Origin of the sequence: Pseudomonas sp. UBA6753, assembly GCF_002453565.1 — a bacterium.
GTDB classification, from domain to species: domain Bacteria; phylum Pseudomonadota; class Gammaproteobacteria; order Pseudomonadales; family Pseudomonadaceae; genus Aquipseudomonas; species Aquipseudomonas putida_Z.
The window spans coordinates 130,702-184,970 of sequence record NZ_DKHD01000053.1 but is presented as its reverse complement, the minus strand read 5'-3'; the positions used below and the strand labels follow the sequence as shown (position 1 = coordinate 184,970).

56 protein-coding genes, 1 tRNA gene and 2 pseudogenes (1 of these 59 running past the window's edge) are annotated in these 54,269 nt (G+C 64.4%); 31 read left to right on the top strand and 28 right to left on the bottom strand.

Going from position 1 to position 54,269, the window contains the following annotated elements; translation table 11 throughout:
* Together B2790_RS20335 and msrB are read right to left on the bottom strand one after the other, a co-directional pair.
* Positions 1-306, bottom strand: partial view of a glutathione peroxidase gene (locus tag B2790_RS20335; RefSeq protein ID WP_015269382.1) — the 5' portion only. Its footprint begins 183 nt before the window's first position; 306 of the gene's 489 nt are visible here — the first part of the coding sequence; it begins with the start codon at positions 304-306; its stop codon lies beyond the left edge, outside the window.
* 13 nt (positions 307-319) lie between these two features.
* The gene (gene msrB, locus B2790_RS20330; protein WP_085590101.1) at positions 320-715 is read right to left on the bottom strand and encodes a peptide-methionine (R)-S-oxide reductase MsrB; all 396 of its coding nucleotides are present in this window, start codon (positions 713-715) and stop codon (positions 320-322) included.
* A 167-nt stretch (positions 716-882) separates the two neighbouring features.
* Between msrB and B2790_RS20325 the strand changes: the two genes are divergently transcribed.
* Together B2790_RS20325 and htpX are read left to right on the top strand one after the other, a co-directional pair.
* Positions 883-2,094, top strand: a complete 1,212-nt coding sequence (locus B2790_RS20325) for a pyridoxal phosphate-dependent aminotransferase (RefSeq protein ID WP_023661072.1) — start codon at positions 883-885, stop codon at positions 2,092-2,094.
* Positions 2,095-2,383: 289 nt separating this feature from the next.
* Positions 2,384-3,271 (top strand): protease HtpX, encoded by an 888-nt coding sequence (htpX, locus tag B2790_RS20320; protein ID WP_003259721.1) that lies wholly within the window; start codon positions 2,384-2,386, stop codon positions 3,269-3,271.
* 170 nt (positions 3,272-3,441) lie between these two features.
* Here the strand turns inward: htpX and B2790_RS20315 are convergent, their stop codons facing one another.
* Positions 3,442-4,092 (bottom strand): thiopurine S-methyltransferase, encoded by a 651-nt coding sequence (locus B2790_RS20315; RefSeq protein WP_286919614.1) that lies wholly within the window; start codon positions 4,090-4,092, stop codon positions 3,442-3,444.
* 101 nt (positions 4,093-4,193) lie between these two features.
* Between B2790_RS20315 and B2790_RS20310 the strand changes: the two genes are divergently transcribed.
* Positions 4,194-4,961 carry a DODA-type extradiol aromatic ring-opening family dioxygenase gene (locus B2790_RS20310; protein WP_286919613.1) on the top strand — a complete coding sequence of 256 codons (768 nt, stop codon included), beginning with the start codon at positions 4,194-4,196 and terminating at the stop codon, positions 4,959-4,961.
* Positions 4,962-5,113: 152 nt separating this feature from the next.
* On the opposite strand, the pseudogene B2790_RS20305 reads toward B2790_RS20310, so the two are convergent.
* Positions 5,114-6,827, bottom strand: a pseudogene (locus B2790_RS20305) (DEAD/DEAH box helicase).
* A gap of 389 nt (positions 6,828-7,216) precedes the next feature.
* Positions 7,217-7,972 carry a spermidine synthase gene (locus tag B2790_RS20300; protein WP_025338183.1) on the bottom strand — a complete coding sequence of 252 codons (756 nt, stop codon included), beginning with the start codon at positions 7,970-7,972 and terminating at the stop codon, positions 7,217-7,219.
* A 116-nt stretch (positions 7,973-8,088) separates the two neighbouring features.
* Here B2790_RS20300 and B2790_RS20295 point away from each other — a divergent pair, with 116 nt between their 5' ends.
* Positions 8,089-9,435 carry a class II 3-deoxy-7-phosphoheptulonate synthase gene (locus B2790_RS20295; RefSeq protein ID WP_003247094.1) on the top strand — a complete coding sequence of 449 codons (1,347 nt, stop codon included), beginning with the start codon at positions 8,089-8,091 and terminating at the stop codon, positions 9,433-9,435.
* Here the strand turns inward: B2790_RS20295 and B2790_RS20290 are convergent.
* Both B2790_RS20290 and B2790_RS20285 read right to left on the bottom strand, forming a co-directional pair.
* Entirely contained in the window at positions 9,416-10,636 is a 1,221-nt protein-coding gene (locus tag B2790_RS20290; RefSeq protein WP_286919612.1) for a winged helix-turn-helix domain-containing protein, read from the bottom strand. The two genes, B2790_RS20295 and B2790_RS20290, sit on opposite strands and share 20 nt — an antisense overlap.
* A gap of 145 nt (positions 10,637-10,781) precedes the next feature.
* Positions 10,782-11,000 (bottom strand): DUF1127 domain-containing protein, encoded by a 219-nt coding sequence (locus B2790_RS20285; protein ID WP_085664898.1) that lies wholly within the window; start codon positions 10,998-11,000, stop codon positions 10,782-10,784.
* Between the two features lie 96 nt (positions 11,001-11,096).
* Here B2790_RS20285 and B2790_RS20280 point away from each other — a divergent pair, with 96 nt between their 5' ends.
* Positions 11,097-11,948 (top strand): LysR substrate-binding domain-containing protein, encoded by an 852-nt coding sequence (locus B2790_RS20280; RefSeq protein WP_061552405.1) that lies wholly within the window; start codon positions 11,097-11,099, stop codon positions 11,946-11,948.
* A 138-nt stretch (positions 11,949-12,086) separates the two neighbouring features.
* Here the strand turns inward: B2790_RS20280 and B2790_RS20275 are convergent, their stop codons facing one another.
* Positions 12,087-12,836 (bottom strand): sulfite exporter TauE/SafE family protein, encoded by a 750-nt coding sequence (locus B2790_RS20275; RefSeq protein ID WP_286919611.1) that lies wholly within the window; start codon positions 12,834-12,836, stop codon positions 12,087-12,089.
* Positions 12,837-12,949: 113 nt separating this feature from the next.
* Here B2790_RS20275 and B2790_RS20270 point away from each other — a divergent pair, with 113 nt between their 5' ends.
* The 3 genes from B2790_RS20270 to B2790_RS20260 all read left to right on the top strand — a co-directional run bounded on the left by B2790_RS20270 (position 12,950) and on the right by B2790_RS20260 (position 14,987).
* The gene (locus B2790_RS20270) at positions 12,950-13,903 is read left to right on the top strand and encodes a LysR family transcriptional regulator (protein ID WP_286919610.1); all 954 of its coding nucleotides are present in this window, start codon (positions 12,950-12,952) and stop codon (positions 13,901-13,903) included.
* 58 nt (positions 13,904-13,961) lie between these two features.
* Entirely contained in the window at positions 13,962-14,417 is a 456-nt protein-coding gene (locus B2790_RS20265; protein ID WP_137163258.1) for a MarR family winged helix-turn-helix transcriptional regulator, read from the top strand.
* A gap of 141 nt (positions 14,418-14,558) precedes the next feature.
* Positions 14,559-14,987 (top strand): organic hydroperoxide resistance protein, encoded by a 429-nt coding sequence (locus B2790_RS20260; protein WP_085590091.1) that lies wholly within the window; start codon positions 14,559-14,561, stop codon positions 14,985-14,987.
* 230 nt (positions 14,988-15,217) lie between these two features.
* Here the strand turns inward: B2790_RS20260 and efp are convergent, their stop codons facing one another.
* Both efp and earP read right to left on the bottom strand, forming a co-directional pair.
* On the bottom strand, positions 15,218-15,787 hold the full coding sequence (efp, locus tag B2790_RS20255) for an elongation factor P (RefSeq protein WP_013971530.1): 570 nt from the start codon (positions 15,785-15,787) through the stop codon (positions 15,218-15,220).
* Between the two features lie 48 nt (positions 15,788-15,835).
* The gene (gene earP, locus B2790_RS20250) at positions 15,836-16,963 is read right to left on the bottom strand and encodes an elongation factor P maturation arginine rhamnosyltransferase EarP (RefSeq protein WP_286919609.1); all 1,128 of its coding nucleotides are present in this window, start codon (positions 16,961-16,963) and stop codon (positions 15,836-15,838) included.
* Between the two features lie 130 nt (positions 16,964-17,093).
* On the opposite strand from earP, the gene B2790_RS20245 reads away from it, so the two are divergent.
* Together B2790_RS20245 and B2790_RS20240 are read left to right on the top strand one after the other, a co-directional pair.
* Positions 17,094-17,492, top strand: a complete 399-nt coding sequence (locus B2790_RS20245) for a hypothetical protein (RefSeq protein ID WP_286919608.1) — start codon at positions 17,094-17,096, stop codon at positions 17,490-17,492.
* Positions 17,493-17,494: 2 nt separating this feature from the next.
* Positions 17,495-17,965 (top strand): GreA/GreB family elongation factor, encoded by a 471-nt coding sequence (locus B2790_RS20240; protein WP_137163256.1) that lies wholly within the window; start codon positions 17,495-17,497, stop codon positions 17,963-17,965.
* A gap of 114 nt (positions 17,966-18,079) precedes the next feature.
* Here B2790_RS20240 and B2790_RS20235 read toward each other — a convergent pair whose 3' ends face one another.
* Positions 18,080-19,018, bottom strand: a complete 939-nt coding sequence (locus B2790_RS20235; protein ID WP_286919607.1) for a LysR family transcriptional regulator — start codon at positions 19,016-19,018, stop codon at positions 18,080-18,082.
* A 118-nt stretch (positions 19,019-19,136) separates the two neighbouring features.
* Here B2790_RS20235 and B2790_RS20230 point away from each other — a divergent pair, with 118 nt between their 5' ends.
* The 4 genes from B2790_RS20230 (at position 19,137) to B2790_RS20215 (ending at position 24,170) form a co-directional block, all read left to right on the top strand.
* Positions 19,137-19,886 carry a 3-oxoacyl-ACP reductase family protein gene (locus B2790_RS20230; protein ID WP_286919606.1) on the top strand — a complete coding sequence of 250 codons (750 nt, stop codon included), beginning with the start codon at positions 19,137-19,139 and terminating at the stop codon, positions 19,884-19,886.
* A 160-nt stretch (positions 19,887-20,046) separates the two neighbouring features.
* The gene (locus tag B2790_RS20225) at positions 20,047-21,234 is read left to right on the top strand and encodes an MFS transporter (protein WP_025338171.1); all 1,188 of its coding nucleotides are present in this window, start codon (positions 20,047-20,049) and stop codon (positions 21,232-21,234) included.
* A 220-nt stretch (positions 21,235-21,454) separates the two neighbouring features.
* Entirely contained in the window at positions 21,455-21,835 is a 381-nt protein-coding gene (locus B2790_RS20220; RefSeq protein ID WP_025338170.1) for a hypothetical protein, read from the top strand.
* Between the two features lie 202 nt (positions 21,836-22,037).
* Entirely contained in the window at positions 22,038-24,170 is a 2,133-nt protein-coding gene (locus tag B2790_RS20215; protein WP_286919605.1) for a TonB-dependent siderophore receptor, read from the top strand.
* A gap of 194 nt (positions 24,171-24,364) precedes the next feature.
* On the opposite strand, the gene B2790_RS20210 is transcribed toward B2790_RS20215, so the two are convergent.
* Positions 24,365-24,454 (bottom strand) — tRNA-Ser (locus B2790_RS20210).
* Between the two features lie 198 nt (positions 24,455-24,652).
* On the opposite strand from B2790_RS20210, the gene B2790_RS20205 reads away from it, so the two are divergent.
* The 3 genes from B2790_RS20205 to B2790_RS20195 all read left to right on the top strand — a co-directional run bounded on the left by B2790_RS20205 (position 24,653) and on the right by B2790_RS20195 (position 27,392).
* Complete coding sequence (locus B2790_RS20205; RefSeq protein ID WP_025338168.1) at positions 24,653-25,342, top strand: crotonase/enoyl-CoA hydratase family protein; 690 nt, start codon at positions 24,653-24,655, stop codon at positions 25,340-25,342.
* 181 nt (positions 25,343-25,523) lie between these two features.
* Positions 25,524-26,243 carry a lysophospholipid acyltransferase family protein gene (locus B2790_RS20200; protein WP_286919604.1) on the top strand — a complete coding sequence of 240 codons (720 nt, stop codon included), beginning with the start codon at positions 25,524-25,526 and terminating at the stop codon, positions 26,241-26,243.
* Positions 26,244-26,420: 177 nt separating this feature from the next.
* On the top strand, positions 26,421-27,392 hold the full coding sequence (locus B2790_RS20195) for a magnesium and cobalt transport protein CorA (protein ID WP_015269363.1): 972 nt from the start codon (positions 26,421-26,423) through the stop codon (positions 27,390-27,392).
* A gap of 132 nt (positions 27,393-27,524) precedes the next feature.
* On the opposite strand, the gene B2790_RS20190 is transcribed toward B2790_RS20195, so the two are convergent.
* Positions 27,525-28,256, bottom strand: coding sequence for an amidotransferase (locus B2790_RS20190; RefSeq protein ID WP_286919603.1), 732 nt, complete (start codon positions 28,254-28,256; stop codon positions 27,525-27,527).
* Positions 28,257-28,475: 219 nt separating this feature from the next.
* Between B2790_RS20190 and B2790_RS20185 the strand changes: the two genes are divergently transcribed.
* The gene (locus B2790_RS20185) at positions 28,476-28,718 is read left to right on the top strand and encodes a hypothetical protein (protein WP_182328634.1); all 243 of its coding nucleotides are present in this window, start codon (positions 28,476-28,478) and stop codon (positions 28,716-28,718) included.
* A gap of 66 nt (positions 28,719-28,784) precedes the next feature.
* Positions 28,785-29,585, top strand: coding sequence for a c-type cytochrome (locus tag B2790_RS20180; RefSeq protein ID WP_286919602.1), 801 nt, complete (start codon positions 28,785-28,787; stop codon positions 29,583-29,585).
* 115 nt (positions 29,586-29,700) lie between these two features.
* Here the strand turns inward: B2790_RS20180 and B2790_RS20175 are convergent, their stop codons facing one another.
* The 4 genes from B2790_RS20175 to B2790_RS20160 form a co-directional block, all read right to left on the bottom strand.
* Positions 29,701-30,033 (bottom strand): ribonuclease E inhibitor RraB, encoded by a 333-nt coding sequence (locus B2790_RS20175; RefSeq protein ID WP_003260395.1) that lies wholly within the window; start codon positions 30,031-30,033, stop codon positions 29,701-29,703.
* A gap of 176 nt (positions 30,034-30,209) precedes the next feature.
* Complete coding sequence (locus B2790_RS20170) at positions 30,210-30,446, bottom strand: hypothetical protein (RefSeq protein WP_025338164.1); 237 nt, start codon at positions 30,444-30,446, stop codon at positions 30,210-30,212.
* Between the two features lie 207 nt (positions 30,447-30,653).
* A complete protein-coding gene (locus B2790_RS20165) occupies positions 30,654-32,729 on the bottom strand; it encodes an LTA synthase family protein (protein ID WP_025338163.1) in 2,076 nt (691 codons plus the stop codon).
* A gap of 241 nt (positions 32,730-32,970) precedes the next feature.
* Positions 32,971-33,162, bottom strand: a complete 192-nt coding sequence (locus B2790_RS20160) for a PLDc N-terminal domain-containing protein (RefSeq protein WP_012271091.1) — start codon at positions 33,160-33,162, stop codon at positions 32,971-32,973.
* 124 nt (positions 33,163-33,286) lie between these two features.
* Between B2790_RS20160 and B2790_RS20155 the strand changes: the two genes are divergently transcribed.
* Positions 33,287-34,225 carry a ZIP family metal transporter gene (locus tag B2790_RS20155; RefSeq protein ID WP_085590062.1) on the top strand — a complete coding sequence of 313 codons (939 nt, stop codon included), beginning with the start codon at positions 33,287-33,289 and terminating at the stop codon, positions 34,223-34,225.
* A gap of 123 nt (positions 34,226-34,348) precedes the next feature.
* Here B2790_RS20155 and B2790_RS20150 read toward each other — a convergent pair whose 3' ends face one another.
* Positions 34,349-34,879 carry a hypothetical protein gene (locus B2790_RS20150; RefSeq protein ID WP_015269356.1) on the bottom strand — a complete coding sequence of 177 codons (531 nt, stop codon included), beginning with the start codon at positions 34,877-34,879 and terminating at the stop codon, positions 34,349-34,351.
* 60 nt (positions 34,880-34,939) lie between these two features.
* On the bottom strand, positions 34,940-35,464 hold the full coding sequence (locus tag B2790_RS20145; protein WP_025338159.1) for an ankyrin repeat domain-containing protein: 525 nt from the start codon (positions 35,462-35,464) through the stop codon (positions 34,940-34,942).
* A 265-nt stretch (positions 35,465-35,729) separates the two neighbouring features.
* Here B2790_RS20145 and B2790_RS20140 point away from each other — a divergent pair, with 265 nt between their 5' ends.
* Complete coding sequence (locus B2790_RS20140; protein WP_025338158.1) at positions 35,730-36,002, top strand: DUF3509 domain-containing protein; 273 nt, start codon at positions 35,730-35,732, stop codon at positions 36,000-36,002.
* 123 nt (positions 36,003-36,125) lie between these two features.
* On the opposite strand, the gene B2790_RS20135 is transcribed toward B2790_RS20140, so the two are convergent.
* The 3 genes from B2790_RS20135 to aroC form a co-directional block, all read right to left on the bottom strand.
* The gene (locus tag B2790_RS20135) at positions 36,126-36,662 is read right to left on the bottom strand and encodes an oxidase (RefSeq protein WP_286919601.1); all 537 of its coding nucleotides are present in this window, start codon (positions 36,660-36,662) and stop codon (positions 36,126-36,128) included.
* Positions 36,662-37,816, bottom strand: a complete 1,155-nt coding sequence (locus B2790_RS20130; RefSeq protein ID WP_286919600.1) for an MFS transporter — start codon at positions 37,814-37,816, stop codon at positions 36,662-36,664. The genes B2790_RS20135 and B2790_RS20130 overlap by 1 nt, the downstream gene beginning before the upstream one ends.
* A 132-nt stretch (positions 37,817-37,948) precedes the next feature.
* Positions 37,949-39,040 carry a chorismate synthase gene (gene aroC / locus B2790_RS20125; RefSeq protein ID WP_196176892.1) on the bottom strand — a complete coding sequence of 364 codons (1,092 nt, stop codon included), beginning with the start codon at positions 39,038-39,040 and terminating at the stop codon, positions 37,949-37,951.
* 235 nt (positions 39,041-39,275) lie between these two features.
* Between aroC and B2790_RS20120 the strand changes: the two genes are divergently transcribed.
* Both B2790_RS20120 and B2790_RS20115 read left to right on the top strand, forming a co-directional pair.
* Positions 39,276-40,238 (top strand): alpha/beta hydrolase, encoded by a 963-nt coding sequence (locus B2790_RS20120; RefSeq protein ID WP_084785076.1) that lies wholly within the window; start codon positions 39,276-39,278, stop codon positions 40,236-40,238.
* Between the two features lie 200 nt (positions 40,239-40,438).
* Positions 40,439-41,221 carry a hypothetical protein gene (locus tag B2790_RS20115; RefSeq protein ID WP_085665305.1) on the top strand — a complete coding sequence of 261 codons (783 nt, stop codon included), beginning with the start codon at positions 40,439-40,441 and terminating at the stop codon, positions 41,219-41,221.
* Positions 41,222-41,330: 109 nt separating this feature from the next.
* On the opposite strand, the gene prmB is transcribed toward B2790_RS20115, so the two are convergent.
* A complete protein-coding gene (prmB, locus tag B2790_RS20110; RefSeq protein WP_015269350.1) occupies positions 41,331-42,239 on the bottom strand; it encodes a 50S ribosomal protein L3 N(5)-glutamine methyltransferase in 909 nt (302 codons plus the stop codon).
* A 180-nt stretch (positions 42,240-42,419) separates the two neighbouring features.
* Between prmB and B2790_RS20105 the strand changes: the two genes are divergently transcribed.
* The 5 genes from B2790_RS20105 (at position 42,420) to B2790_RS20085 (ending at position 45,199) form a co-directional block, all read left to right on the top strand.
* A complete protein-coding gene (locus B2790_RS20105; RefSeq protein WP_025338152.1) occupies positions 42,420-43,010 on the top strand; it encodes a cysteine hydrolase family protein in 591 nt (196 codons plus the stop codon).
* 86 nt (positions 43,011-43,096) lie between these two features.
* Positions 43,097-43,417, top strand: coding sequence for a hypothetical protein (locus B2790_RS20100; RefSeq protein WP_024086500.1), 321 nt, complete (start codon positions 43,097-43,099; stop codon positions 43,415-43,417).
* A gap of 174 nt (positions 43,418-43,591) precedes the next feature.
* Positions 43,592-44,152, top strand: coding sequence for a Smr/MutS family protein (locus tag B2790_RS20095; protein WP_024086499.1), 561 nt, complete (start codon positions 43,592-43,594; stop codon positions 44,150-44,152).
* A 70-nt stretch (positions 44,153-44,222) separates the two neighbouring features.
* Complete coding sequence (gene folE, locus B2790_RS20090; RefSeq protein WP_013971502.1) at positions 44,223-44,768, top strand: GTP cyclohydrolase I FolE; 546 nt, start codon at positions 44,223-44,225, stop codon at positions 44,766-44,768.
* 59 nt (positions 44,769-44,827) lie between these two features.
* The gene (locus tag B2790_RS20085; RefSeq protein WP_003260822.1) at positions 44,828-45,199 is read left to right on the top strand and encodes a glutaredoxin family protein; all 372 of its coding nucleotides are present in this window, start codon (positions 44,828-44,830) and stop codon (positions 45,197-45,199) included.
* A 129-nt stretch (positions 45,200-45,328) separates the two neighbouring features.
* On the opposite strand, the gene B2790_RS20080 is transcribed toward B2790_RS20085, so the two are convergent.
* Positions 45,329-45,931 (bottom strand): glutathione S-transferase family protein, encoded by a 603-nt coding sequence (locus B2790_RS20080; RefSeq protein ID WP_025338149.1) that lies wholly within the window; start codon positions 45,929-45,931, stop codon positions 45,329-45,331.
* Positions 45,932-46,076: 145 nt separating this feature from the next.
* Between B2790_RS20080 and B2790_RS20075 the strand changes: the two genes are divergently transcribed.
* Positions 46,077-47,267 carry a benzoate/H(+) symporter BenE family transporter gene (locus tag B2790_RS20075; RefSeq protein WP_286919599.1) on the top strand — a complete coding sequence of 397 codons (1,191 nt, stop codon included), beginning with the start codon at positions 46,077-46,079 and terminating at the stop codon, positions 47,265-47,267.
* A 142-nt stretch (positions 47,268-47,409) separates the two neighbouring features.
* On the opposite strand, the gene B2790_RS25095 is transcribed toward B2790_RS20075, so the two are convergent.
* The 3 genes and pseudogenes from B2790_RS25095 to B2790_RS20065 form a co-directional block, all read right to left on the bottom strand.
* Positions 47,410-48,273 carry a methyl-accepting chemotaxis protein gene (locus B2790_RS25095; protein WP_370290417.1) on the bottom strand — a complete coding sequence of 288 codons (864 nt, stop codon included), beginning with the start codon at positions 48,271-48,273 and terminating at the stop codon, positions 47,410-47,412.
* Positions 48,271-48,798, bottom strand: a pseudogene (locus B2790_RS25090) (HAMP domain-containing protein); the annotation flags it as partial. The gene B2790_RS25095 and the pseudogene B2790_RS25090, both read right to left, overlap by 3 nt.
* A 668-nt stretch (positions 48,799-49,466) precedes the next feature.
* Entirely contained in the window at positions 49,467-50,864 is a 1,398-nt protein-coding gene (locus B2790_RS20065) for a PLP-dependent aminotransferase family protein (RefSeq protein ID WP_286919597.1), read from the bottom strand.
* 208 nt (positions 50,865-51,072) lie between these two features.
* Here B2790_RS20065 and B2790_RS20060 point away from each other — a divergent pair, with 208 nt between their 5' ends.
* Positions 51,073-52,248: an MFS transporter gene (locus tag B2790_RS20060; RefSeq protein WP_286919596.1), complete on the top strand. Its 1,176-nt coding sequence runs from the start codon at positions 51,073-51,075 to the stop codon at positions 52,246-52,248.
* A gap of 59 nt (positions 52,249-52,307) precedes the next feature.
* Here the strand turns inward: B2790_RS20060 and B2790_RS20055 are convergent, their stop codons facing one another.
* Complete coding sequence (locus B2790_RS20055) at positions 52,308-53,069, bottom strand: SDR family oxidoreductase (protein WP_286919627.1); 762 nt, start codon at positions 53,067-53,069, stop codon at positions 52,308-52,310.
* A 175-nt stretch (positions 53,070-53,244) separates the two neighbouring features.
* Between B2790_RS20055 and B2790_RS20050 the strand changes: the two genes are divergently transcribed.
* Complete coding sequence (locus tag B2790_RS20050; protein WP_024086491.1) at positions 53,245-54,246, top strand: NADP-dependent oxidoreductase; 1,002 nt, start codon at positions 53,245-53,247, stop codon at positions 54,244-54,246.
* Positions 54,247-54,269: the final 23 nt, after the last annotated feature.

The window sequence follows — 54,269 nt, the reverse complement described above, 5'->3', positions numbered from 1 at the left end:
GGGGCCGTTGACCTCGACCTTGCGGAACAGCGGGAAGCTCACGCCGAAATTGCGCTCGCAGAACTGGGCAATTTCCCGTGCATCGCCCGGCTCCTGCTTGCCGAACTGGTTGCAGGGGAAGCCCAGTACCACCAGGCCGCGTGCGCGGTAGGCCTGCCACAGTTGCTCCAGGCCCTTGTACTGCGGGGTAAAGCCGCACTGGCTGGCGGTATTGACCACCAGCAGCGCCTTGCCAGGGAAGTCGCCGAGCTTCTTGTGCTCGCCGCCCAAGGTCACACAGGGGATGTCCAGTATCGATCCAGCCATGGTCGGGCTCCGGTCAGTCGCGCGGGCGCAGGTCGATGCACACCGAGTTGATGCAGTAGCGCAGGCCGGTCGGTGGCGGGCCATCGGGGAACACATGGCCCAGGTGCGCATCGCAGCGGGCACAGGTGACTTCGGTGCGGATCATGCCGTGGGAGGTGTCGCGGATCTCGATCATCGCGCTTTCCTCGATGGGGGCGTAGAAGCTCGGCCAGCCGCAGCCGGAATCGAACTTGGTCTGCGCATCGAACAGTGCCAGGCCGCAGCAGATGCAATGGTAGATGCCGTCGCGGCGCTCGCTGTTGTACTTGCCGCTGAACGGCCGCTCGGTGCCCTTGAGGCGGCACACCTGGTACTGCTCGGGGTCGAGCATCGACCGCCATTGTTCCAGGGTTTTCTCGATCTTTTGCATGTAGGGACCTCGGCAGGCTGAATTTCACTGCGCACCGTCTTTTCCGGGGCGCGGGTGGCACGTATATTAGTTGGCTTCGTGTGCCAGGCGTTCAGTCTGGCACCCGCTTCCTGCCCTTTCAAACCTTTCGGCGGGGCGTAGCGCGTTTTCTCAATCGGGATCCCATCATGCAGTTCAGCAAATCGAACAAGCTCGCCAATGTCTGCTACGACATTCGCGGCCCAGTGCTCAAGCACGCCAAGCGCCTGGAAGAGGAAGGCCACCGCATCCTCAAGCTGAACATCGGCAACCCGGCGCCGTTTGGCTTCGAGGCGCCTGACGAAATTCTCCAGGATGTGATCCGCAACCTGCCCACCGCGCAGGGCTACAGCGACTCCAAGGGCCTGTTCAGCGCGCGCAAGGCGGTGATGCAGTACTGCCAGCAGAAGCAGATCGAAGGCGTCGGTATCGAGGACATCTACCTGGGTAACGGTGTGTCCGAGCTGATCGTGATGTCGATGCAGGCGCTGCTCAACAACGGCGACGAAGTGCTGATCCCGGCCCCCGACTACCCGCTGTGGACCGCCGCCGTGAGCCTGGCCGGCGGCAAGCCGGTGCACTACCTGTGCGACGAGCAGGCCGACTGGTTCCCCGACCTCGAGGACATCAAGGCCAAGATCACCCCGAACACCAAGGCCCTGGTGATCATCAACCCGAACAACCCGACCGGCGCGGTGTACTCCAAAGAGCTGCTGCTGGGCATGCTGGAACTGGCCCGCCAGCACAACCTGGTGGTGTTCTCCGACGAGATCTACGACAAGATCCTGTACGACGAAGCCGTGCACATCAGCACCGCATCGCTGGCCCCCGACCTGCTGTGCCTGACCTTCAACGGCCTGTCCAAGTCGTACCGGGTGGCGGGCTTCCGTTCCGGCTGGCTGATCATCTCCGGGCCCAAGCACCACGCGCAAAGCTACATCGAAGGCATCGACATGCTGGCCAACATGCGCCTGTGCGCCAACGTGCCGGCCCAGCATGCCATTCAGACCGCGCTGGGCGGCTACCAGAGCATCAACGACCTGGTGCTGCCACCGGGTCGCCTGCTGGAACAGCGCAACCGCACCTACGAGCTGCTGAACGACATCCCGGGCGTGAGCTGCGTGAAGCCGATGGGTGCGCTGTATGCATTCCCGAAGATCGACCCGAAGGTTTGCCCGATTCACAACGACGAGAAGTTCGTGCTCGACCTGCTGCTGTCGGAGAAGCTGCTGATCGTTCAGGGTACGGCGTTCAACTGGCCGTGGCCGGACCACTTCCGCGTGGTGACCTTGCCGCGGGTGGATGACCTGGAGGCGGCGATTGGCCGGATCGGCAACTTCCTGCGGACTTATTCGCAGTAAGTACCGGCCTCATCGCCGGCAAGCCAGCTCCCACAGGATCCCCACAGGCTGAAGATTGTGGGGTCCCCTGTAGGAGCTGGCTTGCCTGCGATGGGCTGCAACGCAGCCCCAACATTCCCACAGGATGTTTCTTACATCCTGCAACGCTCTATCCCACAGCCCCCGCGCCATCCTCTGCCATACTCCGCCGTACACAGTTTGAAATAGTCGCCCGATTGAATCGGCACGGCAGGCCCCTTATATACCCCGCAGTAAGCGACAACTCATCCGTCAGGAGAACGTAACAACCATGATGCGCATTCTGTTGTTTGTAGCCACCAACCTCGCGGTGGTGCTGGTTGCAAGCATTACCCTGAGCCTGTTCGGTTTCAACGGGTTCATGGCCGCCAACGGGGTCGACCTGAACCTCAGCAGCCTGCTGGTGTTCTGCGCCGTGTTCGGCTTTGCCGGCTCCCTCGTCTCGCTGTTCATCTCCAAGTGGATGGCGAAGATGACCACCGGCACCCAGATCATCAGCCAGCCGCGCACCCGCCACGAACAGTGGCTGCTGCAAACGGTCGAAGAGCTGTCCCGTGAAGCGGGCATCAAGATGCCCGAGGTGGGTATCTTCCCGGCGTACGAGGCCAACGCCTTCGCCACCGGCTGGAACCGCAACGACGCGCTGGTCGCCGTGTCCCAGGGCCTGCTGGAGCGTTTCTCGCCCGATGAAGTGCGCGCAGTACTGGCCCACGAGATCGGCCACGTGGCCAACGGCGACATGGTCACCCTGGCGCTGGTGCAAGGCGTGGTGAACACCTTCGTGATGTTCTTCGCACGCATCATCGGCAACTTCGTCGACAAGGTGATCTTCAAGAACGAAGAAGGCCAGGGCATTGCCTACTACGTGGCGACCATCGTTGCCGAGCTGATCCTGGGCATTCTGGCCAGCATGATCGTGATGTGGTTCTCGCGCCGCCGCGAATACCGCGCCGACGAAGCCGGTGCACAGCTGGCCGGTACCGCGGCGATGATCGGCGCCCTGCAGCGCCTGCGCGTGGAGCAAGGCCTGCCGGTGCACATGCCCGACACCATGAAGGCCTTCGGCATCAATGGTGGCCTGAAGCACGGCCTGGCCGGGCTGCTGATGAGCCACCCGCCGCTGGAAGACCGTATCGAGGCCCTGCGCCGTCGCGGTTGATCCAACCGGTAAAAACAAAGGGCGACTTCGGTCGCCCTTTTTTTGTACACCTGTGCCGGCCTCTTCGCGGGCTCGCCCGCTCCCACAGGTACCCCACAGTTTTCAAGGCCTATGGAAGACCTGTGGGAGCGGGCGTGCCCGCGAAGGGGCCGGAACAGGCTACACACCTGTCATCGGCTAACCCGGTACACCCGCTCCAACAAACTGGAAGCTCCGGCCTGCAAGAACTTCGGGCTTTCCTCAATCACTTCCACAGCCTCCAGCTCATCCACCTGCCACCCGGCAAACCCTTGCCGCAGCTCCTCATCCCCCACCGAAAACGGCGGCCCGCACAGCAAAGCCTGGTCATAATCCAGAGTCACCACCACCCCCTGGCAACCCGCCGGCAGCAAGCCCGACAACAACTGCATGTAAGCCACACGCATCTGCGGCGGCAAGGCAATCAACGCCGCCCGGTCATACAGCCCCGCGCAGTCGCCGATATCCTCTGCCTGCAACGCAAAGAAATCCCCACACCAGAGCTCCACGTCACCACTGCGCCAAATCTCGAAAGCCCCCCGCTGTTGCACCTCGGCTTCAAGCCCATGCTCGCCAAAGAATGCCTCCACCGCCCGCCGCGACAGCTCTACGCCCAACACGCGGTACCCCTGCCCGGCCAGCCAGGCCAGGTCCAGGCTCTTGCCGCACAACGGCACCAGCACGCGGCTGCCCGGCGCCAGGCCAAGCGTTGGCCAATACTTCTGCAGATAGGGGTTCACCTGCGCCTGGTGAAAGCCGATCTGGTCGTCGGCCCACCGCTGCTGCCAGAACGCTGGCTCCATGATCACTCCCGATTTTTTGATGGTTTGTCGGTAAAAGTTGGTTTGGATTTCGATCTGTAGTTGATCGAAGATGAGTGCATCTTAACCCTCAGGACCCTGCCATGCTGCCCAGCCTGTTCATTTCCCATGGTTCCCCCATGCTTGCCCTGCAACCCGGCGCCAGCGGGCCGGTGCTGGCCGGGCTGGCCAACGCCCTGCCCCGGCCGAAAGCGATCGTGGTGGTGTCGGCGCACTGGGAAAGCCGCGAACTGCTGGTTACCGGCAGCGCACGACCAGAGACCTGGCATGACTTCTACGGTTTCCCACCGGCGCTGTATGCGGTGCAATACCCGGCGCCGGGCGACCCCACACTTGCCGGCCAGGTCAGTGAGCTGCTGCAGGCTGCCGGGCTGCCTGCCCGGCTGGACGCGCAGCGGCCGTTCGACCACGGCGCCTGGGTACCGCTGTCGCTGATGTACCCGGATGCGAATATTCCGGTGGTGCAGGTTTCACTGCCCAGCCACATGGGGCCGCCGCTGCAGGTCAAGGTAGGCCAGGCGTTGGCAGGTTTGCGCGACCAGGGCGTGCTGCTGATCGGCTCGGGCAGCATTACCCACAATCTGGGCGAACTGGACTGGCATGCCGGGCCGGATGTGATCGAGCCGTGGGCACTGGCGTTCAGGGATTGGGTGGTGGAAAAGCTGCGGACGGATGATCAGGAAGCGCTGCTGGGTTATCGGCAGCAGGCACCGTTTGCGGCGCGTAACCACCCCAGTGAAGAGCATTTCCTGCCGCTGTTCTTTGCCTTGGGGGCTGGGGGCAAGTTCGGGGTGGTGCACCAAGGGTTTACCTTGGGGGCGTTGGGGATGGACATTTATCGGTTCGACTGAAGGGCCTCTTCGCGGGCTTGCCCGCTCCCACAAGTCCTCCACAGGTCTTGAGAGCTGTGATGCACCTGTGGGAGCGGGCAAGCCCGCGAAGAGGCCGGCACAGGCAAAAAAAATCCCCAGCCAAAGCCGGGGATTTTTTCATTGCGCCAGGATCAATCCTCGCGGTAGCGACGCAGCTTCAGCTGCTTGCCAGCCACGCGGGTGTCCTTGAGCTTGGACAGCAGCTTCTCCAGGCCATCTTCCGGCAGCTCGACTAGGCTGAAGCTGTCGCGCACCTGGATGCGGCCGATGGCGTCACGGGCCAGGCCACCTTCGTTGAGGATCGCGCCCAGCAGGTTCTTGGCAGCGATGCCGTCACGGGCACCCAGGGCAGTACGGCAACGCACACGGCCTTCGGCCAGCGGCATCGGCGCACGGCGCTCGCGGTCACCACGCTCCGGACGCTCGCCACGCTCACCACGTTCGGTACGCTCACCACGCGGGGCGAAGCTCGGCACCAGCGGCTGCTCACGCTCTACCGCAGCCAGGTCCAGCGCCTGGCCATTGGTGGCCTTGCGCAGCAGGGCAGCAGCCAGGGCACGCGCGCTGCAACCCAGGTCGGCGGTCAGGCGGTCGAACAGCTCGCCGTGGGTGGCTTCCGCTTCGGCAACCAGCGGCGCCAGGCTCGAGGTCAGCTTCTTGATGCGGGCGTCCAGCACGGCCTGGGCATTCGGCAGGCGGGCTTCGGCAACTTTCTGCCCGGTTACGCGCTCGATCACCTGCAGCATGCGGCGCTCACGCGGGGTGACCAGCAGCAGTGCACGGCCATCGCGACCAGCACGGCCGGTACGGCCGATACGGTGTACGTAGGACTCCGGGTCGTACGGCATGTCGACGTTGAACACGTGAGTGATACGCGGAACGTCCAGGCCACGGGCAGCGACGTCGGTAGCGACAACGATGTCCAGGCGGCCATCCTTGAGCGAGTCGATCACGCGCTCACGCTGGTTCTGGGCGATGTCGCCGTTCAGCGCGGCAGCCTTGTAGCCCTTGGCTTCCAGCGCGGAGGCCAGGTCCAGGGTGGCTTGCTTGGTACGCACGAAGGCGATCAGCGCGTCGAACTCTTCCACTTCCAGCAGACGCAGCACAGCCGGGATCTTCTGGTCGGCGTGGACCATCAGGTGGGCCTGCTCGATCGCGGTAACGGTCTGGGTCTTGCTCTGGATCTTGACGTGCTTGGGCTCGCGCAGGTGGCGTTCGGCGATCGAACGGATCGACGACGGCAGGGTGGCGGAGAACAGCACGGTCTGGCGGCTGGCCGGGATGGCATCGAAGATCACTTCGAGGTCGTCCATGAAGCCCAGCTTGAGCATCTCGTCGGCTTCGTCCAGTACCAGGTACTGCACGGTCGACAGGACTTTTTCGTCACGACGCAGGTGGTCGCACAGACGGCCCGGGGTGGCCACGACGATTTGCGCGCCGTTGCGGATCGCACGCAGCTGTGGGCCCATCGGGGCACCACCGTAGACGGCGACCACGTTCACGCCCGGCATCTGCTTGGCGTAGGTTTCGAAAGCGGTAGCAACTTGCAGCGCCAACTCACGGGTTGGCGCCAGGATCAGGGCTTGCGGTTCGCGCTTGCTCACATCGATCTTGTTGAGGATCGGCAGGGCGAAGGCAGCGGTCTTGCCGGTGCCAGTCTGCGCCTGGCCGATCATGTCGTGACCGGCGAGGATGATCGGGATCGATTGTTGCTGAATGGCGGACGGCTCTTCGTAGCCGGTCGCCAGAACGGCAGCAACAATATTCGGATTGAGATCGAGAGCGGCGAAGCCGCCGGTTTCCTGGGTCATGGGTCTGCCTCTAGGTGCATCCGCAAAGACCCATGCTCCAAAGCTGCACAAGCCATGAAAGACCGACAGGTCACCCAGGCAGCTTTGGCGGCGGGGATTTGCGAAAACGATTGAAAAAGAAAACGTGGGAAAGTCCGCCTAGCGGACGTGCAGCCGAAGCTGGACTCGGAGGGTTTGCACCACCTGATTTTGCGGTCCGCTAAAAGACCGGCGCGTACTATACCCGAAATCGTGCGCAGACGTGAGGAATATTTTCAGGGTGCCTGGCCAGTGTCGGGCCATCAGCAATGTGCGGCTGAAACGATTCCTGTCTGCGATACCGCGTCGCCTGATTCGCGGGCACGCCCGCTCCCACAGGATACTCACCACCCTTGAGCACAGTGGTATTTCTGTGGGAGCGGGCGTGCCCGCGAAGAAGCCAACTCAGGTTGCCGGCCGAATCTCGCGGATCAGCCCCTCGAGGCTATATCCCAGGCGCGGCGCCAGCGCCTCGGCCCGGGCTTTCAGCCCATCCAGGTCCAGCGTCTGCTCCAGGTCCGCCGGCACCAGCAGGATCACATTGCCCTCCTTCACCGGCAGCTCCCAGTAATGCCGGTGGTACAACCCGCGCAGCAACGCCGCGCCCAGCGGCTTGCCATCGTCGGTGGCCCACTGGTTGATCACCAGCCAACCACCCGGGTTCAGCTGCTGCTGGCAGTTCTCCAGGAAGTTCCACGCCAGGTGGCCCACCCCCGGCCCATGGTCGGTGTACAGGTCGACGAACAGCAGGTCGGCCTTCTCCGCCGTGGGCAAAAGCTCCAGGGCATCGCCGATGCGTACATACAGCCGCGGGTCGTCGTCCAGGCCCAGGTACTCCATGGCCAGGCGCGGTACGTCCGGGCGCAGTTCGATGGCCTCGATGTCGTCCAGCGGCAGGAATTTCATGCAGGCCTGGGTCAGCGTGCCGGCACCCAGGCCGAGAAACAGCGCGCTCTCCGGCTGCTCGTGGCACAGCGCCCCCACCAGCATGGCGCGGGTATAGTCGTACTCCAGCCAACTGGGGTCGGCCGTGAACACGCAGCTCTGCTCGATCGCATCGCCGAATTCCAGAAAGCGGTAGTCGTCGACTTCATACACGCTGATGACGCCAAAGGCGTCCTCCACCCGTGCCAGTAGCCGCTCTTCCCGTTCCGCCGCCATGCTCACCACCCACCCGCGCAAAAACGCGCATTGTCCGTCAACACCCTCGATGCAACAAGCGCAGCGCCAACTGTTACCATGGCTCATAGCCTACAACCGACAAGACCGAGCCCGAGATGAACCAACCGTGGAGCCCCGACAGCTGGCGCGCCCTGCCGATCCAGCAGCAACCGACCTACCCCGATGCCGCGCACCTGCTGAAGGTCGAACAGACCCTGGCCAGCTACCCGCCGCTGGTGTTCGCGGGCGAGGCGCGCGAGCTGCGCCGGCAGTTCGCCGAGGTCACCGAAGGCCGCGCCTTCCTGCTGCAGGGTGGCGACTGCGCCGAGAGCTTCGCCGAGTTCTCGGCGGCGAAAATCCGCGACACCTTCAAGGTGCTGCTGCAGATGGCCATTGTCATGACCTTCGCCGCCGGCTGCCCGGTGGTCAAGGTCGGGCGCATGGCCGGGCAGTTCGCCAAGCCGCGCTCATCGGGCGATGAAACCATCGGCGACATCACCCTGCCCGCCTACCGTGGCGACATCGTCAACGGCATCGGCTTCGACGCGAAAAGCCGCATCCCCGACCCGGAGCGCCTGCTGCAGGCCTACCACCAGGCCACTGCCAGCCTCAACCTGCTGCGCGCCTTCGCCCAGGGCGGGTTTGCCGACCTGCACCAGGTGCACAAGTGGAACCTGGACTTCATCGCCAACTCGGCGCTGGCCGACAAGTACCACCAACTGGCCAACCGCATCGACGAAACCCTGGCATTCATGCGCGCCTGCGGCCTGGACAGCGCGCCGCAACTGCGTGAAACCAGCTTCTTCACCGCCCACGAAGCACTGCTGCTGAACTATGAAGAAGCCTTCGTGCGCCAGGACAGCCTGACCGGCGACTACTACGACTGCTCGGCGCACATGCTGTGGATCGGCGACCGCACCCGCCAGCTGGACGGTGCCCATGTGGAGTTCCTGCGCGGCGTGCACAACCCGATCGGGGTCAAGGTTGGCCCGAGCATGAACCCCGAAGAACTGATCCGCCTGATCGACACGCTGAACCCGGCCAACGACCCCGGGCGCCTGAACCTGATCGTGCGCATGGGTGCCGGCAAGGTCGGCGACCACCTGCCGGGGCTGATCCGCACGGTCGAGCGCGAAGGGCGCAAGGTGCTGTGGAGCTCCGACCCGATGCATGGCAATACCATCAAGGCCAGCAGCGGCTACAAGACCCGCGACTTTGCGCAGATCCTGGATGAGGTGAAACAGTTCTTCCAGGTGCACCAGGCCGAGGGCAGCCATGCCGGCGGCATCCACATCGAGATGACCGGGCAGAACGTCACCGAATGCATCGGCGGTGCCCGGCCGATCACCGAGGATGCGCTGTCCGACCGCTATCACACCCACTGCGACCCGCGGATGAATGCCGACCAGTCCCTGGAGCTGGCGTTCCTGATTGCCGAAACCCTCAAGCAGGTGCGGCGTTGAGCAACGCCTGGCGCAACTGGCTGCCCTCGATACGCGGGCAGTTCAGTTGCACCTTCTCCAGCCCCAGCCAGCTGGCCAGGCGCAGCAGGTTGCCGGCCAGGGCCTGGTAACCCTCTTCGTCCAGGCCGGCTGCCTCGACATGCACAGCGTGCACTGCCAGTTGCCCCTGGGCGCGCTCGGCGCGCAGGTCCACGCGCGCGGCGATGCGTTCGCGGTACAGGAACGGCAGCACGTAGTAACCGTACACCCGCTTGTGCGCCGGGGTGTAGATTTCCAGGCGGTAGCGGAAGTCGAACAAGCGCTCGGTACGGTTGCGTTCCCAGACCAGTGAATCGAACGGCGACAACAGCGCGCTGGCCTGGATGCGCCGGGGGATACGCGGCGCGCCGGCGCAGTAGGCAAGCTGCTTCCAACCCTGCACCTCGACCGCTTGCAGGCGGCCATCAGCCACCAGTTCGGCCAGTGCCGCCTTGCCCTGCCCCGGGTCCAGGCGGAAGTAGTCGCGCAGGTCGCGCTCGGTGGCTACGCCCAGGGCGGTGGCGGCGTGCAGCATCAAGCCCTGATGCGCCTCGGTCTCGCTGGGCAGTGGCTGGTCGAGGATCGACCTCGGCAGGACCTTTTCCGGTACATCGTAGAGCCGCTCGAAGCCGCGCCGGCCAGCGACCGTCACCTCCCCAGCGGCGAACAGCCATTCCAGCGCGTGCTTTTCCTCGCTCCAGTCCCACCAGGGGCCAGCCCGCTCCTCGCGGGTGGACAGGCTGCCCGCGCCAAGGGCGCCCTGTTCGCGGACCGCTGCCAGTACCCGGGCGATCACATCCTGGCGTTCACGGCCAAACTGCGCGAGCTGGCGATAGATGCCACGGCCATCGGCGGCATGGGCCATGCGCCAGCGCAGCAGTGGGTACAGGCTCAGCGGCAGCAGCGAGGCTTCGTGCCCCCAGTACTCGAACAACAGGCGCTGGCGGCCACTGCCCCAGGCGAGCTGGTCGAGGGTGGCAGGCGAGTAGTTGCCCAGCCGGGAGAACAGCGGCAGGTAGTGGGAGCGGACCAGGGCGTTGACCGAATCGATCTGCAACACGCCCAGGCGTTGCAGCATGCGCTTGAGTGCTGGCAGGGTCGGCGCCGATTCCGGCTGTTTGCCGAAACCTTGGGCAGAAAGGGCCAGGCGGCGGGCCTGGTTGATGGACAGCTTGAGGGGCAAGCCTGAACTCCTTGTAGTGTCTGTTCCGGCCCTTTCGCGGGCAAGCCCGCTCCCACAGGTAAAGCACAGGATTCGAGGATTGTGCAGTACCTGTGGGAGCGGGCTTGCCCGCGAAGAGGCCGGTAAACCCAACGACAAACTTAGCCTATTTCCGCAGCGGGTCATCCCAGAAATGCCGCTCGGCCTCCTGCTGGATATCCGCCCGGCTCAGCCCCAGGTCGTGCAGGGTCGCATCACTCAGGCTGGCCAGTTCCTGGCGCTGGCGGTACAGCTGCAGCCAGCGCGCCGGGCGCTGCAGGGCGGCATGCCACAGGTGGTTCAGGGAAAAGACAGGTTGCTGGATGCTGCTGACATGACCTTTCATCGTGAAGCCCTCCGTGTTGATGGCTCCAGTCTCCTGCCAGGCATAAGATCAATCCAACGAATGTTTCTGATGCCATGCATCTCGGAGATTGATGCAATGTCCCAGTACCAGAGCCTCGACGCGGACGTACTGCGCACCTTCGTGGCCATCGCCGAGCAGGGCGGCTTCACCCGCGCCGGCGAGGTGGTCAACCGCACCCAGTCGGCGGTGAGCATGCAGATGAAACGCCTGGAGGAAGACATTCTGCAGCGCCAGCTGTTCGAGCGCGACGGCCGCCAGGTGCGGTTGACTGCCGAAGGCCAGGTGCTGCTCGGCTATGCGCGGCGCATCCTCAAGTTGCATGGGGAAGTGTTCAACACCCTGCGCATGCCGCACATGGTCGGGGTCGTACGCATCGGTACGCCGGACGACTATGCCATGCGTTTCCTGCCGACCATCCTGTCGAGCTTTGCCCAGGCCTACCCGCTGGTGCAGGTGGAGGTGCATTGCGACTCCTCCAAACAACTGATGCTGCGCCAGGACCTGGACCTGACCATCGTCACCCGTGAACCGGGCAACGAGATTGGCCAGCTGCTGCGCCAGGAACGCCTGGTCTGGGCCGCCGCGGAAGGCTTCTGCCCGCAGGAGCAACGCCCCATGCCGGTAGCCTTGTTCAACACCGACTGCTTCTGCCGGGCCTGGACCTGCAATGCCCTGGAGGCCCAGGGCATCGACTACCGCATCGCCTATACCAGCCCGAGCCTGGCAGCGATCTTCGCCATTGTCACCGCTGGGTTGGCGGTGACCGCACAGTTGCAGAGCCTGATCGGCGGGAATATCCGCATTCTGGGCGAAAGCGAAGGGTTGCCGCAGTTGCCGGTGGCCAATGTGATGCTGGTGCGCAGTACCCAGAACCCTTCGCCGATCACCGATTGCATGGCCGACTACATTGTCGAAGGGTTCAAGTGAGCCGGGGCTGCTGCGCAGCCCATCGCCGGCAAGCCAGCTCCCACAGGGATCGTGCAAGCCTGTTCCTTCATGGCAGGCCTGCACAATTCCTGTGGGAGCTGGCTTGCCGGCGATGGACCGCAAAGCGGCCCCAAAATCTCAAAGCTCGAACCCGAGCAGTACCGCACACCCCACCAAAAACACACAGAACATCGCCCGCAACACCTTCTCCGGCAACGCATGGGCCAATTTCACCCCCCAGCTGATACTAAGCAGGCCGCCCACCGCCAATGGCACCCCAACCCCCCAGTCAACACTGTGGTGCACCCCATAGGTCACCAGGGTTACCAAGGTACTCGGCGCCGCCAGCGCCAGCGACAGCCCCTGCGCCACCACCTGGGTGGTACCGAACACACTGGTCAGGATCGGCGTGGCAACCACGGCCCCACCCACCCCGAACAAGCCGCCCATGGTGCCGGCAAAGCTGCCCAGTACACCCAGCCACGGCCAGGCATAGCGCAACTCGGCGCTAGGCGGCGTTACCTTCATGAACATCCGCGCCACGTTCCACACCGCCAGGGCCACCAGGAAGCCGACAAAGCCCAGGCGCATGGATTGCGCATCCAGCCCCACCGCCCAGATCGACCCCAACCAGGCGAACACGAAGCTGCACAGCGACAACGGCACCGCATGGCGCAGCTCGATGCGGTTACGCTGGTGATAACGCCACAGCGCCAGCAACACATTGGGCACTACCATCACCAGCGCCGTGCCTTGCGCCAGTTGCTGGTCCAGGCCGAACAGCACGCCCAGCGCCGGAATCGCGATCAGCCCGCCGCCAATGCCGAACAGGCCACCCATGGTCCCCAGGGCTGCGCCCAGCACGATATACAACAACCACTCGATCATCAGGGCCTCATCCGCCTGTACACATAATGCGAGCATGCTAACGATTGCGGGCTGGCGGGGAAACGCACAGCAGCGCACAATGGCTGTGCGTTTTTCGCAAAAGCAAGGCAGCCATGAGCCCCGATACCCTGTCCGACCAGCTAAGCCTGTTCCTCGATGTGCTGGAAACCGGCAGCTTTTCTGCCACCGCCCGCCGCCACCCGCTGACCCCGTCTGCCGTGGCCCGGCGCATCGACAACCTGGAAAGCGCCGTGGGCAGCCGCCTGTTCACCCGCAGCACCCACGCCGTGCGCGCCACACCTGCAGGCAACGCCTTTGCCGAGCGAGCCAGGCGCATCATCGAGGAACTGCGCCTGGCCCGCGCCGAAGCGGTGTCGCTGAGCAATGCCCCCGAAGGCCTGATCCGCATCGACGCCCCCGCCGCATTCGGCCGCCGCCACCTGGCCCCGGCCATCGCCGATTTCCTGGTCGCCTACCCGGGCCTTGATGTGCAACTGCGCCTGATCGACAGCTTCGTCGACCTGCATGGCAGCCACCTGGGCGAGGTCGACCTGGTACTGCGCGCCGGCCCTCTGGCAGACACCCGGCTGGTCGCCACGCCATTGGCCTACATGGTGCGCATCGCCTGTGCCAGCCCGGCCTACCTGGCCAGCCGCGGCATGCCCACCTGCCCCAGCGAGCTGCCCGGGCACGACGGCCTGGACTGGGACGGCCTGGCGCCGCCATTCGCCTGGCGTTTCAACGTGGCCGGGCAAACCCGCCTGTACCGCCCCTCACGCATGCGCATGGCCGCCAACAACGCCGAAACCCTGCTGTTCGGCGCCCTCGCCGGTTTAGGCATAGCCCACTTGCCCACTTGGCTGATCAGTGAATACCTGCTGCGTGGCGAGCTGATACCTTTGTTTTGCGACGGTGGCTTGCCCCAAGCGGAAACCAGCGGTATCTACGCGCTTCGCCTGGAACATGAAACGAACTCTCGCAGCCGTTTGCTGCTCGAATTTCTCAAGAGCCGCTTCAGCCCGATTCCACCCTGGGACCTGGCCTTGCGCAGTGAGCTGCGCGAATAAAGCGCGCACTAACGATCCGCGTGCCAGACTTTCCCATTGATTACCTTCAAGGACCTGCATGAACGCCAACACCCAAGCCTCCTGTGACGAGCTGCTGCTGGACAACCAGGTCTGTTTCGCCCTGCACTCCACCTCGTTGCTGATGACCAAGGTCTACAAACCGCTGCTGCAGGCCCTGGGCCTGACCTACCCGCAGTACCTGGCCATGCTCGTGCTGTGGGAGCACGACGGCCTGACCGTAGGCGAGATCAGCCAGCACCTGCTCACCGACCCCGGCTCGCTGACGCCGCTGCTCAAGCGCCTGGAAAGCGAAGGCCTGCTGCAGCGCAACCGCAGCCGCGAGGACGAACGGGTGGTACTGGTGCAGCTGACCGACAAGGGCCGCGCCTTGCAGCAGCAGGCCAAGGAAGTGCCGCAATGCATCCTCAAGGCCAGCGGACGCAGCCTGGAACAGTTGCAACAGCTGCAGGCCGACCTGCTGGCGCTGCGCGAGAACCTGCAGAAAAACCTCTGACAGCTATGCTGTGCAATGGCCGTTCGGATGAGCGGTGACGATTTATCTTGCGCACTAACTAATTGCGCGCTAATTTAAATCCCACACCAACCCGCGCCCTCCTCCAGACGGGGAGCGCACAGCACATTAGCGAGGCTCAAGATGCAAAAGGTCACTCCACTGTACATCGCAGAAGCTACCTCCACCGGTGGGCGCGACGGCAAGTCCCGTTCCAGCGACGGCAAGCTGGTGGTCAGCCTGAGCACCCCCAAGGAACTGGGCGGCGCAGGCGGTGACGGCACCAACCCCGAGCAGATGTTCGCCGCCGGTTACTCGGCGTGCTTCATCGGTGCCCTGAAGTTCGTGGCCGGGCAGGAGAAAAAAGCCCTGCCGGCGGACGCCTCGATCACCGCGAAGGTGGGCATCGGCCAGATTCCAGGTGGTTTCGGCCTGGACATCGACCTGCACATCAACCTGCCGGGCCTGGCCCAGGCCGATGCTGAAGCGCTGGTGGAAAAGGCGCACAAGGTGTGCCCGTACTCCAACGCCACCCGCGGCAATGTGGATGTGCGCCTGCACGTGACTGTCTGACCAAGGTGAACACGACGCGGCCTCTGTGGGAGCGGGCGCGCCCGCGAAGAATTCAACACGGTGGCTGGCACCGGCTGCGCCGGTGTTCGCGGGCATGCCCGCTCCCACAGGGCCCCTGCTAACTCAGTGAGTTATGTGCAGTCGATGAGAGCAGCCTTGCCGCGCCTTGAAGATCTGCAGGCATTAAAAAACCCGGCCAAGGCCGGGTTTTTTGCGTTTCACAAGAAGGATTACTTCTTGGAACGGCCTTTGAAGCTGTTGTCGCGAGTGTCGATATCGATCCACTCGTCGATCTGGATGAAGTCGGCAACCGAGATCTCGGTACCGTTCTTCAGCTTGGCAGGCTTCATCACCTTGCCCGAGGTGTCGCCGCGTGCAGCGTTCTCGGTGTAGACAACCTGGCGGCTGATGGTGGTCGGCAGTTCAACCGATACCAGGCGGCCTTCGAAGAACACGGCTTCGCAGACGTCTTCCATGCCTTCTTCGATGTACGGCAGAACGGCTTCGATGTCCTCGGCGTTCAGTTCGTACATGGTGTAGTCGGTGGTGTCCATGAAGGTGTATTCGTCACCGTTGATGAACGACAGGGTCGCTTCTTTGCGATCCAGGATCACGTCGTCCAGCTTGTCGTCTGCACCGTAGACGGTTTCGGTCTTGTAGCCGGTCAGCAGGTTCTTCAGCTTGGTCTTCATGATCGCGCTGTTACGGCCCGACTTGGTGAACTCAGCTTTTTGAACCAGCCACGGGTCGTTGTCGATCCGCAGGACGGTACCGGGTTTCAGTTCTTTACCAGTTTTCATTACGAAGTATCCGAATCTGGATGGATTTATAAAAATCGAGGCCGCGTATCATAGCGAATTTCGGTAAAAGTGTACTAGCGCTGTGGCAAGGTCCGGCTGAGCGGCCTGTCGCGCTGCCCAAAGCCGGGCATGCTGCTGCAGTTCCGGCCAGTGCTGGCGGGCCGCCTGCCAGGCCTGGCCCATGTCGCGGTCCATGTTCCAGGCACGCCACAGGCCAAGCAGGGCGGCATCGGCATCGCCTGACAACCCGTGTCGATAATGCGCGAGAAACGCTTCGAGCTTTTCCCAATGGGCATTCTCGTCCTGCACGTAGATGTGCCACAGCATCGGCTGCCCGGCCCACTGCGCGCGCACGAACGAGTCTTCGCCGCGCACGGCATTGAAATCACAGCTCCACAGCAACCGGTCGTAGTCGTCCTGGCTGACGAAAGGTAGCACGTGCACGGTCAGCGCCCCTCGCTTGCGCACGCTGCCCACTTGCAGGGCCGCCTCGCCAAGCCACTGGCCGAGCCCCGCGACAACGCGCCCTTGCGGCACCAGCAGGTGGCAAGGTTGCTCGCCTGAGGCCAGGGCATCAAGCCAGTTGCCCAGTTGCGGGTTTTCGTAGGCGAACAGGGAAATCAGCAACGCCCCCGCTTCAGGGTTTACGCCAAGCCCCTGCAAGAAGGCCTGCCGTGCGCCTTGCTGGAACGCATCACGCCGCGCCAGCAGCGAGCCCTCGCGCAGCAAGCCACCGGTTTTTTCGGTAAAGCCGGGAAAGAAAAACACCTTGCGCAAGCCATTGGGCTGCGGCGAAGGCAAGCCATGGCAGCCCTCCACCCAGTCCTCGGCACTGAGGTATTCGAGGTTCAACCACAGCGGCGGCGTGGCGCGAGCACGCATTGCCTCTACATAAGCTGCTGGCAACTGGCAGGCGAAGGCACCGATTACCACATCAGCCGGCGCCACCGGCAACCAGGTCACCGGCCACTGGCGCACTTCCACACCGTGCTGCCACTGCTGTGGGGCGGTGGCATCGGCCCCGGGGCACATGGGCGTGAACGCATTGAGGTCATCCACCCACAGGCGCACTGCCAGGCCGTGCTCGGCCACCAGCTGCCGGGCCAGGCGCCAGGTCACGCCTATATCGCCGTAGTTGTCGACGACGCTGCAGAAGATGTCCCAGGTGGCTTTCATGTGCCCTGCCCTCGCCCAGCGGAAAAACCGCGCATTCTGCGCATAAATTGTCGCTGACAAAAGCACCTGCGCGGAAAAATGCCCAGGCGCATGCGACAATGCACCCCGAACACCCTGCCAGGAGGCTGCCATGCCGCGCCACCGTGAACTGAAGATCACCCTCAAGCCGCTGCCGTTGATCGTGTGCGTTGCCTTTGGCCTGTGGCTGGGCGCCGTGGCCATCGCCGCCAGCCTGTGGCTGGCCCTGCAACTGTGGCCACAGCAGGTACAGCCACTGGCCCAGGCCGTGGCCCCCGCCGCGTACCGGCCTGCCGCGCCGCCAGCGCCCGCCCCTGCGGCGGATGCCCAGGCGGAAATGTTCGAACGCTACAAGGACATCCTGCACAAGCAGGAGCTGCAACAGGCCGCCGAGGCCGCCCAGGGCAACCCGCGCAACCTCAACAGCCCCAAGTGCCAGTTCTGGCTGCAACAGAACCGCACCGCGCCCACCGACAAAAGCCAGGCCAACGTGCTGGAGTTCTGTTACTGACCATGGACAAGCCCAGCCTGCTGGCGCAGATCGTCGCCACCCTCGAGCATGACCTGGATGTGCTGACCCGCGCGGCGCAAACCGCGTACGAAGCCGCCACCGCCGAAGAGAACATCGCCGAGAACAAGTACGACACCCTGGGCCTGGAAGCCTCGTACCTGGCTACCGGCCAAGCCCGCCGCAGCGCCGAGATCCGCAAGGCGCTGGTGACCTACCAGCAACTGCTGCTGCGCGATTACGACCCGGCACGCGGGGTGCAGGTGAGCAACCTGGTAACGCTGGAGGATGAAGATGGCGGGCAGCGCCGACTGTTCCTCGGGCCTGAGGCGGCGGGGTTGAAGATTGGCGAGGGGGATGGACTGGTGACGGTGATTACCCCGCGCTCGCCGCTGGGGCAGCAGTTGGTCGGCAGGAAGGTTGATGATGAGGTGAGCCTGGGGGCACAGGCATTGTTCATTGTTGATGTTGTCTGAACCGGCCCTATCGCCGGCAAGCCAGCTCCCACAGGATTACCACAAGCCCAAATACTGCGGGGTACCTGTGGGAGCTGGCTTGCCGGCGATAGGGCCGCTACAGGCAATACACTTCTAAAGGGTTTGCAAGGCATCGAACCGCCGCGCCAGCCCCTGCTCCTCGAACTGCTCCACCACAAAATCGATAAACGCCCGGGTCTTGCCCGGCAACAGCTTGTGCTCGGCGAAATACAGGCTGATATGCCCATCGTCCACATACCAGTCCGGCAGCACCCGCCGCAGCCGCCCGCCTTCCAGGTACGGCACGGCAAACGGCAGGCTCACCAGGGCAATCCCCAACCCCTGCTCGGCCACCGCGCAAGCCGCATCCGAATCGCTCATGGTCATCGTCTGGCGCAACTGCAATGGCTGCTGCACCTGCCAACGGCTGGTCAATGGCCATGAACGCACCCGCCCGGTCTGCGGCGAGCGGATCAGGATACCGTCATGCCGTTGCAATACCTGCGGGTCGTCAATCGGCGCGTGCCGGCCCAGGTAAGCCGGCGCCGCCACCAGCACCCGGTGCGCCGGGGTCAGCTTGCGCGCCACCACCCCTGGCGGCAGCTCGAAGCCTCCGCCAATCGCCGCATCGAAGCCCTGGCCGATCAGGTCGACCTGGCGGTTGTCGAAATGCCAGTCCGGGGTAATGGCCGGGTAGCGACGCAGGAACTCGGCCAGCAATGGCAACACATACAAGCGCCCGAACACCGTGCCCATGCTCACCCGCAACAACCCGGCCGGCTGGCCTTCGCTGCTGGCCAGGTTGGCCACGGCGTACTGGATGGTGCGGAAGCTGTCACTGACCTCCCCCAGAAATCGCTGCCCGGCCTCGGTCAGGGTCAGCTTGCGGGTACTACGCTGGAACAACCGCACCCCCAGGCGTGCTTCCAACTGGGCAACATGCTTGCCCACGGCAGCCGGGGTAATGCTGAGGCGCCTGGCGGCCTCGGCAAAGCTGCCGACTTCGGCACTGCGGATGAAGCATTCCAACGCGTTGAACGATTCCATGGCCATGATTGGCAACCAAAGGTTTACTCTGCTGATAGTGATTGCCATCTTATCAGCAGGTAATCAAGCGCCGATACTGCGCCCATCCAAGGCATTCCGGCCTGGCTTCCAGCAGGAGATCAGCATGTCCAAACAACACACCCTCGAAGGCAAAGTAGCCCTGGTACAGGGCGGTTCCCGCGGCATCGGTGCAGCCATCGTGCGACGCCTGGCCCGCGAAGGCGCGCAGGTGGCCTTCACCTATGTCAGTTCCGCCGGTCCGGCGCAGGAGCTGGTTGAGGAAATTACCAGAACCGGCGGCAAGGCGCTGGCCCTGCGGGCCGACAGTGCCGACGCGGCGGCCGTGCAACTGGCCGTGGATGACACTGTGAAGGCCTTCGGCCGGCTGGATATCCTGGTCAACAACGCCGGTGTGCTGGCGGTAGCGCCGGTGACCGAATTCGACCTGGCCGCCTTCGACCACATGCTAGCGGTGAACGTGCGCAGCGTATTCGTCGCCAGCCAGGCCGCGGCGCGCTACATGGGCCAAGGTGGGCGCATCATCAACATTGGCAGCACCAATGCCGAGCGCATGCCGTTTGCCGGCGGCGCCCCCTATGCCATGAGCAAATCGGCGCTGGTCGGCCTGACCCGCGGCATGGCCCGTGACCTGGGGCCCAAAGGCATTACCGTGAACAACGTGCAGCCAGGGCCGGTGGACACCGACATGAACCCGGCCAGCGGCGAGTTCGCTGACAGCCTGATCCCGCTGATGGCGATCGGGCGCTATGGCGAGGCGGATGAGATTGCCAGCTTCGTGGCTTACCTGGCGGGGCCTGAGGCGGGGTATGTCACTGGGGCCAGCCTGACGGTCGATGGCGGGTTTGCTGCCTGATTGAAGGGTTGCCTGTTCCGGCCTCTTCGCGGGCGCGCCCGCTCCCACAGGTATCCCACCGGCCTCAAACCCTGTGATAATCCTGTGGGAGCGGGCAAGCCCGCGAAGGGGCCGCCACAGGTTGACCCTGCTCCTACCTCCCGTCTGCAACGAGAACCCCATGAATACCCCCACGCTCAGCCGCGCCCTGATCCTGCTGATGGCCACCGCCACCGGCCTGGCCGTGGCCAGCAACTACTATGCGCAACCACTGCTGCACAGCATCGCCCAGCAGTTCGGCCTGAGCACCGCCAGTGCCGGCAGCATCGTCATTGCCGCGCAACTGAGCTATGGCGCCGGCCTGTTGCTGCTGGCGCCGCTGGGCGACCTGTTCGAGCAGCGCCGCCTGATCACCGTGATGACCGCCATTTCCACCCTGGGCCTGATCATCAGCGCCTGCGCACCGAGCCTGCCCTGGCTGATCCTTGGTACGGCGCTGACCGGGCTGTTCTCGGTGGTGGCGCAGATCCTCGTGCCCATGGCCGCGACCCTCAGCGAGCCACACCAGCGCGGGCGCGCGGTCGGCACGTTGATGAGCGGGTTGCTGCTGGGCATCCTGCTGGCACGTACCGCCGCCGGGTTCATGGCCGAACTGGGTGGCTGGCGCAGCATCTACGTGCTGGCTGCAGTACTGATGGCCATCACCGCCGTGGCGCTGTACCGCAGCCTGCCGCAGCACCACAGCCATGCCGGGCTGAAATACCCGGCGCTGATCGGCTCGGTGTTCCGCCTGTTCGTCGAAGAACCGGTGCTGCGCCTGCGCTCGCTGCTCGGCCTGCTGGCATTCAGCCTGTTCGCCCTGTTCTGGACGCCACTGGCGTTCCTGCTGGCGAAAGGCCCGTACCACTATTCGGACGCGGTGATAGGCCTGTTCGGCCTGGCCGGTGCAGCGGGTGCGCTGTCGGCCAACTGGGCGGGCCGCCTGGCCGACCGTGGCAAGGGTTCGCTGGGCACCACCGTGGGCCTGGTGGTATTGCTGCTGTCGTGGGTGCCGCTGGGCTTTGCCGAGCAATCGTTGCTGGCCTTGCTGCTGGGCGTGCTGATGCTCGACCTGGCAGTACAACTGGTGCACGTGAGCAACCAGAACGCGGTGATTGCCCTGCGGCCCGAGGCGCGCACGCGTCTGAATGCCGGGTATATCACCTGCTACTTCATTGGCGGGGCCTTGGGCTCGTTGCTGGGCACGCAGTTGTTCCAGCGCCAAGGCTGGATGGGGATTGTGCTGGCCGGTTTGGTGATTGGCGGGCTGGCGTTGCTGGCGTGGGGTTTGGCGGAGCGCAAGCGCAGGAGCGCTTTGCAAGCGGCCTGAAAAATTTTTGTTGGATTCTTCGCGGGCACGCCCGCTCCCACAGGTTTGTCACTGGCATGAAGCATGTGATGTACCTGTGGGAGCGGGCGTGCCCGCGAAGAGGCCATCAGCCATGGCGACAATGCACCGCACGACCCTCCGTCGCATGGCCGTTGACTTGCCTGCCCGGGCAGCGCTCAGTAGGCGCTGGTCAATGCCCTTTCCCTGACAGGACGACGTTATGACAAGACTCACGGTGCAATCCGGCGATTTCTTGCAAGGCGAAGGCGAGTATCGCAATGGATCGCTCACACTCAAGACCCCGCGCAGCCCCTCCCCGGGCGAGCGGATTTCCCTGGCACGCATCAGCGAGCTTCGGCTGGCCAGCCTCGAGTCCAGCCGTAGCCTGGGCAGTGCCCTGGGCTGGGGCGTGGCCGGGGCCCTGGTGGCCGGGCCGGTGGGGTTGCTGGCCGGGCTGTGGCTGGGTGGCAAGGAAGAGGAAGCCACCTTCCTGGCCACCTTCAAGGACGGGCGCAAGCTCATGGCCATTACCGATGGCAAGACCTGGTCGAAGATCGATGACAACTGGCGGCAGCACAGGCGGCCGGCCCGCAAAGGCTGACTGGATAGCGCAGAGCCCGGATCGTTTTATGTTGAAGGCGGCTGTAAGATGCCGCCTTTTTTCATGGCCTGTACTGGCCCCTTCGCGGGCTCGCCCGCTCCCACAGGAACAGCGCTGCGCTTGAGTGTGGCGCAGTCCCTGTGGGAGCGGGCGAGCCCGCGAAGAGGCCGGCACAGGTGTCGCGCATCCAGGAGCCCACCGCATGCCCCCGCGTCACCCCCGCCTGCCCCTGAGCCTGCTCAGCCTGGGCCTGGCCCTGCATTGCCCCCATGTGCTTGCCGAAGACAGCGTGCTACTGGCCCCGCTGCAGGTGTCCGACACCTACACCAACGACGGCTATCAGGCACGCCAGGCAGCAGTAGGCGGCTTCCAGCCCGCGCCCCTGCTCGACACCCCGGCCTCGATCAGCGTGTTCAATCAGCAACTGCTGGAAGACCGCCAGGTACGCCAGCTCAGCGAAGTGCTGCAAAGCGACGCCTCGGTGGGCGAAAGCTACGCCCCCATCGGCTACTACGAAAACTTCAACGTGCGCGGCTTCGAGCTGAATGCCGCCAGCAGCTACCGTATCAATGGCCAGACCATCGCCGGTGAGCAGAACGTGGCCCTGGAGAACAAGCAGCAGGTGGAGCTGCTCAAGGGTTTGTCCGGGCTGCAGAGCGGCGTGTCGGAACCGGGCGGCCTGGTCAACTACGTGACCAAGCGCGCCGAAGACGTGCGCAGCGTCACGGTGTCGACCAACGAACAAGGCGAGCGCTACCTGGCCACCGACCTGGGCGGCTGGTTCGGCAGCGAGCGGCAGTTCGGCCTGCGGGCCAACCTGGCCCATGAAGACATCCGCTCCTACGTCGACCACGCCGACGGCAAGCGCGACTTCGCCTCGCTGGCCTTCGACTGGCAGATCAACCCGGATGCCACCCTGCAGCTGGATGCCGAATACCAGCACCGCGAACAGCGCTCGGTGCCGGGTTACCAGCTGCTCGGTGGCAGCGAAGTACCCCATGGCATCGACCCCGACGACCGCCTGGCCTACCAGCACTGGGCCAAGCCGGTGCAGAACGATTCGCTGAACCTGGGTGGGCGCTTCGAGTACCGTTTCAACGAAGCCTGGACCGGGACCTTGAGCGCCTCGCGCAGCAAGGTGGTGATCGATGACTACAGCTCGTTTGCCTGGGGCTCGAGCGAAGGCGCGTTCTTCGGCAGCAACGGCGACTACGACATCTACGACTTCCGCAGCCCCGACGACACCCGCCGTACCGACGAGGCGCAGGCGATGCTCAACGGGCGTTTCGATGCGCTGGGTGTGGGGCATGAGCTGACCGTGGGCACCAGCGCGCAGCGGCGCACACTGGATCAGCGCCCCAGCTATATGGAATGGGTAGGTACAGGCAACATCTACACGGGTGCACCGGCCTTTGATCCATCCGACAAGCCCATCAGGTCTAGCGAACGTCGCCTGGACAGCCGCCAGTACGGGTTGTTCGTGAGCGACCGCATCAGCTTCAACGAGCACTGGCAGACCGTACTGGGTGCCCGTGAAGTACGCCTGGACGAGAAAACCTGGAATGAGGAAGGCGTTGCCGGTCGCCATACCCGGCAGTACGAGTTGCTGCCCAACGCCGCGCTCATCTACAAGCCGCAGCCGGATACCACGGTATATGCCAGTTATTCAAAAGGCCTGTCGGCAGGCGGCACCGCACCGTGGTTCGCCGAGAACAAATTCGAAATCCTGGCACCGACGACCTCGCACCAGCTGGAACTGGGCCTCAAGCATGACTGGCAAGGCCTGAGCTTCAGCGCCGCACTGTTCCAGATTCGCCAGGCATACCAGTACGCGCGCCCGGACGGCGCCGGCCACTTCACCTACGTGCAGCAAGGCCAGCAGAAGAACACCGGCCTGGAACTGGGCGCCAGCGGCTGGGTGACCTCGAACCTGCAGGTACAGGCCAGCGCTGCGGCGATTCGGGCGCGGGTGCAGAACAGCGATACCGATGCCTATGAAGGCCACCAGGCGATCAACGTGCCCAGGTTCCGGGCGGCGCTGCAGGCGGAATACACCCTGCCGGTACCGGGGTTGGCACTGCTGGGCGGGGCGCGTTACAGCGCCAGCAAGTATGCGAGCCAGGCGGGGAATGTGGAAGTTGGTGGGTATACGGTGTTCGATGTGGGTAGCCGCTACCGCACGCGTATCGGGGGGTATGACACGGTGCTGCGGCTGACTGTGGATAACGTGTTCGACAAGCGTTATTGGCGTGATGTGGGGGATTACCTGGGGGATAACTACCTGTTCCAGGGGGCGCCGCGGACGGCTCGGCTGTCGGCTTCGGTCACCTTCTAGAATTTTGGGGGTGCTTTGCACCCCTTTCGCCGGCAAGCCAGCTCCCACCTCGACCGCATTGACCGCATTGACCTTAAGCCATGCGCAACCCCTGTGGGATCTGGCTTGCCGGCGATTGGGCTGCAAAGCGGCCCCCAAAGACCCCAAAAACAAAAAGCCCCCGGCTTTTCAGCTCGGGGGCTCTTCGTAGAATGTGGCGGTGAAGAAGGGATTTGAACCCTTGATACGATTTCTCGTATACACACTTTCCAGGCGTGCTCCTTCGACCACTCGGACACTTCACCGTTTCTCTTCAAGCCTTGCAGCCTGTCGAGGTGCGCTAATTTAGTGAAAGACCTTCCCTTTGGCAAGCATTTTTTTCAATTTTTTCATGCATTTGCACTTGAGCCCCGGCGAACGCTGACCGACCAGTCAGCCTTACTGCTTTACCTCGCCCCTGGCGCTGGGTAACGTCGTCGCCACGCCAACAAAAGGACTCTGCCATGAGCGAGCTGATTACCTACCACGCCGAAGACGGCATCGTTACCCTGACCCTGAACAACGGCAAGGTCAACGCCATCTCGCCAGACGTCATCGCCGCCTTCAACGCCGCGCTAGACCGCGCCACTGAAGAACGCGCGGTGGTGATCATCACCGGGCAGCCCGGCATCCTGTCTGGCGGCTACGACCTCAAAGTGATGACCAGCGGCCCCAAGGAAGCAGTCAGCCTGGTCACCGCCGGCTCCACCCTCGCCCGCCGCCTGCTTTCGCACCCGTTCCCGGTGGTAGTCGCCTGCCCGGGCAATGCCGTGGCCAAGGGTGCCTTCCTGCTGCTGTCGGGCGACTATCGCATTGGCGTCGAAGGGCCGTACAAGGTGTGCCTGAACGAAGTGCAGATCGGCATGACCATGCACCATGCCGGCATCGAACTGGCCCGCGACCGCCTGCGCCGCTCGGCCTTCCACCGCTCAGTGATCAATGCCGAGGTGTTTGACCCGCAGGGCGCGGTGGACGCAGGCTTCCTCGACAAGGTAGTGCCGGCCGAGCAGTTGCAGGAAGCGGCACTGGCGGCGGCGCGAGAGCTGAAGAAGCTGAACATGCTGGCGCACAAGAACACCAAGCTGAAGGTGCGCAAAGGGCTGCTGGAAGCGTTGGACAAGGCGATCGAGCTGGACCAGCAGCATATGGGTTAGCCGGGCCGGCCTCTTCGCGGGCGTGCCCGCTCCCACAGTGACAGCGCCAGAGCCGAGGGCAACGCAGTACCTGTGGGAGCGGGCAAGCCCGCGAAGAGGCCGCAACAGGCTTGCACCAGGGTTTGCCCCAACCAGTGCACATCCGTACACTGCCCGGCGACTGTCTGGTGTGAGTCGTACCATGCTTTATTCATTGCGCATGTTCCTGCTGGCGCTGCATTTCCTTGTGGTTGGCACCCTGGGCCTGGTCATTGGCCTGTGCCGTCCCTTCAACCCCGACAACAGCCGCCTGTTCGCCCGCCTCTACAGCCTGCCGGCCACCTGGCTGATGCGCATCAGGGTCAAGGCCGAAGTCGGCCCGCTGTGGGACCAGCCGCCAGGCTGCGTGATCGTCGCCAACCACCAGTCCAACTTCGACCTGTTCGTGCTAGGCCAGGTGGTGCCGCAGCGCACCGTCGCCATCGGCAAGAAAAGCCTGGGCTGGATCCCGCTGTTCGGCCAGCTGTTCTGGCTGGGTGGCAACGTGCTGGTAGACCGCAAGAACGCCTATCAGGCACGCAAGGCCATGCAGAAGACCACCCGGGTGCTGCAGGACGATACCTCGATCTGGATTTTCCCCGAAGGCACGCGCAATCCCGGCGAGCACCTGCTGGCCTTCAAGAAAGGCGCGTTTCACATGGCCATCGAGGCCGGTGTGCCGATCGTGCCGGTATGCGTCAGCCGCTATGCCGGGCGCCTGAGCCTGAACAGCTGGCGCCAGCGCACGGTGATCGTGCGCTCGCTGCCACCGATCGCCACGGCGGGCATGACCCTGCAGGACATGCCGGCGCTGATCGAACAGTGCCGGGGGCAGATGCAGCAATGCATCGACCGCATGGAAGGGGAACTGGCCAAGAGCTAGGTTGCCGGTTATGGCGTCTTCGCGGGCTTGCCCGCTCCCACAGGGATATCACAAGGCTTGAGGGCGGTGATGAACCTGTGGGAGCGGGCAAGCCCGCGAAGAGGCCAGTGCAGGTTGCTCTTGAGCCCACTACAGCCCAAGCTGTAATCCGTGTCCAACCGGAATAAGCGAACAACCATGGGTCGAGTCGTGGCATCGGCGGTGTACAGCGCCGGCAGAAAGGTCACCAACATCAGCATCGATGAAGGCAGCGAGTGGGCGCGCAAGCCGGGGCACTTTGTATGGATCGGCCTGGAAGAGCCCAACGCAGAGGAGCTGGCCAACCTGCAGTGCCAGTTCAACCTGCACGAACTGGCCATCGAAGACGCCCTGGAAAAGCACAGCCGGCCCAAGCTGGAAACCTTCGGCGACGCCCTGTTCATCGTCACCTACTCGCCGGTGCGCCACGAAGGCAAGCTGGAGTTCATCGAAACCCACATCTTCGCCGGTAACGGCTACATCATCACCTGCCGCAACGGCCACTCCAAATCCTATGCCCTGGTGCGCCAGCGCTGCGAGGCGCGGCCGTTGCTGCTGGAGCACGGCGAAGACTTCGTGCTGTACGCCCTGCTCGACTTTGTCACCGAGAACTACCAGCCGGTCAGCGAGGCCATTCATGGCGAGATCGAAGAGCTGGAGCAGAGCGTGCTGGGCGGTTCGCTGCAAGAGGACGATATCCGCCGCTTGCACAGCCTGCGCCGCGACATCCTGCGCCTGCGCCGCTACGTGGCACCGATGGTGGAAGTGAGCGAGGAACTGCAGCGCCTGAGCTTCCCGTTCATCGACAAGAACATGCGCCCGTACTTCCGTGATGTGCAGATCCACGTGACGCGGCAGATGGAAGACCTGGCTGGCATCCGCGACATCGCCAGCCAGACCATCGAGATCGGCATGCTGCTGGAGTCGTCACGGCAGAGCATCGTGCAGCGCAAGTTTGCAGCCTGGGCAGCGATCCTGGCGTTCCCCACGGCAATTGCCGGGGTTTACGGGATGAACTTCCAGAACATGCCGGAGCTGGGGTGGCACTATGGGTACTTCGGGGTGCTGGGGGTGATCGGGCTGGGCTGTACCGCGTTGTATGCCAGCTTCAAGAAATCTGGTTGGCTTTGAGATTGTCGGGGCCGCTTTGCGGCCCAATCGCCGGCAAGCCAGCTCCCACAAGGACCGCACAAGTCTCAGGCCTGTAATGACCCTGTGGGAGCTGGCTTGCCGGCGATTGGGCTGCACAGCAGCCCCCAGCCATCACGCTGCGGTATCTTTGCTCACCGGTTGCTGGATAAACCGCAACATCCACTCCCCCACCAGGTCGCCCTGGTGCTCGGTGGCCAGGCTGGCCACGGCCTTGTGGTACACCTCATCACCCAGATACTGCTGGCGCGCATCGAGCAGTGCGCGGGAGTAGTCGTGCACGAACTCCGGGTGCCCCTGGAAGCACAGCACCTGGTCACGAATGTGGTACGCAGCGTTCGGGCAGAAATCGCTGGAGGCGATCACCGTGGCGCCGTCCGGCAGCTCGGTCACCTGGTCCTGGTGGCTGATCAGCAAGCTCAGCTCCGACACCTCCGGGTCCATCCACGGCGCATGGGCCGCCAGCGAATAGCGGTGGATACCCACGCCCCAGCCCTGCTCGGCACGCTCGGCCTTGCCACCCAGGGTCAATGCCAGCAACTGGTGGCCGAAACACACACCCAGCAGCTTCTCGCCACGCTCGTACAGCTTCAGCAGGTAGGCCTTGAGGGTCTGGATCCACGGGTCGGTACCAAACGAGTCGGCCTTGCTGCCCGTCACCAGGTAGGCATCGAACACTTCGTTGTCGGCGGGGTAATCGCCATTCATCACGTTGTACACACGAAATTCGGCGGCGATCGGCTGACGCGAGAAGAGCTGCTCGAACATCCTGCCGTAGCCCTGGTACTGCGCGGTCAACTCCGGTCGCAGGACATCGGTTTCAAGGATGCAGATGCGTAACGACATAGGGGTAGTCCTGAACGACATGGGTGGGAATCTGCTGTAGAGACTGACGCGAAAGGCACGTACAAGCAAGTAGGCCGCACTGACGAACGGTCACATTTCGTCGGTGCCCTGCTGGCACTTGCGCCACCGTCTAGCCAGAGCATGCCAGCCGGCTGGCACTTGGCCTCATAGCCAGACGAAATCAACGAACTACAGTATTAGAACAAAGGGTTCTCAAACATGGATGACGCACACCCTACTGTTGGTTGTATATCCACTTTCAAGAGGCAGGCAGTTCAGGCGTCACGCAACGCCACTGCGATCGACCCGAAGCTCGACAGGGAAGCCAACGGGTATTCAGGAATAACAACAAGAAGGCGGTCCGCCATGTTCAGACAATCGAAAATTCGCCAAGCTGGGCTCATTCTCTTCGCCACGACTTTGCTGCTGATCCTGCCGAACCTCACACGTTTGTTCGGCTGACTGCCGCTGTGGCGCCAACAGGCAACGCACAGGTAACCTGCTGACCTTGATGGTCGGAGATTACCCATGCGCCACTGCCTTGCACTGTTAGTGTTGCTTCTGAGCCTGCCGCTGTCGGCGGCGCAACTGCACCTTGAACTGGGCGCCACGACGCGCCAGTGGAGCAGCGCCGAACTGCTCGACCACCCGCAGGCTCGGGACATCAGCATCGACCAGGACGTTTCCTACAAACAGCCCATGCACTATCGGGCGGTGCCGCTGGCCGCGCTGCTGGATGGCGTGAGTGCCAGCGACCACCTGCAGGCGGTGGCTCTGGACGGTTTTGCCGCCGAAATGCCGGCGGCGCCACTGTTGCAGCACGGGCCGGCACAGGCCTGGCTGGCGGTGGAGGAGCCGGGCCGACCGTGGCCACCACTGGGCCAGGGCAAGCCGAGTGCGGGGCCGTTCTACCTGGTGTGGACTGCACCGCAGGCCAGCGGCATCCGCCCGGAGCAGTGGCCGTTCCAGATTTCCACGATTCGCAAGCTGGCTTCTGTCGAGGCGCGTTTTCCGGCGCTGCTGCCCGACCCGAAGCTGTCGGCCGACAACCCGGTGCGCCGGGGCTTTGCCTTGTTCCAGCAGAACTGTCTGGCGTGTCATAGGCTGAACGGTGCGGGGGATGCACAGGTAGGGCCGGACCTGAATGTGCCGCATAACCCGACCGAGTATTTTCGGCCTGAATATCTACGCCAGCTGATTCGTGACCCGCAGAGCCTGCGGCAGTGGCCGCAGGCGAAGATGCCGGGGTTTGCAGAAAGTGTCTTGAGTGAAACGGAGCTGGATGAATTGCTGGCCTATTTGAGGCATATGACTGGGCGCAGGCCTTGAGGGCCGTGTGTGCTTCTTCGCGGGCTTGCCCGCTCCCACAGGATCACCACAGGCTTGAAGGCCGGGAGATACCTGTGGGAGCGGGCAAGCCCGCGAAGAAGGCAACACAAAACTCTCAGGCAATGGGCCGCTCCTGCTTGACCCCCCACCCTTCCACCTCACCGCCATAAGGTGTCACCAGCTGCTCGAAGGCCTCTTCGAAGTCGCCAATCCCGCCATGGGTGGCATACATGACCTTGCTCAGCTCCAGATGCCAGGCACCGTCGCCCAGCTCCTTCACCTGGGCATTCAGCGATTCACCGCGAAACTGCCCGGCCGCGCGGCGGGCCCCTGCTTCGTCGGGGAATATGGCGTAGAACTCGATGGGGTGGATCTGGGTGAAGTCGAAACCGCCTGCCTTCATCTGGCGCAGGACGTTGCTGCTGATATCGTCGTTCTGGCTGCTCATGAAACGTCCTCCTGAATAATGCGATGGATAGACTTTCCGTGCACTACGCACCTGCCGGCAGCGGCCGGGCAGTTCGAGCTGATGCAAGACGCGAAGGGATGCGGTGCCAACCCGCAGAATAGGCCGGCACCTTCTTGCAGCGTAGTGCCTGCCAGGGCACCACGCAAACGTGTGGTTCAGGGCGTTTCGTGGATGCTGGTGATGGTCACGCCACTCTGTTCCTTGAGCCAGCGTGCGGTGGGTGAAACAGTGCGGTCCTGGAAGTCGTTGAGGTCCAGCTCGTCCATCACCGGGAACAGGTGCGAACGGATGGCCCGCGCGGCGTCCTCCTCGCTGGGGCACTGGTCGCCGTGCAGCGTCAGGGTGGTGAGCACGCCCTTCTGGTCGGCAAAGATGACTTCCCACTCTTTCATTGAACGAACCCTCTAAGTCAACGAACACCGGGTGTGTGATGCCTGAAACAAGTGACCTTGAGGTGGGGAGAATGTTCAGTCTGAGGGATTTGTGTTGGGCCCATTCGCGGGCACGCCCGCTCCCACAGGGCCACCACAAGGTCCGAAACCTGTGCTGTACCTGTGGGAGCGGGCGTGCCCGCGAATGGGCCGTGAAACGGCCCCGATCTACTTCGGCGTGCCGTGCACTACACCGGCAGTGTTATCCAGCAAGCTCTTGGTCGCGGTCTGGATATACGCTTCCAGCTTCTTCAGCATTTCCGGCTGGTCCGGGCTTTCGATCAGCTCGGCCTTGAACTCGCTGCCCAGCTGGTAGCGGTACATGCGCGGGGTCATGTCCTTGGACTCGATCAGGATGCGGTCGCCCTGCACCAGGCCGACGATCTGCTCGCTGCCCGATGGCTTGATCATGCCCACGCCCTGGTCGCCCTCAGGCAGGTTGAGCAGGTCGCGGCCCCAGCACTGGTGACGGGCCTGGCCACCCAGGCGGCCCATGATGGTCGGCACGATGTCGACCTGGGTGCCCACGGTGTGGTTGACCGCACCGAACTTCTCCTGGATGCCCGGGGCAATCAGCAGCAGCGGCACGTTGAAGCGGCCCAGGTCCAGCTCGGTGACCTGCTGGTGGTTGCCAAAGCCATGGTCGCCAACGATGACGAACAGGGTTTCCTTGAAGTACGGCTCCTTGCGCGCCTTCTCGAAGAACTGCCCCAGCGCCCAGTCCGAATAGCGCATGGCGGTCAGGTGCTCGTCCAGGCGGCCCTGGCCGGTTACCGGCTCTACCGGCAGGTCCTTGGGCAGCGCGTACGGGGTGTGGTTGGACAGGGTCTGCAGCAGCGCGTAGATCGGCTTCTTGCCATCGTGCTTGGCCAGCTCTTCGGCGCCGCGGTCGAACATGTCCTGGTCGGACACGCCCCAGGTCGGGTCGGAGAACACCGGGTTGACGAAGTCGTTACGGCCAATGAAGGTGGTCATGCCCTGGTTGCCGAAGAACCCGGACTGGTTGTCCCAGGCAAAGTCACCGTTGTAGACGTACACGTCGTCGTAATCGCGGGCGCTGAGCAAGGCTGGCAGGCCGGACAGTTTGTGGCCGCCTTCCGGGGTCTGCATCAGGTATTCGAAGCCTGGCAGGTTGGGGAAGCAGGCCATGGTGGCGAACATGCCCTGGTGGGTATGGGTGCCGTTGGAGAAGAAGCGGTCGAACAGCAGGCCCTCTTTGGCCAGCTTGTCGAAGTACGGGGTGATGTTGTTGGGGCTGCCCAGCGCGCCCACCGAGTGGCCGGCGAAGCTTTCCATCAGGATCACCACCACGTTCTTGATCGGCAGGGTGCGCTCGGCCGGCGGCACGAAGTCGCGGCGGATTGCAGCCTCGTCGGCATCGACCAGGGTGTCGTTGGCGGTCAGCAGTTGCTCGCGCACGCTCTGCGTGGCCACATCCTGCTCCAGCACCGGCTTCCAGATATTGGCGCGGTCTTCGCCGAAGCGGCTCTTGGCAGCATCGATCAGGGTCAGAGTGCCGTTCAGGCCCAGCTGGTTGACGAAGTTGGAATCGGTGGTGAAGGCATCACCCCAGCGCATCGGCGGGCCCTGGCGCAGGGTGCCACGGGCAGCGACCACGGCCACCAGCAGGATCACCATGAACACCGCCAGGCGGTTGTACCACGGCGCCGCGCGGCGCTGCAGGGTGACCTCGCCGTCGCCATTGCCACGGGTCATGCGGTCGATGCCCTTGAACAGCAGGCTCAGCAGCCAGGTGCCGAACAGCCAGGCCAGCAGGTAGCGCACCACCGGGAAGCCGTACCAGAGCATGCTCAGCACGGTTTTCGGGTCTTCCTTGATGTACTGGAACACCAGGCCGTTGAGGCGCTGGTGGAACTCGCGATAGAAGTCCATCTCCATCAGGCCGAGGAACATCACCACGCTCGAGGTGATGGTCAGCCAGAAACGGAACAGGCCACGCCGGGCCATGGCCCAGGGGCTGAGGATGGCCAGCAGCAGCGGAATGCTGATGTACACCACCACCCGCAGGTCGAAGCGCAAGCCGTTGAGGAAGCCTTCGGCGACGGTCGCGTTGGGGGTATCGCCGATCATGTCGCTGTTGTAGACCAGCAGCGCCAGGCGCACGAGGCTGAGCATCAGCATGATCACCAGGCCGCTGAGCAGCGTGTAGGCCAGGTGGGATTTCAGGGTGGGCGAGAACGACGCTCGCGCGCCCCGTTGCTTCAAGGCGTCCGGGTTAGCCATGAATGGGAAGGTCCTAGGATTGCGGGTTTGCGGAGATGGCGCAGGTGTATACCAACGCAGCATTGTGCGGGTGCGGATTCTGTTTAAACCAATGTGAAAATTTTGTCACGGGGGTGTTGCCGCTTTTGTCTGTTACGGCCTCTTCGCGGGCACGCCCGCTCCCACAGGGAGATCACTGCCCTCGGTGCCGGTGATATCCCTGTGGGAGCGGGCGTGCCCGCGAAGAGGCCAGCACAGCCATTCAGATCCGCACATTCCCCCGCGGCCCGGCAATCGCCCAGATCACCAGCCCCACTACCGGCAGCAAGGCGATCAGCAGGATCCACAACACCTTTATGCCCACTTCGCTGCCACTCTTGATCACATTGAGGATGGCCCAGATATCCAGCGCCAGGATGATCAGCCCGACAAGGCTGTTGAACGTCGACCCCATGCCTAAACTCCTGTCCAGAGGCTTTGCCACAGCATAGCCAGCTATCACGTCGATAGAAGGGAATCCTTGGCCGTTTGCGCGGGTCACTGCTTAAACTGCTGTATCCATTGATTTCGAGGTTGCCATGCCCCCCGCTCATACCCACCCCGTTGCCCTGCCCTCGCCCGTCAGCGCCTGGCGCCAACAGATGCACGACAACCCATGGATAGGTGCCGGCCTGGCCCTGAGCCTGCTGGTCGTACTGGTACTGCTGGGGGCAAGCCTGTGGAACGCAGTGAACGGCGACCACGCCGAAAACCTGCATCTGGCCGCACTGGGCGGGTTGTCCGGCTTTGGCGCCACGGCGCTGGGCGCGGTGCTGGCGGTGGTGCTGCGCGATGTCAGGGCGCGCACCCAGGATGTGATGCTGGGTTTTGCCGCCGGCATGATGCTGGCGGCCAGTTCGTTTTCGCTGATTCTGCCGGGCCTGGATGCCGCCCGCGAAATTACCGGCAACGGCCCGGCCGCAGCCTTTACCGTGGTGCTGGGCATGGGCCTGGGCGTGCTGCTGATGCTGGGCCTGGACCGCTTCACCCCGCATGAACACGAAAGCACCGGCCCGTGCGGCCCGGAGGCCGAGCGCATCAGCCGGGTGTGGTTGTTCGTGCTGGCGATTACCCTGCACAACCTGCCTGAGGGCATGGCCATTGGCGTGAGCTTTGCCAATGGCGACATGAACATCGGCCTGCCGCTGACCAGCGCCATCGCCATCCAGGACATCCCCGAGGGGCTGGCCGTGGCGCTGGCCTTGCGCGCTACCGGGTTGTCGAACCTGAAGGCTGCGCTGGTGGCGATCGGGTCGGGGCTGATGGAGCCGCTGGGTGCGGTGATCGGCCTGGGGATTTCGACCGGCTTTGCCCTGGCCTACCCGGTGAGCATGGGGCTGGCGGCGGGGGCGATGATCTTTGTGGTTAGCCACGAGGTGATTCCCGAAACCCACCGCAATGGGCACCAGACAGCGGCGACCCTGGGGTTGATGGGTGGGTTTGCGGTGATGATGTTCCTGGATACCGCACTGGGCTGACTATTCAGGTTGCCTGAACCGGCCTCTTCGCGGGCTTGCCCGCTCCCACAGGACTCCACTGCCCTCGGGCCCAGTGATTATCCTGTGGGAGCGGGCAAGCCCGCGAAGAAGCAAACGCTGAAATCAGATGTGCACGGCCACCTTCAGGGCCTCCAGGGCCGGCTCGACCTTGATCCCCACCTCTGCCCCCAGCTCCAGCACCCGCGCCAGGTCGTTCTGCCCCACCATCACCATCTGCAGCTCGTCATCCAGCAACTGGCTGAAGTTGAGCAGCACATAACCACCGGCCTCTTTGTTCAGCGCGCCCATCTGCACCTGGATGCGGTTGAGTGCGGTCAGCGGCTCGGTGCGGGCCAGCTGCTTGGGCTTGAGGGTGAACGGCACGCTCTGGTCGAACGAATCGCTGATCTGCTGGAACAGGTCCTGGTAGCTGTCGGCCTGGAACACCACGGTGTCCGGCAGGCTGCCCAGCACCACCCATTCGCCCAACGGGATGGGGAAGCTGTCGTCGTAGTTGATGTCGGGGTTGGCGGCCAGGAAGGCGGCGGGGTCGGCGTAGGCCTGGGCGGCCTCGTCGGCGATGCGCTCGATGTCTTCCTCGCGCATGCAGCCAGCGCCAATGAGGCTGATGAATTCGAGCAACTGAGTTTTCATGAAAGGGGGCCTGCGACGGGTGAAAAGTCGCCAAGGATAGACGCAAATGCCCCCTTGCGGTTAGCCGGCCAGCACTTGCAGGCGCGCTGCGGCGTCCACGGCCCCCATGGTTTGCGCTGCCATCAGCGCGGTGGTACCACGGGCATCCTGACGGGCCGGGTCGGCCCCCTGGGCCAGCAGGTAGTCGAGGATTTCGCTGCGGTTGAACATGGCCGCCAGCATCAGCGCGGTGCGGCCATCCTGCGCGGCGGCATCCACCGGTACGCCGTGCTCCAGCAACAGGCGGATCATGGCCAGGTCGCCCTTGAACGCGGCACCGGCGATGGGTAGCTGGCCGTTATCGTTGGCAATCAGCGGGTCGGCGCCATGCGCCAGCAGCACGCGCACTGCGTCGTGGTGGCCGTGGTAGCTGGCCAGCATCAGCAGGGTGTCACCCTTGTGGTTGCGCAGGTTGGCCGGCAGACCGCTGGCAAGCAGGCGCCCGAGCATCTCGGCATCGCCTTGGCGAGCACGTTCGAACACCTGCTCGGCGAAGGCGGCGGTTTCGTCGTCGGTCATGGTGGCAGGCGTGGGTTGGCTGGACATTTGGAACCTCCTGGCAGAAATCGTTGCCCAAGTCTTTGTCAGGCAAGGCTGCCGGGTCAAAGGTTCAGATTCTATCGGGCCGATAGCTGGCCAAGGGTCGTGCAATATGCACTGTGCAAAATGCACGACCGTGCAGCTTGCACGACAGCGCTTCCGAAAAAAATACGTAAATAACTGAATTTAAAGGGATTTTTCAGAAAAAAATTCCTGGCACGGTCACTGCAACGATCAACTCACGTCTGCCACGCAACAGCCAGGAGTTGATATGGACCTCATCCAGGAAAAGTTCGTTTCGGTATTTTCGGCCTACCAGGTTAATACCCAGGCCCGGCCCGACGGCGGTGTGCTGCTGACCCTGCGCGCTGCTGATGGCAAGGTCACCCGCCGGGTACTGACCTATACGCAATTGCACAGTGCCGAACAGCTTTCGTGGGCGATCAGTGCGATTCGCCGGGATCTGGCGGAACAGGCCAGTGAACTGCCGGTGATTTCGATGCTGCAGAGCCAGCAGCGGTTTGCCTTGCCGACTTATCGCTGAGTTTTGTGTTGGTTTATCTGGCCTCTTCGCGGGCTCGCCCGCTCCCACAGGCATAGCGCGGCCCTCAGGCTCGGCGATATACCTGTGGGAGCGGGCGAGCCCGCGAAGAGGCCGGCAAAGCCATCACAACTCATCAATGCCCAGAAACGCCCGCGCAGTCACATCCCCGGTAAACCTCGGCTGCATCCCCTGTTCGCTGCCATACAACCGCAACGCCAGGCAAAACGGCGCATTGCCCAGCTCGACCCAGCGCCGGGTCCCCGCTGGCACCACCAGCTGGTCACCCTTCTCGCACAGCACCGAATACACCCAATCCCCCAACCGCAGGCCAACCTGCGCCCGCCCGCTGACCACGGCAAACACCTCGTCGGCGTCATGCACATGCTCATCGCGCGCGTCCACCTGCGCCGGGGCCTCGCCGTCACGGTTGAGCACCACGAAGGCTTTGCTGCCATGCGCTGTCATCAACTGGTCCAAGTGCTCGCGGCAGGCCTCCAGCACCTCGTCCTGGGCCGTACCCGGGCGCACCCGCAGGCCATGCTCGGCCTGGGTAAAGCGCACGCCCTGTTCGGCCAGGGTGGCGGCGATGTCGTCGTGGTGGGTCAGCACCTTGTTCGGCAGTTCCGGGCTGGAGGGGTGGAAAACGCTGAGAATGCTCATCAGGGGCGGGTCCTGGTCGGTTGCGAACAAAGGGCAATGATAACGGCTGCAGCCAAGGCTGCGGCACTGGCCATACCAAAGGTGAAGGTGGGCCCCAGCAGTTTCCAGCTGTAACCCGAATACAACGCCCCCAGCGCACCGCCAGTGCCCGACAGCGCCGCATACAGCGCCTGGCCCTGGCCCTGCTGACGGGCGCCGAAGCTTGCCTGGACGAAAGCGATGCTGGCGGCATGGAAGCAGCCGAAGGTGGCAGCATGCAGCACTTGGGCGAACACCAGCACCGCCGGCTCACCGGCCAGGTTGCCCAGCAACAGCCAGCGCAGCGCCGCCAGCACGAAGCTGGCCAGCAGCACCTGCTGCACCGAAAAGCGCGCGAAGATGCGGCTCATGGCCATGAACACCAGTACTTCGGCCACCACCCCCAGTGCCCACAGCAAGCCAATGGCACCCCGGGCATAGCCCAGATGTTCCAGGTGCAGGGTGAGGAAGGTGTAGTACGGCCCGTGGCTGAGTTGCATCAGTGCCACGCAGGCGTAGAACGCGATCACCCCGGGCGCCCGCAGCTGCTGCAGGAAGCCGCCCGCGCCGCTGCGCTCGGCCTGCTCCACCGGCTGGGCATTGGGTACCCACAGGCTGGCGGCGACGATGCCGGCCATGATCGTGACCAGCGCCACCGGGTAGATATCCAGGCTCAGCCACTCGAACAGCCGGCCCAGGCCGACCACGGTGAGGATGAAGCCGATCGAGCCCCACAGGCGCACCTGGCTGTAGCGCGAGGTTTGCCCGTGCAGGTGAGCCAGGGTGATGACCTCGAACTGCGGCAGCACCGCATGCCAGAAGAACGCGTGCAGGGCCATGACCAGCGCCAGCCAGGCGTAGCTTTTGCCGAGGAAGATAAGAGCGAAGGTGGCCAGGGTCGACAATGCGCCCAGGCGCACGATCAGCAGGCGCTGGCCGGTGCGGTCACCCAGCCAGCCCCACAGGTTGGGGGCGATGCAGCGCATGAGCATGGGGATGGCCACCAGCTCGCCGATGCGTGCCGGAGAGAAGCCCAGGTGGTCGAAGTACAGCGCCAGGAACGGGGCGGTGGAACCGAGCAGGGCGAAGTAGAACAGATAGAAGCTGGACAGGCGCCAGTAGGGGATTGGTTGCATGGGGTGGCCTATGGGGTTGCCGGTACTGGCCCTATCGCCGGCAAGCCAGCTCCCACAGGTACCCCACAATGTTCAGGCTTGTGGTAATCCTGTGGGAGCTGGCTTGCCGGCGATAGGGCCAGTGCAAGCGAATCAGAGCTGGCCCAGCACCGGGGTATTCACCTTCACATCGGCATTCTGCGCGCGGTGGCGCAGCAGGTGGTCCATCAGCACGATGGCCATCATCGCCTCGGCGATCGGCGTGGCGCGGATGCCCACGCACGGGTCGTGGCGGCCTTTGGTGATGACGTCCACCGGGTTGCCGTCGATGTCGATGGAGCGGCCCGGGGTGGTGATGCTGGAGGTCGGCTTCAGCGCCAGGTGGGCAACGATCGGCTGGCCCGAGGAAATACCGCCGAGGATGCCGCCAGCATTGTTGCTGAGGAAGCCTTCCGGGGTCAGTTCGTCACGGTGCTCGGTGCCGCGCTGGGCCACGCTGGCGAAGCCGGCGCCGATTTCCACGCCCTTGACCGCGTTGATGCTCATCAGCGCGTGGGCCAGTTCGGCGTCGAGGCGGTCGAAGATAGGCTCGCCCAGGCCCGGCATGACGCCTTCGGCGACCACGGTGATCTTGGCACCCACCGAGTCCTGGTCACGGCGCAGCTGGTCCATGTAGGCCTCCAGCTCCGGCACTTTGCTCGGGTCAGGGCTGAAGAAGGCATTCTGCTCCACCGACTCCCAGGTCTTGAACGGAATTTCGATCGGGCCCAGCTGGCTCATGTAGCCGCGCACGGTGATGCCCTGAGTGGCCAGGTATTTCTTGGCGATGGCACCGGCGGCCACGCGCATGGCGGTTTCGCGGGCCGAGCTGCGGCCACCGCCGCGGTAGTCGCGGATGCCGTACTTGTGGTGGTAGGTGTAGTCGGCGTGGGCCGGGCGGAACAGGTCCTTGATCGCCGAATAGTCCTTGGACTTCTGGTCGGTGTTGCGGATCAGCAGGCCGATCGAGCAGCCGGTGGTGCGGCCTTCGAACACGCCGGAGAGGATCTCCACCTCGTCGGCTTCCTGGCGCTGAGTGGTGTGCCGGCTGGTGCCGGGCTTGCGCCGGTCGAGGTCGTGCTGCAGGTCGGCGAGGGAAATTTCCAGGCCCGGTGGGCATCCATCGACAATGGCGACCAACGCCGGGCCATGGCTCTCGCCAGCGGTGGTGACAGTGAACAGCTTGCCGTAGGTATTGCCGGACATGGACGCTCCGCGAGATCTGCCTGAAGTGAACGAAAGCGGCAGTATACAGATGGATTGATCGCCTGTGCTGGCCTCTTCGCGGGCTCGCCCGCTCCCACAGGTACCCCACATGACTCAGGCTGTGGTAAACCTGTGGGAGCGGGCGAGCCCGCGAAGAGGCCGAACCTGCCAGGCAAGGCCCGAGAACCTTCCCGCAAACACTGGGTCAAACCCTCATCTCCCCATGTAGTACCGCATGATGTCGCGCCTCGTCGCCCTCTTCTTCCTGCTGTGCACCGGCCTGGCCCAGGCCGCCGCCCCCACCGTGCTGCAACGCCCGATCGACCTCGACACCGGCCAGGGCGTGCTGCACGGCAGCCTGCTGCTGCCGCAACAGCCCACCCCGCCACCGGTGGTGCTGATCATCGCCGGCTCCGGCCCCACCGACCGTGACGGCAACAACCCGGCGTCAGGCCGGGTCGACAACCTCAAGCGCCTGGCCCTGCTGCTGGCCAACGAGCACATCGCCAGCGTGCGCTACGACAAGCGCGGGGTGGCCGCCAGCCAGCCGGCCACGCCCGACGAGCGTGACCTGAGCGTGGAGCGCTACGTGGCCGACGTGGTCGCCTGGAGCCACAAGCTCAAGGCCGACCCGCGCTTTGGCCCGTTGATCCTGATCGGGCACAGCGAAGGCGCGCTGATCGCCAGCCTGGCCGCCGAGCAGGCCGGCGCCAGCGCGGTGATTACCCTGGCCGGCAGCGGCCGGCCGCTGGCCGAGGTGCTGCGCGAACAGCTGGCCCAGCGCCTGCCGCCGGCACAACTGGCCGGTGGCAGCGCCCTGCTCGACCGCCTGCAGGCCGGGCAGACCAGCCTGGAGGTGCCGGCGCCGCTGCGCCAGGTTTTCCGCCCCAGCGTGCAGCCCTACCTGATTTCGCTGTTCCAGCAGAACCCGGCGGCGGCCTTTGCCCGCCTGCCCATGCCCGCGCTCATTGTGCAGGGGCGCAACGACGTGCAGGTGGGCGTGGTCGATGCCGAACGGCTGAAGGCTGCCAAGCCGGATGCCCAACTGGTGCTGATCGATGGCATGAACCACATGCTGCGCATCAGCCCCAAGGCGATGAGCCAGCAGCGCGACAGCTACCTCAACCCTGAACTGCCGCTGGCAAGGGAGCTTGGCGAGCAGATTGTGACGTTTATCCAGCATTTGCCTTCTGCCTGACCCTCAGGTCTTGGCCGGTACGGCCGATATTTCAGTATTAGCGGAATTTTGGGGCCGCTGGCGCGCCCCATCGCCGGCAAGCCAGCTCCCACAGGAACACAATAGGCCTGAATGCCCTGCGGTCCCTGTGGGAGCTGGCTTGCCGGCGATGGGCTGCGCAGCAGCCCCTGCCGCATGCCCGTACCCAAGGACAAGCCCTGATGACAACCGCCCCCGCCGCCGTAGAGCCGGCCGAAGAGCCCGAGGAAAGCACCGCCCTGCCCTGGGCCGAGCTGGCCGCCGAACATTTCCAGCTGTTGCGCCTGGCCGCCCTGCCCACCGACCGCAACACCGGCGCACGGCCGCTGCGCTTTGTGCAGTTCGGCTATGCCGAACGCCACGACAAGGCCCACAGCCTGTTGCGCATGGAAATCCAGCTGCCCGGGCAGAAGGTGCACAAGGAACAGAACCGCCTGGACATTCGCGTCGACCACACCGCGCGCCTGGTGCGCATCGGAAATGAACATGGCCTGCAACTTGAGCCGCTGAACCGTGGCATCGGCCGCTTCCTGCTGGCTCAGGCCGCGCAGTGGCTGCAGCGCAAGTGGTCGCACTACCAGATCGAGGGCATGGCGCTGCCGAGCAAGGATGCGCTGAACGAAGACTCACGCCTGCGTCGTGACCACTGCCTGCGCGGCATGGGTATCGAGGTGGAGTACGAGGACAGCCAGCATCTGAAGGGCCGTACCGTGGAAATGACGGTGGGCCAGCTCAAGGGCGCGTGGAACAGCGAGCGCTTGCAGCGAGTGGGGATACTGGATGCTGCCGGCCTGCTGCAACAGGCTGACCAGCAGTTGCAGGAGAAGGAAGGGCAACTGCGTGAGCGGGATGAACGGGTTGCCAAGTACCAGCGTGAAGATAGTGGGTTGCGCTTTACCATTACCTGCCTGGTGGCGTTTGCGGTGTTCCAGGCCGGGTTGCTGATCTGGATTGCCACGCGCTGACACCGCGTTGCCTGCTTCGCGGGCTTGCCCGCTCCCACAGGAATTGCGCAAAGCCTGAGGACAGCGCTGTACCTGTGGGAGCGGGCAAGCCCGCGAATGGGCCCTGAAGTCAGACCCGGGCCTTGAACAGTTCCTGATGCTGGCGGCACTGCTCGGCAGTCAGCATGAACACCCCATGCCCGCCGCGCTCGAACTCCAGCCAGGCAAAGTCCACTTCGGGGTACAGCGCCTCGACATGCACCTGGCTGTTGCCCACCTCGACAATCAGCAAGCCCTTGTCGGTCAGGTGGTCCGCCGCTTCGGCCAGCATGCGCCGCACCAGGTCCAGGCCATCGTTGCCACAGGCCAGGCCCAACTCGGGCTCGTGGTGATACTCGGCCGGCATGTCGTCGAAGTCTTCGGCATCGACATACGGCGGGTTGGACAGGATCAGGTCGAAACGCTGCCCCGGCAAACCGCCAAAGCCGTCGCCCTGCACGGTGTACACGCGCCCGTCCAGGCCGTGGCGTTCGATGTTCTGGTTGGCCACTTCGAGCGCCTCGAACGACAGGTCGGCCAGCACTACCTCGGCCTCGGGGAACACGTCGGCGGCAACGATGCCGATGCAGCCAGAACCGGTGCACAGGTCGAGAATGCGCGCCGGCTCGCTCGCCAGCCACGGCTCGAAGCGTTTCTCGATCAGCTCGCCAATCGGCGAACGCGGCACCAGCACGCGCTCGTCGACGATGAACGACATGCCGCAGAACCAGGCCTCGCCCAGCAGGTAGGCGGCCGGCACGCGTTCTTCGATACGGCGCTTCAGCAGGTGCTGCAGGCGTACCCGCTCGTCGTCCTCGAGCATGCAGTCCAGGTAGCTGTCAGCCACCTCCCACGGCAGATGCACCGCCCCCAGTACCAACAGGCGGGCCTCGTCCCAGGCGTTGTCGGCACCGTGGCCGAAGAACAGGTCGTGCTCGTGGAAGCGGCTGACCGCCCAGCGGATGTAGTCGCGCAGCGTGCGCAGGCGGGATGTGATCACGGGGTACTCCTAATTCAGACCGGACAAAAGTCTAACAGCCCCACCCGCACATTTGTTCCTTTGCCTTACCCAATGGCTAGCCACAAGCCAGTAACCATGCCGCTTGCGTTGTCAACCATTCCCATTGGCGCCAAGGCAGGGGAGAATAGGTATACAAAAGCCCTATCCAAGGAGCCCTTGATGTCCGTTCCAACCACGATGTTTCGCCTCACTGGCCGCGACTACCCGCCGGCCAAGCTGAGCCACGCCAGCCTGATCATCATCGATGCGCAAAAGGAGTACCTCAGCGGGCCCCTGGCGCTGTCGGGCATGGACGAGGCCGTGGCCAACATCGCCAGGTTGCTCGACGCCGCGCGCAAGAGCGGCCGTCCGATCATCCACGTTCGCCACCTGGGCACTGTCGGTGGCCGCTTCGACCCACAAGGGCCGGCCGGCCAGTTCATTCCGGGGCTGGAGCCGCTGGAAGGCGAAATCGTCATCGAAAAACGCATGCCCAATGCATTCAAGAACACCCAGCTGCATGAGACCCTGCAGGCGCTGGGCCACCTGGACCTGATCGTCTGCGGCTTCATGAGCCACTCCAGCGTCAGCACCACGGTACGCCGCGCCAAGGACTACGGTTACCGCTGCACCCTGGTGGAAGACGCTTCGGCGACCCGCGACCTGGCATTCAAGGATGGGGTGATCCCGGCCGCGCAGATCCACCAGTGCGAAATGGCCGTGATGGCCGACAACTTCGCTTGCGTGGCCCCCACCGCCAGCCTGATCTGATCGGCTGGGTACGACCGCCCGGCAGCCGGGCGGAACCCGATGGGCGGCTCCAGGTCGAATTCCGGATATCCACAGAGGAGAGCGGAATGAAGCTCAAAGGCAGTTTCGACGCCAAGCGCCTGCGCCCGCGCGAACCGCGTAACTGGGGCGCCCGCCTGGCGGCCGGCCTGTCGGCCATGCTGGCGACCCTTGGCGTGCTACTGGCAATGGCCGGCGTCGCCGGCCTGCTGGGCAACTACCCTGCCCTGGCGGAGCTCAATGCCAACAAACCGCTGGCCGGTATCCTCACCGTGGCCGGCTTGCTGCTGCTGTGGCTGGGCGTGCGCTTCTGGCGGCGCAGCCGCATTCGCCTGCGCCGCGGGCGGGAACTGAACCTGTCGCCGCACCTGATGAAGAAGCATGACTGATGGGGTTGTATTACCTGTATCGGCCTCTTCGCGGGCACGCCCGCTCCCACAGGTACCCCGCTCCCTTCAGCCCCAGTGATATCCCTGTGGGAGCGGGCGTGCCCGCGAAAGGGCCGGCACAGGCTGCACAAGGCCCCACAGTCGCGTAAACTACGCCGCCCACGTGGAGGCATCATGCAAGACGACGATTTTTCCCTGTTCAAGGCCGAAGTGCGCGGTGTCAAACCGATCACGCACGACCGCGCCGAAGTCGGCAAGCCGAAGGCCGACCGCCAGAAGCTGGCCGGCCTGCGCCAGGCGGCGACCGTGCGCAGTGACAAGGCGCTGGTGATCGACGGCATGTCCGACCAGTTCGTCATCGACGTTGGCGCCGAAGACGAGCTGCTGTGGCGCCGCGACGGCGTGCAGGAAGGCCAGCTGCGCAAGCTGAAGCTGGGGCAGATCCCGTTCGAGGGCAGCCTCGACCTGCATGGCATGACCGTGGAAAAGGCCCGCGAAACCCTGTGGGACTTCATCGCCGAAGCCACCAAACTGGAAGTGCGCTGCGTGCGGGTTACCCACGGCAAGGCCGCGCGCCTGGACGGCAAGCGCCCGATGATCAAGAGCCACGTCAACACCTGGCTGCGCCAGCACCCGCAGGTGCTCGGTTTTGCCTCGTGCAACGCCCGCCACGGCGGCACCGGCGCGGTGTATGTGATGCTCAAGCGAACCATGCTCGAAGGCCGCGACGAGTAACGCCGCGCTTGCAGCGCCGCCCTCACCGCCGTACCCTTCGTTTTTGCGATTTTTTCCCACAGGTAGATCCATGTCCCTGGAACAGAACTACACCGAGATCCTCAGCCAGATTGGCGAGGACGTCTCCCGTGAGGGCCTGCTCGACACGCCCAAGCGGGCTGCAAAGGCGATGAAGTACCTTTGCCGCGGTTATGAGCAAACACTGGAAGAAGTCACCAACAACGCGCTGTTCAGCTCTGACAACAGCGAAATGGTGCTGGTCCGGGACATCGAGCTGTATTCGATGTGCGAACACCACATGCTGCCGTTCATCGGCAAGGCGCACGTGGCCTACCTGCCCAAGGGCAAGGTACTGGGCCTGTCGAAGGTGGCGCGCATCGTCGACATGTACGCTCGCCGCCTGCAGATCCAGGAAAACCTCAGCCGCCAGGTTGCCGAGGCCGTGCAGCAGGTAACCGGTGCCGCCGGCGTTGCCGTGGTCATCGAAGCCAAGCACATGTGCATGATGATGCGCGGTGTCGAGAAGCAGAACTCGACCATGATCACCTCGGTGATGCTGGGTGAGTTCCGCGAAAACGCCGCCACCCGCAGCGAGTTCCTCAGCCTGATCAAGTGATTGGCTGCTGACCCCGAGCCGACCCTGCCGGGTCGGCTTTTTCATTTCAGGAGTTGCCCATGATCGTCAAAGCCCTGCGGGTTGGCCTCGGCCAGCTCATCGTGTTCGGCGACTGGATCAGCCGCCCGGCCAAGCGCAAGCGCGACGCCGCCGCCCAGGCCCGCGTCGAGCAAGCGGCCCAGGGCCTGGCGCTGTACCAGTTCCACGCCTGCCCGTTCTGCGTCAAGACCCGCCGTACCCTGCACCGTTTGAACGTGCCGGTGGCGCTGCGCGATGCCAAGAACGACCCGGTGCACCGCCAGGCCCTGCAGGAAGGTGGTGGCCGGGTGAAAGTGCCGTGCCTGCGCATTGAAGAAGCGGGCAAGGTGACCTGGATGTATGAGTCCAAGGCGATCATTGCCTACCTGGATGAGCGGTTCGCTTCGGCCTGACCGTTTGCAGGCGGCCTGTACTGGCCCTTTCGCGGGCACGCCCGCTCCCACAGGTTCACCACAGGGCTGAATATTGTGGAATACCTGTGGGAGCGGGCATGCCCGCGAAGAGGCCGGCACAGCTAGAAACTAGCCCACCATCGGCACATGCCGTGGATGGCTGCTGACCCGCTCCAGCCAGGCCCTCACTGCCGGGTAGTCGGCCAGGTCGAACCCGCCCTGCTGCGCCACATGGGTGTAGGCATACAACGCCACATCGGCAATCGAATACTGCTCGCCGACCAGGTACGGCGTCATCTGCAGCTGCCGCTCCATCACCCTCAGGGCCTTGTAACCGCCCTTGTGCAGCTTGCGGTACTCCTCCAGGCGCTCGTCTGGCAACCCCAGGTAGAACTGGATGAAACGCGCCACGGCAATGTACGGCTCATGGCTGTACTGCTCGAAGAACTGCCACTGCAACACCTGGGTACGCAGGCGTGGCTCGGTGGGCAGAAACTCGCTGCCATCGGCCAGGAAGTTGAGAATGGCATTGGACTCCCACAGGTAGCTGCCGTCTTCCAACTCCAGCACCGGCACCTTGCCGTTGGGGTTCATCGCCAGGAACTCGGGCGTTTCGGTCTCGCCCTTGAGGATGTCCACCGGGTGCCATTCATATGGCCGGCCCAGCAGGCTCAACATCAGCTTGACCTTGTAACAGTTGCCCGACTGGTAGTCGCCATAGACCTTGTACATCGCCCCTCCACTCCCAAGCAGTTCTGCATTTGCGCCCAATAGTTGGCGACTGTACGGCTAAAAGCAATGGCCGCTGTATGGCAAGGATCAACCTTGCTCGCTGTAGTCTGAAAAAACTGCTTACACCTTTACAAGGATTTTGTTCATGACCGATGCCACTTCCGCACGCCTGCGGCCCCTGGCAGACAGCTCCCCGTCGGCGGTGGTCGCCGGCTTCATCGCCATGCTCACCGGCTATACCAGCTCGCTGGTGCTGATGTTCCAGGCCGGCCAGGCTGCCGGGCTGACCAGCGCGCAGATTTCGTCATGGATCTGGGCGTTGTCGATCGGCATGGCGGTGTGCAGCATCGGCCTGTCGCTGCGTTACCGCACGCCGATCACCGTGGCCTGGTCCACCCCAGGCGCCGCCTTGCTGATCACCAGCCTGGGCGGGGTCAGTTATAGCGAGGCGATCGGCGCCTACATCACCTGCGCCGTGCTGGTGCTGATCTGTGGCCTGACCGGCAGCTTCGAGCGCCTGGTCAAGCGCATCCCGGCCTCGCTGGCCTCGGCGCTGCTGGCGGGCATCCTGTTCAAGATCGGCAGCGAAATCTTCGTTGCCGCCCAGCACCGCACCTTGCTGGTACTGGGCATGTTCTTCAGCTACCTGCTGGTCAAGCGCCTGTCGCCGCGTTACTGCGTATTGGCCGCGTTGCTGGTGGGCACGGTGCTGTCCGGCGCCCTGGGCCTGCTGGACTTCAGCGGCTTCCGCCTGGAAGCGGCCACGCCGGTGTGGACCACGCCAAGCTTCTCGCTGGCGGCGACCATCAGCATTGGCATTCCGCTGTTCGTGGTGGCGATGACTTCGCAGAACATGCCGGGTGTGGCCGTGCTGCGCGCGGACGGCTATCAGGTGCCGGCCTCGCCGCTGATCTCGGCCACCGGCTTTGCCTCGCTATTGCTGGCACCGTTCGGCTCGCACGGGGTCAACCTGGCGGCTATCAGCGCGGCGATCTGCACCGGGCCGCATGCCCATGAAGACCCGGCCAAGCGTTATACCGCGGCGGTGTGGTGCGGGATTTTCTATGGCATTGCCGGGGTGTTCGGCGCGACCTTGGCGGCGTTGTTTGCGGCGCTGCCGAAAGAGCTGGTGCTGTCGATTGCGGCGCTGGCGCTGTTCGGCTCGATCATGAACGGGCTGACCGTGGCCATGAGCGAAGCGCGGGAGCGGGAGGCAGCGGTGATTACCTTCATGGTGACCGCTTCGGGGCTGACCTTGTTCTCGATCGGCTCGGCGTTCTGGGGGATTGTGGCGGGGGTATTGGCCTTGATGATCCTCAACCCGCGCAGGGCCTGAAGGTATTTGTTGCCTGTACTGGCCTCTTCGCGGGCTCGCCCGCTCCCACAGGTACCACTGCCCTCAGGTTCAGTGATATCCCTGTGGGAGCGGGCATGCCCGCGAAGAGGCCGGTACAGGCAACACAAAGCCCAAGCCCAGATCACAACCTGAAATGCCCCACCATCCCCTTCAGGTCGGTACCCAACTGCGCCAGCTCGATACTCGACCGGGCATTGTCCTGCATTGCCAACGCCGCCTGATCGGCACTGCCGCGGATCTGCGTGACGCTACGGCTGATCTCTTCCGCCACCGAGCTCTGCTGCTCGGCCGCCGCGGCAATCTGCTGGTTCATCTGCTGGATCAATGACACCGCCGCCGCGATGCTGCCCAGCGCACTTTCGGTCTGCAGTGCATCAGCCACCGCCAAACGCACCAGCTCGGTACTGCCGCGTATCTGCGCCACCGACTGCTGAGCATTGCCACGCAGGCTGGCGACCAGGGTCTCGATCTGCTCGGTAGACTGCCGGGTACGCCGCGCCAGCGCACGCACCTCATCAGCGACCACGGCAAAACCACGCCCCTGCTCACCAGCCCGGGCGGCTTCGATTGCAGCATTCAGCGCCAGCAGGTTGGTCTGCTCGGCCACGCTCTTGATCACTTCCAGCACGTCGCCAATGGTGTGGATCTCGGCACTGAGGCTGTCGATGCCGGCGCTGGCCGTCTCCGCCGCCGCCGCCAGTTGCTCGATGCGCTGCATGCTCTGGCGCACCACCTGCTGCCCGGAATCAACCTTCTCGTCCGCAGCCTGGGCCGCCTGCGCCGCCTCTTCGGCATTACGCGCCACATCGTGCACCGTGGCGGTCATCTGCTGCATGGCGGTGGCTACCTGCTCGGTCTCTTCCTTCTGGCTGCCCACCTCGCGGTTGGTCTGCTCGGTCACCGCCGAAAGCGCCTGCGCATTGCCGGCCAGTTGCTCGATGCCCTGCTGCAAACCGCTGACAATGCCCGACAAGCCCGCCGCCATCTGCTGCATGGCCTGCATCAGCTGCCCTACTTCGTCACGCCGTGGTGCCTGGGCGTCAAAGCTCAGCTCGCCGGCAGCGATGCGCTGGGCGCGGGCAATCACATGCTTGAGCGGGCCGACCACGGCGCGGGTGATCAGCCAGGCGGCCAGCACACCTACCAGCAGCGCCAATGCCGTAGCCAGGCCGATGGCCACGGCATTGCGTTGCAGTTCGCCCTGCAGGGCCTGCTCCTGCCCCAGGTAGGCCTGGTCGACCCGGCTGGTGACTTGTTCGGCACTGGCCTGCAACTGCGCCTTCAAGCCCTGCTCGCGGGCCAGCTGGTCAGTGTATTCGTTGAGTTTTTCCGAGAAGCTGCCAATGTGCCCCGCCACTTCGCCTAGCACACTCTGGTAGCCAGCATCGCTGACGGCGCCCTGCAACTGGCTGACCAGGCTGGCGGCCTCGACGGTCTGGGCGATGCGATCCTGGCTGACGCCCTCTTCACCCTTGCGGCTTTTTTCCAGGCGTACCCGCGCTTCGTCCATGGCCTGCAGCATCAGCCGTGACACCTGTGCCACCTGCCCGGCCTGCTCGAGGAACGCGCCGCCCTGCTGGCCCTGGGACTGCTTGAGGGTATACACGCCGTCGTCAGCCAGGCCGGCCTGCAGCACATCGAGGTTGTTGGCCACGCTGGACACCGACCAGCTGGCCATGTCCAGCGCCAGCTCCTTGGCCTGCACCGCCTCGACAAAGGCCTCGAATGCCTGGCCGTAGGCGGCCAGGTCGGTTTCCGCCGCCGCCAGCGCCGGCAGGCCACGGGCGCGTTCGGCCAAGCCCTGCAGGCCGCTGCGCAAGGCCTCGGCCTGCTGCAGGTCGGAGCGCAGGGCAAAGGCCTGCTCGTGCTGGCGCAAGCGCAGCAGGTCGGTATTGAACTGAGCCAGTTGGCGCAAGCTGTCGAAGCGCTGGCCAACGCTGTGCAGCGCGGCAATGCCAATGGCCGCCACCGCCAGGGTCAGCACCAGCACCAGGGCAAAGCCCAGGCCGAGTTTGCGGGCCATGCCCAGGTTGGCCAGCACACCGTGCTTGCTCGCGCCCATGCCGATTCCCCTTCTGCGTGCGAGGTTATCCCGAAGGCCAAGGGTGGCAACGTTGCCAGCCGATGAACAAGGGCCTGGCGTCAGAATAGTGTCAAATAGCTATGAGCGTGTCGCTATCAGCTTGGCAGAGGTCGCCCTGCGTGCTGAAGGAAGGCCTGGGCGCGAGAGTCCTGCCCGTAGGCGACATTGATGCGCAGCCAGGTACTGGCCGCGCCCTGGTAATCGAAGGCGCTGCCGGGGGTGAGCAGCACATCGTGTTCCAGCGCCAGGCGCTCCAGGCTGGCGAAATCCCGGCCCGGCACGCAGGCCCAGACGAACATGCCGCCGTAGGGCTCGCAGAACACCTGCCAGCCCGCCTGTTCCAGCTGGCCGAGCAGCCTGGCCATGTGCTGCCCCAGGCGCACACGCAACCGCTGCACGCTCTTGCGGTAGCTGCCGTTGGCCAGCATCTGCCCCACCACCTGCTCGGCAAAGCGCGAGGTACCGATGCCGCTGACCATCTTCAACTCGGCCAGACGCGCCAGCAACAGCGGGTCGGCGACCAGGTAGCCGACCCGCAGCGAGCTGCTGAGGGTTTTCGAGAAGCTGGCCATGTAGATTACCCGCTGTTCGCTGTCGAGGGTGGCCAGGCGGGTGGCCGGGCCTTCCTGGAAGTCGGCGTAGATATCGTCCTCGATGATGCGCAAGTCGTGCTCGCGGGCCAGCTCCAGCAGGCGATACGCCACCTTGGGCGTCAGGCTGGTGCCGGTGGGGTTTTGGTACAGGCTGTTGATGAACAGGCAGCGCGGCTTGTGCGCCGCCAGCAGGGCTTCGAGGGTGACCAGGTCCGGGCCTTCGGCGGTGCGCGGCACCGGCAGCATGTGCACCTGGTGCTGGCGCAGCAGGTTGTACAGGTTGTAGTAGCCGGGGTTTTCCACCAGCACCGTGTCGCCCGGGCGCAGCAGGGTGCGCACCAGCAGGTCGAGGCCGTGGCTGGCGCCGTGGGTAGTGAGGATACGTTCGGGGCCGGCGGCGATGCCCAGCTGCGCCAGGCGCTTGTGCAACTGCTGGCGAAGGCTGGCCAGGCCCAAAGGTGGGCAATAGTCGAACAGGTCCTGTGGGTTGCCGCGGCTGACCTGGCGCACTGCCTGGGCCAGTTCGGTGGCGGCGCGCCAACTGCTGGGCAACCAGCCGCAGCCCAGCTTGAGCAACTCGTCATGGCCCTCGCGAAACTGCCGCCAGCTGCCGTCGCCGGCCTCGCCCCAGGGTTGGGCATCTTCCACGGCCAGGCCGGGTTTGCGCTCGGCGACGAAAAAGCCAGTGCCGTGGCGGGCCTCCAGCCAACCGCTGGCGACCAGGCGGTCGTAGGCTTCGATCACACACGACGCACTGACCGCCTGGCTGCGGGCCAAGGCCCGGATCGACGGCAGGCGCGCGCCGGGGCGCAGGCGTTGCTGGTCGATCCAGGTTTGCAGGTGGTCGGTGAGTTGCTGTACCAGCGGGGTGGTGCTGGTGCGGTCGAGGGGCAAGTGCATGGGGCAAGTGTTCGCTGGTTTTGAGCGAACAGTTAAGCATAAAAGGGTTGCCGGTGTGTCTGGTGATGGGGATGGGCTGGCATCAGAGTTGGCAGGCCCGGCCCTTTCGCGGGCACGCCCGCTTCTACAGGTTCTGTGCGATCCCTGTGGGAGCGGGCGTGCCCGCGAAGAGGCCGGAACAGCCACCAGAAAACCAGGATCCCTACCCATGCCCTCCGCCCCGGCCCGCCTGGCCTTCGCCCTCTGCCTGATCACCCTGGCCGTCAACCTGCAGGCCCCGCTGTACATCACCTACGCCGACCTCTCCGGGCAAGGCGCCGCCGCCACCGCAGTGGCCTTCTCCGGCTATGTGCTGGGCGTGCTACCCGTGCTGCTGGCCCTGGGCGGGCTGGCCGACCGGGTTGGGCGCCGGCCATTGGTGCTCGCCGCACTGGCCCTGTCGATGGTCGCCACCGTGCTGATGCTGCAGGCCCCCAGCCTGCAAACCCTGGGCCTGGCGCGGCTGTTCCTCGGCCTGGGCACCGGTCTCGCCTCGGCCACGGCCACCGCCTACATGGGTGAACTGATGGGCGGCGCGGACAACACCCGCGCCGCCAATTGGGTTACCGCCAGCACCTCGCTGGGCTTTGGCCTGGGTGCAGCACTGACCAGCCTGTTCCTGCTGCGCGGCCCCAGCCTGACCCCGGGCAGCTTCCACCTGCAACTGCTGCTGGCGGCGCTGGCCATGCTGCTGGTATGGCGCCTGCCGGACCTACGCCCGGCACAACGCAACCCCATGCTGCGCCTGCCCTGCTACCCCCGTGGCAGCGTGGCCTATGGCCTGGCCATTTTGCTGGCGTGGGCCTGCGTGGGGCTGGTGATCGCCCTGCTGCCGGGCATCCTGCGCCAGCACGGGCTTAGCGCCTGGTCGGGGTTCTCGACCTTTTGCGTGATCAGCTGCGGGTTGTTGTTCCAGCCCATGGCACGGCGCCTCAGCAGCCGTACGGCCACGTTGCTGGGGCTGGTGATATTGCCGTGCAGCTATGCCGTGCTGGCCTGGGGTGCGGACAGCGGCCAGCTGGGCGCGGTATTGCTGGGTGCGGTGGCGGCCAGTAGTGCGTGCTACGGGTTTATCTACCTGGGCGGGCTGGCGGCGGTGAACGAGCTGGCCGGCAGCGAGAAGACACGGGCCAGCGCCGGGTTCTTCCTGCTGGCGTACCTGGGGTTCAGCCTGCCGGTGATCTTTACCGGGCTGTTGAGCGACCGGTTGGGGTCACGATTGGCGTTGCTGGTGTTTGGTGGTGTGCTGGTGGTGGGATGTGTGGTGGTTGGGCTGGCATTGAGGTGGTCTGCCAGGGCCTCTTCGCGGGCTTGCCCGCTCCCACAGGGACATCACAGGACCTGAGGTCAGCGGGGTACCTGTGGGAGCGGGCAAGCCCGCGAAGAAGGCCACGCGGTTTCGGCTCAGATCGCCGTAGCCCCACCATCCACCGTCAGGCAATGCCCTGTGGTAAACGCCGCGCCATCACTGCACAGATACAACACGGCACTGGCAATTTCCTCGACCTTGCCAATGCGCCCCACCGGATGCATGGCAGCGGCAAACTCGGCCTTGCGCGGGTCGGCCTCATAGGCACGGCGGAACATGTCGGTGTCGATCACCGCCGGGCACACCGCATTCACCCGGATGCCCTTCTTGGCGTATTCGATGGCCGCCGACTTGGTCAGGCCGATCACCGCGTGCTTGGAGGCGCTGTAGATGCTCATCTTCGGCGCCGCGCCCAAGCCCGCCACCGAAGCGGTATTGACGATGGCCCCACCGCCCTGGGCCAACAGCAACGGCAGCTGGTACTTCATGCACAGCCACACACCCTTCACGTTGACGCCCATGATGGCATCGAACTCCGCCTCGCTGCCCTCGGCCAGGCGGCCCTGCTCTATCTCGATACCTGCGTTGTTGTAGGCATAGTCCAGCCGGCCATAGGCGGCGATCAGGCGCTCGTGCAGTTGGCGCACCTCGACGTCACGGGTAACGTCGCAGGCAATGAACAGCGCCTCCCCGCCCGCAGCGTGGATCAGGGCCACAGTGGCCTCGCCACCGGCCGGGTCGAGGTCGGCCACCACCACCTTCAGGCCCTCCCGGGCGAAAGCCAGGGCAGTTGCCCGGCCGATGCCGGCGGCACCGCCGGTGACCAGGGCTACCTGGCCGGAATAGGTCATGCTCATCGCGTGCTCCAAAGCGTGCTTGGTGGGGTTCAGAGCATAGTCAGCCACCACCCGCGCGGGCAGCATCATCACCCCACCGGTTGGGCTACCATGCTTGTCAGTGATGTTAAGGACCTGCCTACATCAACAGGGTAGATTTGACGCCTCCCCCTTCCATTGCCCACAAGGACCCGCCATGACCAACACCAACCGCCGCTTCCTGCTCGCCAAACGCCCGGTCGGCGCCGTGCGCCGTGACGACTTCAGCTTCGAGACCGTGCCCGCCGAACAACCCGGCGAAGGCCAGGTGCTGGTGCGCAACCTGTACCTGTCGTTGGACCCGGCCATGCGCGGCTGGATGAACGAAGGCAAGTCCTACATCCCGCCCGTGGCCCTGGGCCAGGTGATGCGCGCGCTGGGCGTTGGCGAGGTTGTTGCCTCCAACCACCCCGCCTACAAGCCGGGCGACCATGTAAGCGGCGCCCTTGGCGTGCAGGACTACTTCACTGGCGAACCCCAGGGCCTGCACAAGATCGACCCCAGCCTGGCGCCCCTGCCGCGCTATCTGTCGGCGCTGGGCATGACCGGCATGACCGCCTACTTCGCCCTGCTGGACGTCGGCCAGCCCAAGGCCGGTGACACTGTGGTCATTTCCGGCGCGGCCGGCGCGGTGGGCAGCATTGTCGGGCAAATTGCCAAGATCAAAGGCTGCCGCGTGGTCGGCATTGCCGGCGGCGCCGAGAAGTGCCAGTACCTGAAGGACGAACTGGGCTTTGACGGGGTGATCGACTACAAGGCCGAAGACGTGCTGGCCGGCCTGAAGCGCGAATGCCCCAAAGGCGTGGACGTGTACTTCGACAACGTCGGCGGCGACATCCTCGACGCCGTGCTGACCCGCATCAACTTCAAGGCACGCATCGTGATTTGCGGCGCCATCAGCCAATACAACAACAAGGAAGCGGTGAAAGGCCCGGCCAACTACCTGTCGCTGCTGGTGAACCGTGCGCGCATGGAAGGCTTCGTGGTGATGGATTACGCCAAGGATTACGGCAAGGCCGCGCTGGAGATTGCCGGGTGGCTGGCCAGCGGGCAGGTGAAGAGCAAGGAGGATGTGGTGGAAGGGCTGGAGACCTTCCCCGAGACCTTGCTGAAGCTGTTCAGTGGGGAGAACTTTGGCAAGTTGGTGCTCAAGGTTTGAAATTGAGGTAGCCAACACTGGCC

Bases quoted from the DNA above. Each gene is read 5' to 3' on its own strand.
- msrB (WP_085590101.1), bottom strand. From the start codon at position 715: ATGCAAAAGATCGAGAAAACCCTGGAACAATGGCGGTCGATGCTCGAC.
- B2790_RS20325 (WP_023661072.1), top strand. From the start codon at position 883: ATGCAGTTCAGCAAATCGAACAAGCTCGCCAATGTCTGCTACGACATT.
- htpX (WP_003259721.1), top strand. From the start codon at position 2,384: ATGATGCGCATTCTGTTGTTTGTAGCCACCAACCTCGCGGTGGTGCTG.
- B2790_RS20315 (WP_286919614.1), bottom strand. From the start codon at position 4,092: ATGGAGCCAGCGTTCTGGCAGCAGCGGTGGGCCGACGACCAGATCGGC.
- B2790_RS20310 (WP_286919613.1), top strand. From the start codon at position 4,194: ATGCTGCCCAGCCTGTTCATTTCCCATGGTTCCCCCATGCTTGCCCTG.
- B2790_RS20300 (WP_025338183.1), bottom strand. From the start codon at position 7,972: ATGGCGGCGGAACGGGAAGAGCGGCTACTGGCACGGGTGGAGGACGCC.
- B2790_RS20295 (WP_003247094.1), top strand. From the start codon at position 8,089: ATGAACCAACCGTGGAGCCCCGACAGCTGGCGCGCCCTGCCGATCCAG.
- B2790_RS20285 (WP_085664898.1), bottom strand. From the start codon at position 11,000: ATGAAAGGTCATGTCAGCAGCATCCAGCAACCTGTCTTTTCCCTGAAC.
- B2790_RS20280 (WP_061552405.1), top strand. From the start codon at position 11,097: ATGTCCCAGTACCAGAGCCTCGACGCGGACGTACTGCGCACCTTCGTG.
- B2790_RS20275 (WP_286919611.1), bottom strand. From the start codon at position 12,836: ATGATCGAGTGGTTGTTGTATATCGTGCTGGGCGCAGCCCTGGGGACC.
- B2790_RS20270 (WP_286919610.1), top strand. From the start codon at position 12,950: ATGAGCCCCGATACCCTGTCCGACCAGCTAAGCCTGTTCCTCGATGTG.
- B2790_RS20265 (WP_137163258.1), top strand. From the start codon at position 13,962: ATGAACGCCAACACCCAAGCCTCCTGTGACGAGCTGCTGCTGGACAAC.
- B2790_RS20260 (WP_085590091.1), top strand. From the start codon at position 14,559: ATGCAAAAGGTCACTCCACTGTACATCGCAGAAGCTACCTCCACCGGT.
- efp (WP_013971530.1), bottom strand. From the start codon at position 15,787: ATGAAAACTGGTAAAGAACTGAAACCCGGTACCGTCCTGCGGATCGAC.
- earP (WP_286919609.1), bottom strand. From the start codon at position 16,963: ATGAAAGCCACCTGGGACATCTTCTGCAGCGTCGTCGACAACTACGGC.
- B2790_RS20245 (WP_286919608.1), top strand. From the start codon at position 17,094: ATGCCGCGCCACCGTGAACTGAAGATCACCCTCAAGCCGCTGCCGTTG.
- B2790_RS20240 (WP_137163256.1), top strand. From the start codon at position 17,495: ATGGACAAGCCCAGCCTGCTGGCGCAGATCGTCGCCACCCTCGAGCAT.
- B2790_RS20235 (WP_286919607.1), bottom strand. From the start codon at position 19,018: ATGGCCATGGAATCGTTCAACGCGTTGGAATGCTTCATCCGCAGTGCC.
- B2790_RS20230 (WP_286919606.1), top strand. From the start codon at position 19,137: ATGTCCAAACAACACACCCTCGAAGGCAAAGTAGCCCTGGTACAGGGC.
- B2790_RS20225 (WP_025338171.1), top strand. From the start codon at position 20,047: ATGAATACCCCCACGCTCAGCCGCGCCCTGATCCTGCTGATGGCCACC.
- B2790_RS20220 (WP_025338170.1), top strand. From the start codon at position 21,455: ATGACAAGACTCACGGTGCAATCCGGCGATTTCTTGCAAGGCGAAGGC.
- B2790_RS20215 (WP_286919605.1), top strand. From the start codon at position 22,038: ATGCCCCCGCGTCACCCCCGCCTGCCCCTGAGCCTGCTCAGCCTGGGC.
- B2790_RS20205 (WP_025338168.1), top strand. From the start codon at position 24,653: ATGAGCGAGCTGATTACCTACCACGCCGAAGACGGCATCGTTACCCTG.
- B2790_RS20200 (WP_286919604.1), top strand. From the start codon at position 25,524: ATGCTTTATTCATTGCGCATGTTCCTGCTGGCGCTGCATTTCCTTGTG.
- B2790_RS20195 (WP_015269363.1), top strand. From the start codon at position 26,421: ATGGGTCGAGTCGTGGCATCGGCGGTGTACAGCGCCGGCAGAAAGGTC.
- B2790_RS20190 (WP_286919603.1), bottom strand. From the start codon at position 28,256: ATGTCGTTACGCATCTGCATCCTTGAAACCGATGTCCTGCGACCGGAG.
- B2790_RS20185 (WP_182328634.1), top strand. From the start codon at position 28,476: ATGGATGACGCACACCCTACTGTTGGTTGTATATCCACTTTCAAGAGG.
- B2790_RS20180 (WP_286919602.1), top strand. From the start codon at position 28,785: ATGCGCCACTGCCTTGCACTGTTAGTGTTGCTTCTGAGCCTGCCGCTG.
- B2790_RS20175 (WP_003260395.1), bottom strand. From the start codon at position 30,033: ATGAGCAGCCAGAACGACGATATCAGCAGCAACGTCCTGCGCCAGATG.
- B2790_RS20170 (WP_025338164.1), bottom strand. From the start codon at position 30,446: ATGAAAGAGTGGGAAGTCATCTTTGCCGACCAGAAGGGCGTGCTCACC.
- B2790_RS20165 (WP_025338163.1), bottom strand. From the start codon at position 32,729: ATGGCTAACCCGGACGCCTTGAAGCAACGGGGCGCGCGAGCGTCGTTC.
- B2790_RS20160 (WP_012271091.1), bottom strand. From the start codon at position 33,162: ATGGGGTCGACGTTCAACAGCCTTGTCGGGCTGATCATCCTGGCGCTG.
- B2790_RS20155 (WP_085590062.1), top strand. From the start codon at position 33,287: ATGCCCCCCGCTCATACCCACCCCGTTGCCCTGCCCTCGCCCGTCAGC.
- B2790_RS20150 (WP_015269356.1), bottom strand. From the start codon at position 34,879: ATGAAAACTCAGTTGCTCGAATTCATCAGCCTCATTGGCGCTGGCTGC.
- B2790_RS20145 (WP_025338159.1), bottom strand. From the start codon at position 35,464: ATGTCCAGCCAACCCACGCCTGCCACCATGACCGACGACGAAACCGCC.
- B2790_RS20140 (WP_025338158.1), top strand. From the start codon at position 35,730: ATGGACCTCATCCAGGAAAAGTTCGTTTCGGTATTTTCGGCCTACCAG.
- B2790_RS20135 (WP_286919601.1), bottom strand. From the start codon at position 36,662: ATGAGCATTCTCAGCGTTTTCCACCCCTCCAGCCCGGAACTGCCGAAC.
- B2790_RS20130 (WP_286919600.1), bottom strand. From the start codon at position 37,816: ATGCAACCAATCCCCTACTGGCGCCTGTCCAGCTTCTATCTGTTCTAC.
- aroC (WP_196176892.1), bottom strand. From the start codon at position 39,040: ATGTCCGGCAATACCTACGGCAAGCTGTTCACTGTCACCACCGCTGGC.
- B2790_RS20120 (WP_084785076.1), top strand. From the start codon at position 39,276: ATGATGTCGCGCCTCGTCGCCCTCTTCTTCCTGCTGTGCACCGGCCTG.
- B2790_RS20115 (WP_085665305.1), top strand. From the start codon at position 40,439: ATGACAACCGCCCCCGCCGCCGTAGAGCCGGCCGAAGAGCCCGAGGAA.
- B2790_RS20105 (WP_025338152.1), top strand. From the start codon at position 42,420: ATGTCCGTTCCAACCACGATGTTTCGCCTCACTGGCCGCGACTACCCG.
- B2790_RS20100 (WP_024086500.1), top strand. From the start codon at position 43,097: ATGAAGCTCAAAGGCAGTTTCGACGCCAAGCGCCTGCGCCCGCGCGAA.
- B2790_RS20095 (WP_024086499.1), top strand. From the start codon at position 43,592: ATGCAAGACGACGATTTTTCCCTGTTCAAGGCCGAAGTGCGCGGTGTC.
- folE (WP_013971502.1), top strand. From the start codon at position 44,223: ATGTCCCTGGAACAGAACTACACCGAGATCCTCAGCCAGATTGGCGAG.
- B2790_RS20085 (WP_003260822.1), top strand. From the start codon at position 44,828: ATGATCGTCAAAGCCCTGCGGGTTGGCCTCGGCCAGCTCATCGTGTTC.
- B2790_RS20080 (WP_025338149.1), bottom strand. From the start codon at position 45,931: ATGTACAAGGTCTATGGCGACTACCAGTCGGGCAACTGTTACAAGGTC.
- B2790_RS20075 (WP_286919599.1), top strand. From the start codon at position 46,077: ATGACCGATGCCACTTCCGCACGCCTGCGGCCCCTGGCAGACAGCTCC.
- B2790_RS25095 (WP_370290417.1), bottom strand. From the start codon at position 48,273: ATGGCGGCGGGCTTGTCGGGCATTGTCAGCGGTTTGCAGCAGGGCATC.
- B2790_RS20065 (WP_286919597.1), bottom strand. From the start codon at position 50,864: ATGCACTTGCCCCTCGACCGCACCAGCACCACCCCGCTGGTACAGCAA.
- B2790_RS20060 (WP_286919596.1), top strand. From the start codon at position 51,073: ATGCCCTCCGCCCCGGCCCGCCTGGCCTTCGCCCTCTGCCTGATCACC.
- B2790_RS20055 (WP_286919627.1), bottom strand. From the start codon at position 53,069: ATGAGCATGACCTATTCCGGCCAGGTAGCCCTGGTCACCGGCGGTGCC.
- B2790_RS20050 (WP_024086491.1), top strand. From the start codon at position 53,245: ATGACCAACACCAACCGCCGCTTCCTGCTCGCCAAACGCCCGGTCGGC.